The organism is Rickettsia endosymbiont of Cardiosporidium cionae, assembly GCF_015476335.1.
In the GTDB taxonomy this organism is placed as follows: domain Bacteria; phylum Pseudomonadota; class Alphaproteobacteria; order Rickettsiales; family Rickettsiaceae; genus JADHZC01.
This window is the reverse complement of sequence record NZ_JADAQY010000003.1, coordinates 1-57671: the sequence shown is the minus strand read 5'-3', so window position 1 is coordinate 57671 and position 57671 is coordinate 1. Positions and strand designations below refer to the sequence as shown.

Sequence of the window (57671 nt, the reverse complement as noted above, 5' to 3'; positions counted from 1 at the left end):
TTTATGGAAGGTTGGTAATAATATTATAGGCCCTGATATTACGATATTAAGTAAGGCTATAAGTAATGCTGTCGATAGCAAAATTGATCTAGTGATTTATCGTAATGGAGAGGTTCTCAATATTGAAGTGCCTATAATAGATATTAATAAATATAGTATTAGTAAGATACTAGATTTGGATGGCAGTATAATTTTTGAATCTGATTATTATACTTCTGCCATTTGGGGGATCCCTCTAGGTAAAGTGGTGCTCACACATATTAAGGATACTAATATTCTAAAAGATAAAATTCCTAGTAATGGATATTATGACGATATTCCGAAGTTTCGTGTTGTGATTGAATCAGTTAATGGAATACCAATTTCTTCTATAGATAATCTTGTTACTATACTTCAGCAAATTAAAAATTTGCGCCACATTAGATTAGGATATAAGAGCTACGTGCCTATACCTGGGTTCGCTTATGTTACAGAGTCTTTGGGAATATCTTCTACTGAGAATTATTTGTTGAGTACCTACTCCAGTATTAGGTTATTCGAGCGTGATAAAGTTAAAGATCAGTGGTTGAGTAGTGCCGTAGTGTATAAAAATAAGGGTTTTGTTTCGAAATTATTTGATTTATTAAGATAACAGCTCATTAAAATCATTTTATATTAATTGTTACTTATGTATAGGATTCAAAATTTAGTTTTAACTGTTACTCAATTTTTTCTCTTAGTATTTTTATTTCCTATAATCACGTATGCCGTGAGTTTTACTGATATAGAGAGAATTAAAAAAAATGTGGTATCAATAGAAATAATACGTTTCGTATCAGTAGATGGCAAAAATACTGTTGCTAGTGCTACGGGTTTTGTAGTAGACATCCAAGATGGGTTAGTTGTAACTAATGAACATGTCGCTTCTGATGGAACAATTGCTGAGTATTATGTCAGATTCTTTACTGGTCGTAAGGTCAAAGCCACACATTTATATAGTGATTTAGGAGTTGATTTTGGAGTGTTAAGGGTTGAACCTTCAGAGATTCCTAAAGATTTATATGACATAGAATTTGATAGTAATGTACCTGAGTTACAGGATGAGGTTTGGACAGTTGGTAATACTGAAGCAAAAGGTTTTTCTTATCATGAGGGTAGAATTAGCAATTTGTATACATTATCTGGTATCCCTTCCCAAGCATCATATTTGGTAAATATTAATACAATGTCAGGGGCAAGTGGCTCTCCTCTATTTAGTAAAGACAATAAATTGCTGGGTATTATATATGCTGGTAGAGGAAATGGTTCTGGGGTAGCAATAGTACTAAAATCTTTTTATGTTAAGGATATTATAGAAAAACTTAAAATAGGAAAATCACCAGTAAGAAATGCTATTAATGCTATTCTTGAAATTAGTTCTTTAGATGATGCTGTGCGTTATAACAATTTTCCTGTATCTGTTATGAATGAGTATTTGAATATGTGTCCTCAATATCTTAATCAAGTTATTGTTGCTTGGTCTGCTAATAATGATGAGGATATTAGTTCAGATCGAATTTTAGCAGGCGATATTTTATGGTCTGTCAATGATACAATAATAGGAGCTGACCTTACTATACTGGAGGCTGCTATGTCTCAGTCGTTAGATGGATTTTTGGATATCACTATTTATCGAAATGGTGAAAAATTACTGAAAAAGATACAACTGGATGATCTAAATTCTACAAAAATTACTAAACTTATTAGACTTAGTGGTATCACTTTTTCATTAGGAAAAGGATACACTCAAGGCAAAGATGTTATATTATTTGAGTCTAATTATTCTTTATCACATCGTATTGGTATAGCTCCCAGAAGTGTTGTATTTTATTGCCCAGATTATGGTTGGTTATTGCATTTGAAATCTATTGGCTCTAAAGAAATATCATCAATAGATGATGCAATATTTGCCCTTATGCAGATAAAAAATAAATCTGCATCTTTTATTAATGTAGTACCTTATAATATTAGTACACAATATAGGGCACAGTTAATTTCAAATGATGAAATTACTTTAGATCTAGAAATACAAAAATTAAATCATGAATTTAGTTTATTTACTTATGACAGTAATATCTTTGATTGGGTCAAAACAGTTATAGAGTAGTAGTATGATGCCTGATAAGTGGTAGTTTTTAGTATAGAATTAAGTGTTATTTTGGATGAGTGTCAATTTCGTTAAAACTTCTAAAGGGCTTAATTTGGCTACCTATCATATGCCAGACCGAAAATCTGTAGGAATATGTTTAGCTGTGAATGTAGGTAGTAGTTATGAGAGAAAAGAAGAGTCAGGTATTACACATCTTATAGAGCATCTTTTATTTAAGGGCACTCACAATCGGAATGCACAGCAGATAGCTGAAAATATAGATAATATTGGTGGAGTTTTTAATGCTTATACTACTAAAGAACAGACAGTATTTTATAGCAAAGTTCTTAAAGAATATACTTTTAGGGCCTTAAATATTATTGCTGATATTATACAATATTCAGTATTTACTAAAGATTCTATAGTTAAAGAATTATCAGTAATCTCACAAGAAATCTTGGCTACGTATGATAATCCTGATGACTTGGTGTATGATAATTTTTATGGTATTGCTTATCCTAACCAGCCTATGGGTATGCCTATATTGGGTAAAAAAGATGGGTTATTAAAAATCGATAGACAGATGATTCAAAACTATTTTAGCCAATATTATGTCGCGAGTAATATGTATTTATCAGTTGTCGGGGATATTGATCATGATTCTATATTTGATTACGTAGAATGTGAATTTGCTCAAGTAAATTCTACCTTATCTCCTAATAAGATATTTCGTAATATTTATAGAGGAGGGTATATATATGCTAAAAAAGATCTTGAACAAACTAGTATAATATTAGGTTTTCATAGTTCTTCGTATAAATATGTGAAGGATTTATATATTTTACAAATTTTGTCTTTGATTTTAGGAGGGGGTATTTCTTCTAGATTATTTAGGAAAATCCGTGAAGAATTAGGGCTGGCTTATTCTATTTTTAGTTTTAATACTGCCTATTCGGATTCTGGTATATTTAGTATACATGCTTCTTGTGATCATTATCAGATTCAAAATTTAATTGATAATACAGCAGTTATAGTTAAGAATCTTCATAATATTTCAGAACAAGAATTATTAATTGCTAAAAATCAGATTAGATCTAGTATCTCATTTGATGAGGAAAATACTTTGGCAAAGTCAGAAGATATTACGAAGGATCTGTCACTATTAGGGAAATATTATTCATATTCAGAAATAATGAATTTTATAACATCTATTACAATTTTAGATGTTATAAATGCAGCTAATAACTTATTTTCTTCTGATATTGTATGTTCAATTATAGGTGATAAAAATACTGATATAGATATTAGTAATGTTTCATTTAAATAGATTACTGAAAATAATCAATTCTATTGATTATGATATATAGAAGCTCATGTTAATATTGCTAAGTTCTTTGTTTGCAGTGATGGTAATCATCATATTGTACCAGTCTTATAGATTGATTAATCTTAAATCAGAACTAAGAATTTTTAATCAGCAATTTTTAAAATTACAAAGTCATTATTCAGTACTACAAACTGAGAATATAAATTTTATAAAAAGGATAGAGCAGCTATCTTCTCAAGTAACATCACAAGAAAAGTTAATTGCAGATAGTAGTAAAATCCAAGAACAATTTTTTTCTTTTGCTAAGTCCGCGTTATTTGATTTAGGTAGTGATCTTTCTAGGAATCTTATTGAAGTACATAAAAAAGAAACAATGGAATCCAGGCTATTATCTGAACATAATATAGATAAAACTTCTAGAAAATTTACTAATGAATTAAATAGAATTATCGAAATAGTAAGTAATCTTAATCGTGATATAGAGTCTTCAAAAAATACTGTTGATATAATTAAAACTTCACTTTTATCTCCTTCTACATGTGGAAAATTAGCTGAAATTACCTTAGAAAATATATTGAAATCTTCTGGGTTAAGAACAGGTACAGATTTTATTATACAGTATAATATAGTAGGAGAGAATCAGTGTAAACTAAGGCCAGATGCTGTAGTATTTTTACCTTGTAATAACCTAATGGTATTAGATGCAAAAGCCTCAAAATTTCTATTAGATGATATAGATAGCACAAATTTATCTAAAACTATGAATACACATTTGAAGTCTTTACAAAAGAAAGATTATGCTGAAAATATTATTAAAAATTTAGAGGATAATTTATCAGCTAAAGTCAAAAATATTATTACCATTATGTTTCTACCAACTGAACATGCAGTAGATAAAATTATGGCTGCTGACCCTAGTTTTATTAACAAGTCTTGGCAATGTAATATTTTTCCTGTAGGGCCTACAGGATTAATGAATATGTTATCTTTGGCTAAATTTCAAATTTCAGAGCATTTAATGAGTATTAATAATGAAAAAATTATTACAGAAATTAAAAAAATTCTCTCTTCTATCAAGATAATGTCAGAGCACTCAAATCGTTTGGGTATTAATATACAAAATCTTTGCTCTAATTATGATAAATTTGCTGCTTCTTTTAACCATAATTTTTTGTCCAAAGCTAATAATATTAAAAAACTAGGTATAGATAGCAATGATAATAAAAAATATCAAGTTGTTACTAGATATGATCTAACAGTAAATAAAACACAAAATTTAAATGTAGAGGATCATACATTAGATAAAAAAATAATTCTTGATAAAAATGATTAAACTATTATTACATAGATTATTTAATTATCTTTATCCTATCCAGTGCTTGTCGTGCAATCAGATTATCCATACAGAGCTTTGTTTTTGTGGTGATTGTTGGTCAAAAATTAATTTTGTTAGTCAGCCCTATTGTGCGTTATGTGGGATAGTATTTGAATTTAGCACTAATAATGGTATGATCTGTTCTAAATGTATCATGAATAAGCCGTATTACGATATATCTAGAGCGTTATTTAGCCTTGATAGTTATAGTCAGAGATTGGTATATGATTTTAAATATCATGATAAAACAGATTATGCCAAAATATTTGCAAAATTGCTAGTGAATAGATATTATCAATATCTTCAGGGGATAGATTTTATTTCTGCAGTTCCTATGCATAGGCTCAAAAGATGGTATAGATACTATAATCCACCGCAATTGTTAGCCATAGAAATATCTAAACTGCTTAATATACCTGTTTTATTTGATGTGTTAATTAAAATTAAACTGACTAAACCACAGAGCTTTTTATCTCGTAAAGCAAGAGAAAAAAATTTGCATGGTAGTATTTCTTTTAATTCAAAGTATAATCTTGCTGGTCATTCATTATTATTAGTGGATGATGTATATACCACTGGTAGTACTGTAAATACATGTAGCAAAATTTTAAAAAATCAAGGTAAGTTAACAAAAATAGTGGTTTTTACTCTATCTCATGTGTTGCTAAATAAACTATATAGATAACAATTAGTAGTTGTTGTATATAGTGCATTAATTAATGTTTATATTCAATCTTATTCATTATATTTTAGTTCATTATACCAAAACCATTTATTGTGGCCTTTGTGAAGTATTTTAATCAATGGTTTTTTATTAGTAGAATTGTTAATCTCATAGTTATTGCAAATGGTTTTTACTAGAGTTTATTTAAGAATTATGTTAAAACCCATGTGATAAACAAAAAATATGAATCATTTAATGTTTGATATAGTAGATACACACTGCCACCTTGATATGCTGATGCAATATTTTGATTTAGCTAGTGTTATTGAGAGGGCGGAGTGTGCTGGAGTGAAGTATATACACACTATTGCTACAAAGTTAGACAATATACAAGATATAATTAAGATTTCTAGAGATTATAATAACGTATATGCTTCTGTTGGGGTACACCCTAATGAACTTGGTATTGAGGCAGTGTTAACAGATGAGTTATTAAAGATAGCTAATGGTGAATCTAAGATAATAAGTATAGGTGAAACTGGGCTTGATTATTGTAGTGTTAATGCTAATAAAAAGTTACAATATGATTCTTTTGTTCAGCATATAATAGCTTCACAAAGTAGTGCATTACCTTTAGTAATACATACTAGATCTGCAGATAAAGATACTGTAGAAATTTTAACTGAACATATGAAAAAAAAAGTTTTTTCTGGGGTAGTGCATTGTTTTACTGGATCTAAAAATTTTGCAAAATCCATACTGGATTTGGGTTTATATATTTCAATTTCAGGTATTATTACTTTTAAAAATGCTACAGATTTACGAGAAATACTACAATATATTCCTACTAGCAGGTTATTTTGTGAAACAGATGCTCCATATCTAAGCCCTGAACCTATGAGAGATAAAATTAATGAACCTGCGCATTGTAGGTATGTTTTAGAATGTATCTCTCAGATTTTAGACATCAGTTTACATGATTTAGCAGAGCAAACTACAGAAAATTTTTTTCATTTGTTTACTAGGGCTAAAAAGATATAAATATACTATTGATATATCATTTTGTATTGGCTATGAGACTTATAATGAATTGTCTGTTTTGTTAATTTAATAGTAATTTAAAATTATTAAATCATATTTTGAATAATAATGAGTAATAATATACAACGTATAGTTGATTATGTTTGGCCTATCAAACGTACTGAAATTCACAAATTTTTACTAATTACGTTATTGATGTTTTGTATATTATTTATACAAAATCTTATTAGAGCTATGAAAGATAGCGTAGTAACTACTTTGATTGGAGCTGAAACTTCTGTTTTTTTAAAATCTGGGGCTGTATTACCTATAGCTTTTTTAGTAACCATTGTTTATATAAAAATGATTCATTCTATTAAGTCTGAATATATCTTTTATATAATTATGTTCTTATTTTTAGCATTTTTTGCATTATTTGCTTTTATATTATTTCCTAACCATTACAGTTTAGTATTGGATACAAGTTATCAGGATAGCTTGATTATAAAATTCCCAAATTTGAAATGGTTTATTCTATTGATATCAAATTGGCATCTTTCATTATTCTATGTAATATCTGAATTATGGTCTAATGTGGTATTTGCTCTATTATTTTGGCAATTCGTGAATCAGATTACTGATGTTGAGGAATCAAAAAGATTTTATCCGTTATTCGGATTATTTGGGCAAACAGGGCTTTATATTTCAGGAGAGTTTTTACAAAATCTAGCTAAAATTAATGATTTTTTTTCTAATAAATTTCACTTAAAATCAGATTATAATGTGACTTCAATACAGATAGTCATATCAGTTGTATTAATTATTGGTATAATTACAGTACTTGTTTACTATATTATTGTTAATACAATATTAACTAAAAATTCAATTAATATTAATTTTGTCACTAATAATACTAGTGATTATAAGTTGTATGATAGTATAGTATTGGTACTAAAGTCAAAATATATTATGCTTATTACTTTAATGTTGATTTGCTATGGTGTGTCAATTAATTTAGTGGAGGGGCCATGGAAAGCACAAGCGAGTCAGGTATATACTACACCTACAGAATTTGCAATTTTTATAGGTAAGTATATAAGTTATACTGGTATATTAACTATAATGTTTGTTTTAGTATGTTCTAATCTAGTAAGAAGGTTCGGTTGGGGAGTGGCTGCAATGTTAACTCCGATTGTTGTGATGGTCACTGGTGTATCTTTTTTTTTAGTAAGTAATTTCGATAAAGTAGCATCACTTATGATTATATCTGTTACTATCAGTAATCCTGTGATTTTATCTATATTGATAGGAACAGTACAAAATATATTAAGTAAATCTATTAAATATAGCTTGTTCGATTCTACCAAAGAAATGGCTTATGTACCGCTTGATAATGAGTTAAAGATTAAGGGTAAGGTTGTCGCTGATATTATTGGAGTAAAATTTGGTAAGTCTTTAGGTGCTTTATTTCAGACTTTTATTTTTATAGTTATCCCAAGTGCTAATTATCAGTCTATATCTTTGTTCTTAATGATAATATTTACACTTGTGTGTATAATATGGATTTATTCTGTTTATTTATTAAATAAAGAATATAAAATAGCTGTAATGAAACTACAAAAACAATAGTTTAGGTTAGTAAATATTTTGGTTATAATTAGTTTTTCCACTAAATTTAGATCTGACTATTAAATAATTTTTATAGCAACTCATTCAGAATGTTATCCATATAGCGTGATTTTATGAGGATTCTACTTACTAGATCTAAGCAAGAAAATTTGTTGTTAATGAAAGTTCTTAGTAAAAGATCTTTTAATTGTTTTGCCTTAGATTTAATAACATTTGTAGATTTAGAGTTCTATGATGATGTACTAAGCTTATATAGTGATATTATCATCACTAGTAAGTATGCAGCGATAAAATTGAAACCAGTTGATGATTATCCTTATACCACAGCAGACTCGGTTTGGGTGGTTGGCAGCATGTCTGCCAGTATTCTACAACGTAAAGGTTATAAGGTGAAATATATTGCTTCAAATATAGATGATTTAGTTAATAAATTACCAAGTAGTTCGTATCAAGACATGATATATTTATCAGGAGAGCAATATACAAGAAATCTACCTGAGTCAATAAGGCATCTAATATTTTATAAGGTAGAATATCTGAATATATTATTAGATTATCAACTTCAATGTTTACAGCAGAAATTTGATTATGTAATGTTGTATTCTAAAAATACTGCATTATTTTTTGTTAAGCTGTTGTATAAATATGGTCTTTTTGAGTGTTTTATTGATACAACATTTATTGTTATGAGTACTAATGTTAAATTATTTTTGTGCCAGTATTTTGATAAAATATTGCTGTGTACAAATTCAGATTCAATGGTAGAATGTTTAGAGAAATATAGTAAATTACATAAACCAATAATATAAACTTAATTTATTTATATAGTGGATAGTCAAGAACAAAATATTTCAGAATCTAAAGATTCTAGTTTAGGGTATGAAAAAAGAAAAAGTTTTTTATCTGTGTATAAAAAAAGATTTTTTGTTTTTATATTTATTGTGTTGCTACTTATATCTATAGTAATCGCTAGCAGTTATTATGATATTAAACAATTTGAAAAGAAAAATTTAAATGATGAGTATTCTAGAGATATACAGAATAATCAAAATGAAAAATTGCTTGCCACTAACACTAATACTGAAGAATTTACTCCAGCAGATTTTGCTTATGATACATCAATAGAAGAGCCTCTACCTGAACCTAGTAATAAACGAGTTAATACCCATACTGATTTTTCTGATAATCTAAATTGTAGATATTTAATATATTTCAATTCTCTTACTATTAAATTTATCAATAATCAAAATTATGATGATGAATTGAGTGTTCTTCTTAATTCACAATTTATAAATAAATCTTTGTCAAATATTCTGGGATTATTTCAGAAATATAGTGTAGTTTCAAAAAAATTAGATAAAAATTTAATATTTCCTATTAGATATCAATTGTTATCCAAATTTATTAAAATAGAGAAATTAACACCTATACATTATCAGATACAAGATTTGAGAAAGAAGATTTTATATGATTTAACTCAATTAGAATTTAATAATTTTTAGCTTTATAGTGGTTATAATGATTAAGTCTTTACTGTTTACTATTTTTTTTATAGTAACGTGTTTTATTGTTATTTTTTTCAATATATTTGATACTCAAATAACATTTATATTATATGATTATGAAGTAGAGGTTAGTTTATTGACTGTAATCATTTTATTTACTGTTATTCAATTAATAATCTTAATTGGATTTAGAGGAATATTATATATTATAGCTTTGCCTGATTTAGTACGCTCTACTATTACAAAAACTAAGTTAGAAAAATTGTATAATAGGTTTTTAGAGGTAATATCTGAGTTGATTATTTGTAAAGATTCTAAATATGTATTAGAAAGTAGAAAATTTTTAATATCTATATCGAAAGATAAAGATATTAATTTATATCACTTAATTCAATCAAAAACTAATAGTAAATTTATGATGAATAGTTTAATGCACTTATTAAAATGCAAAAATTATGAGGTATATAGTAATCAAGAGTTAGCAAGGATCTTTTATGATAATAATAATATATTGCAAGCAGAAATTTATGCAACTAGGGCTTTTGATTTAAATGAGTATGATATTGATAATATGAAATTATTAATACATATTTATGGTAAATTAAAAATATGGAATAAGTTTGTTTTTATTGTATCAAAATTAACTAGGACTTTTACTGCACTTGAATCTCAGATTATAGCTGAAATAGCTGGGTATTTTTTTTATGCAGCTCAATCTGAATATAGAAAAAAAAATTATGATAAATCTAAGTATTTTCTACAATATGCTATTAATGTAAAACCTGACCACACAAATTCAATAATCTTTATTACTGAATTATATAGTGCTGATATGGATATAAAATCTATAAAAAAAGTCATTAAATTTGTATTTTCATATAAACCTGATTTATACTATGTTTTGCTGTATCAAAAATACGTTGAGGACACAAATGAAAATATTTATAACTATTTTTTATCTATTGTGGATTATAAGGAGTATTCTGTAGAATTTTTATTCATTGCTTCATATTTAGGATTATTAGATGAAATAACAAAAATTAGATCACTTATTGATTATCACAAATTGTTAATTTGTGATAAATAGCTTCCTTTCTATTTTTCTTCTATGGATTAATCCAAGGTTTTGTTTACCTTTCACATATATCCATTTCAGAAATTCTAGGCTTGCTTCATAGTATAGTTCATAGTTTAATTTTTGTCTTAATGTAGATCTTTGTAATGCTGCGTTGCCTAAATTAAATGTAAAGGATACTAATGCCTCAAATTGATTATTTGTTAAATTTACTTCGATATATCTAATGACAGCATTTTCTGCTTTAGATATATCCTTTATTAGGATTTTCTGTGCTAAATTTTTATTTATATTTTGATATTTTTCATTTTCGAGTATTTTATGTCCGTATCCTATAGTGAAGTGGCCCCCTGCACATACATATGGAGTGCTAGAAAACCCTTCAAAGTTTTTGATCATGTTGATAGCATTTTTACTAATAGATCTGTGTGTATATCTTTTTTCTGTGAACTGTTTTGACATATAATGTATTTTTATGAAAAGTTAACTTAAAGAGTTAAAATTTATTTTTCCATATACTTCTAAATGTCCTTTGACCATAATAGAAGCTGATAATACTAGCAAAAATTGCTTGATCATCTACACTCCAGATTATATTCATTATTTCAAAAACAGGGTTATGTGATATAGCTTTGTATTGTATGCATTTTGTTACGATATATATTATAAAAAAACAATATGCTAGGATTGGTCTTACTGAACTATTTAATGCGTCTACCCATTTTATTTTTGGTATAAAATTTGAATATAGCGAATTTTGTTCCATTATATCTCTAGAAATATTAATTTCTTCAATAGAATGCATATTCCTTACTTTACTAAATTCCATCTGATATGATAGAATTTGTAATTCGTGTTTTTTATCATTTATATCCTTAAAATATTTTAGGACTTCAGGCATTATAGAACTTATAAAGCCTGTAATAGAAGCTAATAATGTAATCATTGGTATCAATTATTTTGGTAGTGTTGAATGTTATATGCAAGAACTTGATTATCGGTGGGCAGTGAGATGAAGGATACTAGTTTGATACTATCCAAAACATCAGGGATATCATGCATTTGTCTTATTGGCCATAAAATATTGTCAGACCAACTTATTTTATATAAATATGTAGTATTTTGTTTAATAATTAATGTTATTGGTTGTTTGGGTAATACAGAAAAAACGATATCACAGTGACCTTCTAGGTATAAATATAGTATATTATGTTCTGTATCTATATTATATTCTTTTGATATTTTATGAAAATATATATTATCATTGACGTAGGAATTTGGTATTTTGTGCCATTGATCGTTAGAAAATATAAAAAAACTATTATTTTCTATCACAAAAACTATCATTGATTCTTTAGGAGATAACAATTTTATATTTTGTTGCTCATGTATTTTATAGATAATTTTGTTATTATATCCGCTTTGGTCATTTTTAATAAGGATATATTTTTTATCTACTGGTAATTCTTTTGGTATTTCGCTTATAAAGCCTTGTATTGCAATATTTAAAAAATTGTCAATTGTACTTATTGCTTCATTGAATATAACATCTTTGTTGGCTCTATTTGGGATCATTAAATTTATATTATAGTTATTACTCTGCATTTCCTATGTGTTTTTATTATTATATTATTTTTTGATATTGTAGTTTGAATACAAAAACATTAGGACAGTTATGTTAAACTGTTATATTATTTTTTGTATTTAGTTAATGATTTTTCTAGCTATTATATTCCAATTATACTGATCACTAATATCGATTTCTGATAAATCAATGCTTATTTCATTATTTTGGGTAGTAAATTGATATGATTGATGTGTATCAGATAATTCTATTACATATTCAATATTAGTTGTATTATCTATGTAGTTATTCTCCCAATCATCTATTAATGCTCTTCTAGCTATCCATTCAATATTTAATGTTGTAGAGAGAATATAAGACTTTGTAATATAAGGTGCAATAATTTTTTGAGCATTATTATGAAAAGAAAAATTTGTAATAATTTGTTTACCTGCTTTGAACATGACATTTTGTTGTATCATTTTTTCTGATACAGGAAGTATGTTATAACCGAAAGATAAAATTATGAATTGTTCATATGGTTTGTGGGTATTTATGTATTGTTCTGTAGCGAATTCGCCTCTTACCAATTCTGTTATTCTATATATGTTGTTAGATATTTTGGATATTTTTTTGAATCGTATAAATTCTAAGCCTAACATAGCTATATGCCATTCATCTTTTAGTTTTGAGATATCTAACTGTTCAATTTTTACTGTGATTTCTGTTTGTTCATCAATCAAGAATCTATTACAAAAATTTTCTTTTTGTTGTATTTTGGCTAATTGTCCTATACATCCTGCACTAGATAACTGAGTGATGTTATGCCAAGATTCTTCGCTTTCATATGGGAATTTGAAATACATATATTGATCTTCATCTGATTGTAAATATACTGCGATATATGGTTCCTTTAGATCTGTGAGATTAAATGGTAAATCTAGTACTATAAATTTTGTATCAATTTTTATAATGTATGTATCTTTGACTCTATTATAATCATTAGTTTCTCTATTGGATATTAGATTATAATTCATTTTATCTACTATAGAAGTGATAGATAAAAATAGGCCTGAAATTCTTATATTAATCACCCTAACTTGGTAAGTTTTATTTAAATAATCAAATTTTATAATATCGCTTGGTTTAAGGTAAGCATAGCTAATTGGTAGTATAAAAGATAAAATATGTGTTTCTCCTAGAGCATTTTGTAGTATCATATTGCTTAAATTAATTGCTGATGATTCTGACATTGCTATTGGTATAGTTAATGTCATTACATTCCTGTATGAGATATTTCTTTCGCTATTAGTATGTAAGTATTTATATTGGTAGTTATCGGTATTATTTTGATAATATAGGTCAATCTTATTAATGATTGAAGATGTAGGTATTTCACTTATACTAATTAGGCTGGTATCTGATATTTTTATCATATCTTTTGTATTGATATATTGGGCTTTTGCTTTAGATCTTGTGATATATACTATGTAGTCTGAGTCATTTGATACAATGTCAAAGAAATATCCTATTCTTAGATTATTAATCGCTTCTATATAAGTTATTTTTCTATCAAAAGTTATACCTTCTATTTTTTGGTCAATATGTTCTAATTTTAAGCTTTTTTCTGCAATTCCAGCACGCTGAGAAATATCTGCAATTATTGCTGCAACAGTGGTGTGTCCTAATTTATTATTTACCCAATGTCCTTTTTCCCATAGGTATCCATCTGCCCAGATATTTAGATGTGGCCATGCAGGGTAAGGTCTCGCATCCCAACACCATAAAAACATTTTTTCTACATAATATTTTGAGCTCCAGTATGTAATAAATGATTTGATTGCACGTCTTTGTATAGAAAAATCTGTATTACCATTTGAATAATCTGGTACCCCTCCTTCAGCACAAGTAGGATCAAAAAAGACATTTGGTCTATTTGAAGATTTATCTATTGAGGGAAATCCAAATTCTGTAAACCATATTTTTTTAGATTTCGGTTGCCATGATGTTTTATTACCATCTGGATTTACGTGATGGTGGTTCCACCAATATTCTATATTTTTCCAAGCATATTCTGGTGATAATCTGTGCTTATTACCAGAATCATCTACGTAGTAGTCATATCCTTCACCAGTTTCCCAACCTATATCTATTAAATTTTGTTCAATTTCTGATTCTTTAGAATTTGTTACTGGAAAATATGCGTCTATTCCAATGAAATCTATATTTGGTGAACTCCATAATTGGTCTAGATGGTACCACCCTTGTGTTGTATGATGATACTCAGACCAATCCGCAGCATAAGTTATTAATACCTTATGCCCCACTATTTTTTTTACTATTTCTGTTAATTTTACTAATTCTTGTACTGCAGGGAATGAATTATCATTATCTCGTATTTTAGTAATTCCTACCATTTCAGATCCTATAACAAATACATCTACGTAATCTTTTACTAAGTTGGCATAATGTAGAATGAACTCATTATATCCTTGAGGATTATGAAAGAATTTTTTTATATCATTTGCATTACCAGAGATTTTTCCTCTCCAGGGTTTTTGTTCTGTATCCAGTAATATTAATGGATAGAACATAACAGATAAACCTCTATCTTTTAGTGTTTTTATGTATCTTATAACACTTTTATCATTTACAGTACCACCGTATCTAGGTCTATTAATTTTATCTCTGCCTATTTGGAAGGCATTTTTTCTATTATATTTTGATACATACCATTCCTCTGTATATTCTGTACCATCTTGTTCTATGTACTCGACTGCAGGTCTTATAGTACAATTTTTAATGTCTAAATCATCTGCAAACCAACATACAACTACGGATATCCATTCAAGATTCTTACATGTAGATTGTAGTTGATTTAAACTATGTACACTATCTGAGATATTATATATATTATTTGCGTTGATTTGCTGTTGTTGATATATGAAGTTGTATTCATTTTTTAGAAATTTAGATTGAATTTTGGTATCATATACATATTCACCAGAGCCTGGTATCATTACCATAGAGGTGATCATGTCTTCTAATAAATTGTAATTTGTGTTTTGAATTTTAGCTTGTCTTGTAACTTCGAATGTAAAATATGGTATAGAATTATTAAAATCTGATAATGGCAGATCTTTAAATACTATGTATGCCAAGTCACGAAATGCTGGTGCTACCCCTCGATTATTAGCTGCTATTGTGGGATCTGGTAACTGAGTTTCAGATCCATGATATATACGAAAATTATAAGTTGAAATATCTATATCTTTATTATTGTAGAAAATCCTGTTGATTTCTAGTATCTCACCTTCACATATAGCAATTGCAAATGAAATATAATATTCAAAATCATCTTTAGAATTTTTACTATTTCCATGTGTTGCTATATTAAATAAATTTTGTACTTGATATGATTTATGCTGATATTTAATGTCTGTAGACCAAATTATTTTGCCATGACATATGGTTTTACCAAATATTAGTGGAATTGGGCTTCCATAGTTTGCTACATATATTTTAAAAAATGATTTTGGATCCTTTAATGTAATGGGTTTTATATTATCATATGGTTTGTGTGATGTAGTAAATAGTTGATTAAATATCTTAGATGAATAAGAGAATATAGTAGATACTATGCCCATACCGCAAGATGATGCTATTTTGCTGCCAATAGATGAAATGAAATTTCCTAATATTGGAAGATTTGTTCCTTTATTTTTACCGAATTTTGTGGTAATGAAATTGGTTATTTTAAGTAATGAAAAAAAATTAAAATTAAACATATAAAAGTTTTAGTTTTAGGTATATTGAGTTTTTAATTTGAATTATAATAATAGCAGTAGTATCGGTTATACTAAGTAAAGATTTTAGAAATTATTTGTTATTCTTAGTTTTTATATTATTAGTTCGAAGAAAAAATTATTAATTTTTAATTTAGTAAAATATTATTATAAGTGACAATAATTACAAGATTTGCACCTTCACCTACTGGGGATTTGCACATAGGAGCTGCTAGAACAGCTTTGTTTAATTATCTATTTGCCAAGCATCACAGTGGGAAGTTTCTGTTGCGTATTGAAGATACAGATAATAACAGATCAAATGTAGAGTATTATCAGTCTATTATCAATTCACTGAATTGGCTTAATATACAGCATGATGATGAGGTACTTTATCAGTCATCCAGAAGTAAAAGATATTTGTCAGTTGCTAATGATCTTCTTAAATACGGATATGCTTATTATTGTTTTTGTAGTCAAAAAGATATAGCTCGGTATAAAGAAGGGAATAAAAATTATTGTAAAAACTTTGTATTTCGTAGTCCTTGGAGAAATGTCGATAGTGATAGTTGTCCTAAAGATGTAACTCCGGTTATTAGACTTAAAGTACCAGATTACGGTAAAATTATTGTTAATGATATGGTACAGGGTGAGGTGATATTTGATAATATTAATATCGAAGATGTCGTGCTGATCCGAGCTGATGGTACTGCTACTTATACTTTAGCTTCTGTAGTTGATGATCATGATACAGGCATAACGCATATCATTAGAGGAGATGATCACTTAACAAATACAGCCAAACAGCAAATTATCTATAACTTCATGGGTTGGGAGTTACCAAAATGGGCTCATATCGCTTTAATACATGATATCAATAATAGGAAATTATCAAAGAGAAGAGGAGCAGTAGGTATTGAATATTATAGGAATCAAGGATATTTACCTGAGGCTATTTGTAATTATTTATTACGTCTTGGTTGGTCACATGGGGATGACGAAATTATCTCTAAAACAGAGGCAATAAAATGGTTTAATATAGAGTCAATGGGTAAATCACCTTCTATAATTGACTTTGATAAAATGAGATATCTTAATTCTGTATATTTAAAATTGATGGATAATGAAGAGATGATGAGTTACATACTCAACCATTTTAGACCACAAATTTGTGAAGAGTCAAAAAAATTTATAATGTTAGCCCTAGATGAAATTAAACAAAGATCCGCTACATTATTAGATGTCTATAATTTAGCTAAAATATACATAATAGGGTTACCACTGGTAATGGATGATGAGGCCAAAAATTATCTTAATAAGATGGATAAAGCCGTTGTATTATCTCTTGTTGATGCTTTACGTTCTTTAGTTGATTATAGTCAAGGAGAGATAAAAGGTCTGATTAAGAATATTGCTATTGAATATAATATGAAATCGAGAGATATATTTACTATTTTAAGGGTATTGATAACAGGAAGAATTTACTCTTCCAGTATTGTTAATATTATGTATATCATAGGTAGAGATCATTCAATCAGAAGGTTAGAAAAGGCTTACTATGATTTTAAATAGTGATATAGAAAGTTTTTTGCTGAAATATTATTCATTAGATAGCTTACCTAATGTAAGTTTGATAGAAACTGATAATGTAGGGAAATTGCTAGAAGATATAAAAAAATTTTTAGTAAATCATCTATTGCAGCATTGTTTAAGACTAACTTTACACCCTGATATTTTAGTGATTAATGAATCAGATCCGCAATTAAATATAACTATAGATCAGGTAAGATGTATTAAGGAATTTTTATATACCACTTCTGTTGATACAGGACATAAAATTGTTATAGTTTCTGGAGTAGATTATATGAATTTGAACTCTGCTAATGCGTTATTGAAAACACTAGAAGATATCAAAGCCAATAATTATGTATTTTTATTAACTTCTAAAATGAATACTATATTACCTACTCTGAGATCAAGATGTTTTGAGTTGAGTTATTATTACTCTAGGTATGTAAAGAAATTTGATAGTAAATACGGATATCTATTTTTAAATAATAATGATTATATGAAAAGAATAAAGTTTATAGAAAAGTTTGAAAATAATTCTAGTAAGCCTTTGTGGGAAGATTTTGCTAATAATGTATTGATACTGATTTGTCAATTTTGTAAGCAATCTATAAGTAAAAATATTCTATTATCCGATATTGAACTCACAATATTTGATCAGTTTAAGATACTGCAATTTAAGCATTTCTATAAAAAATATTCTATTATTTCAGAATTGGTTTCTGATACTTTAAATCTGGATTTAGAGCTAAAGGCTAGTAGTATTTTATTATTTCATTATTTTACTAATATGTCGTATACAAATTGAATAGTAATTAATTATAAATATATGTATGACCGTCTTTTGCTAAAGAATATATCCCAAAGTTATGAAAAGGATTGGGTATTGGATAATGTGTCTTTAGATTTATCTCAGAATGAGATTGTAGGTTTATTCGGACCTAATGGTTCTGGTAAAACCACTTGCTTTAACGTTATAGCAGGTTTAGATAGGCCTAAACATGGTAAAGTATTTTTTAATGATATAGATATCACATATCTACCTATTTACTATAGAGCCAGGCTTGGGATAAGTTATTTACCTCAGGAATCTTCTATTTTTCGTGGATTATCTGTAAGAGATAATATCCGATCTATACTGGAGCTGTCGTATTCTGATAAGAAAAAAGTTAACGAATATACTGATAGGTTGCTTGATGAATTTTCTATTGCTCATTTGCAACATAATATTGCAAAATCTCTTTCTGGTGGCGAACGCAGAAGACTTGAAATTGCTAGGGCTTTAGCTAATAATCCAAAATTTATAATGTTAGATGAGCCATTTGCAGCTATTGATCCTATATCAATTGGTGATGTTAAACAGCTTGTTACTAAATTACGTATACGTAATATAGGGGTATTAATTACTGATCATAATATAAGAGAGGTTTTAGATATAGTAGATAGGGCATATATAATTTATAATGGTAATATTCTAATGAGTGGTACTTCTGCAGAGATAAAAAATGATACTAAAGTTAAAGAGTTATATCTCGGTGATATATTTTTATAATTTTTTTGAAGTATAATACAGTTACACTATGTAGTGTGCATCGTTTCTATGAGGTTAATATATGAGTAGTAGTAATGATAGTAAACAATTAGCATTTGTTATATTAGGTTTGGTCTCTAGTATGTTGTTACTAAGTTTTGCAGCGGTTCCGATATATAATATTTTTTGTAAAGCTACTGGGTTTGGAGGTACTACACAGAGAGCTGAGGTGTTTCATGTGGCAAAGGGTAAGAAAAAGCTCAAAATAGAGTTTGATGCTAATATAGACAAGAAGTTACCTTGGGTATTTAAACCTAAACACCGTAGTGTATCAGTTATTACAGGTGAAAATGTTATGATATTTTATGAATCTGAAAATATTAGTGATAATGATATTATAGGTACTGCCGTTTACAATGTTACCCCAGACAAAGCAGGGCAATATTTTGTAAAAATACATTGTTTTTGTTTTGAAGAACAATTATTGAAATCGCATCAAAAAATGCTAATGCCCGTATCTTTCTATATAGATCCTGCTTTAGAAGAAGATGAAGATTTGTTAGATACTGATACTATAACATTATCCTATAGTTTTTTTAAGGTTAGGGATGTTATAAATAACTAGTGAAAGTGTATTAATCTCAGCTTCTTATAGCAATTAATTAATATGTAGATTATTTTTTTTGTAATTAGTTAATGATTTATTTGTTCATTTTTTTAATTTTGTATATATGAAAACTCATCCATTTCATTTAGTTAAAATCAGCCCTTGGCCCATTTTAACATCATTTGCTTTAATGTTTACAATGATAGGGTTTGTACTTTTTATCAGAGAATATTATATAGGTTATTATTTATTGCCTATTGCATTAATTATATTAGTTTTTTTATTATATAGCTGGTGGAGGGATATAATTAATGAGGGTCTTTCAGGTCATTGTCATAGTACAGCTGTACAGATGGGGTTAAAAATTGGTATGGTATTGTTCATATTATCAGAGATAATGCTATTTTTTACTATATTTTTTGCTTATTTTTTTTCTAGTATTAATCCAGTAGGGGAATTAGAAGGAGTGTGGTTAGTAGGGCATGGTCACTGGCCTCCTAGTAATATTATATTATTTGATCCATGGTCCATACCATTTATTAATAGTTTAATATTACTTTTATCTGGTACTAGTGTTACTTGGGCTCACCATGCCATCATATTAAAGAATAAATCTGAATCTATCCGAGCATTGGGTATAACTGTATTGTTGGGCATATTTTTTACTTCATTTCAAATATATGAATATGTCCACGCCAAATTTGGTATGAGTGATGGAATATACGCTTCAAATTTCTATTTTGCTACAGGTTTTCATGGTATACATGTTGTAATAGGTATTGTATTTTTGTCTGTATGCTATTTTAGAGCAAAAAGAGGAGATTTTATTCAAGGAGACCATTTAGGTTTTGAATTTGCTGCATGGTACTGGCACTTTGTTGATGTAGTATGGTTGTTTCTATTCATATTTATTTATGTGATTCCATCATGATGTGATACAAGTTTTGTATTTAAGTATTATCTTCTTCTTCTTCTTCTTCTTCTAACTCTGATTGATCTATAGCGTATACACATAGGTCTTCAAGTAATACATCATTTTTTGTAGACATTTCCTGCAGTTCTGAAATTGCATCCATTACATTAGCGGGTATGGTGCCTCCTCGTTGCTTTGAAAGCCAATCTGCTTGAAAATGCAATGGATGATGATTAGCTTCTGGTCTGCCTATATATACACTGAAGGGCAATGTTTGCCCATTAAAATCGCAACTAATTGTAAATTTTTTCATTATATTATTTTAACTCATATATATTTCTATTATAGTTGAATTTTCATTTTGATCAATCTTAACCAATATATAAATTGATTAGAATTGTTTAATTTCTGTATTTTAGTTACAGTATCTTCTTAAAGATTTATTTTTTTGATAAAATTAGTTTTATGAGTATATCAATATTATGACACGTGATGATAGTTTTTTTAAAATGACAAGGAAATATCTATTTTGTAATATTAGCATCAATGATGTAGTTACCTTTGATGAAGAGCAGTCTCATCATATAATTCATGTATTGAGATTAAAGCAAGATTCTTTATTAAGGGTTTTTAATGAAAAAGATGGAGAGTTTTTATCTAAAATTATTTTAGTTAAGGGATCTATATGTAAAATCATAATATTATCATTTATACGTTGTAAGCCTGAAACAAAAAAAAGATTAAATCTAGCTATTGGCTTAATTAAAACTGATAAAATGAAAGAGGTAGTAAAAAATGCTACAGCACTAGGTGTTGTGAACATAATATTTTTACTTACTGAAAGATCTCAGTATTCTTCAGTAAATTTGAGTAAGATGTCTAAGATTGCTACCGGTGCTGCAGAACAATCAGAAGGTTTTATAGTACCATCAATTACTAACGCTTCACTAGAGGAATTTCTAATAAATTATTCAAATTATCACATTATATTCCTTAATGAATCTGAAGATTCCAATAGATTAGCTAACATTACAATGTTAGATCATGATGTAGCATTATTGGTAGGTCCTGAAGGTGGATTTTCTTCGGATGAGAGATCTAGAATATTGGCAAGAGACAATATAATATCTGTAAGTTTAGGGTTAAATATACTCAGAACTGAACTTGCAGTTACGGTAGCAATTTCGTATTTAAGACTTTCTAACATTTTATTTAAGTATGATTGTTAATCAATATTATTTGACCAATCAGGGTCAGATGCATCTACTGGTGTATGTATTATGCGTTCGTAATGCCCAGTGAAATCTATTGCATATATTTTATTTAGATTTTTGATAGATTTATTTTGCATCTTTTGTTTATCTAAATTTGTAATTTTATTACCCTTGGTAAATAATATTGTGCGGCCATTAGCAGACCAACATGGATTTTCAACAATATAACCGCTAGTAATCAGTCTTTCACTAAGGTTAGTTTTATAATGTTCAGGATTAATTACTCCGATAGTAAATCCATAAGTTTTACTAATTTTTGTAAAAACTATTTTATTCATTTTTGACCAATTTGGTTCTAAATAAGAGCCAGGCCCTGATGTTATTTGTATTATTCTCGAGTGAATTCTATCTATTATAAACAATTGTCTTGTTCCATTTCTATTAGAATTAAAGATTATAGAATTTCCATCTGGAGAGTAACAGGGGGAGGTATTGATATTTTTATCAAATGTAAGTTGTAATATTTTCTTAGTATTAAGGTTAATTTCATATATGTTGGTAGCACCATTCTTTGCTATTGATAACAATGCTTTAGTACCATCAGGGGAGAATCTTGGTGCGAAGGACATACCTGTAAATTTTCCTATCAAAGTGGTATCAAGCGTTTCTATATCCATCAGATATATTTTTGGAATTTTATTTTTATACGATAAATATAAAATTTTTTTACCATCAGGAGAAAATCTGGGTGTTAGCACTGTACTACTACCATCAGTTAAGTATTTATGGTTTGCACCATCTTGATCCATAATCGCTATCCTTTTAATACGATTGGTGTAATTGCCTGTTTCTGCTATATAAACTATTTTACTATTAAAGTATCCTTCGTATCCAGTTGCAATTTTATATATGCTATTTGATATTTTATGTGCAGTATTTCTTAGTATTTCTTGTGAAAATTCTATATCATTTTTCACAATAGCTTTTGCCAAAATTATATCCCATAACATATACGTGATTTTGATTTTATTTTCTGATGATTGTACTACAGATGCATTAAATAGTAATTTTACGTCTAGGAGTGCCCATGTATGAAAGGATGGGGTAGCACTTATTTCTAAATTTTCTTCAATAAATGCCTTTTTATCTATTATTTTAAAAGCGTTTGAATTAGTTAGATTTGCAATTAGAATATCCTTTAATTGTTCTCCTACTTTAGGATTAGTATTTTTATCTATTTTAATATCGTGGATTGCTATTTTTACTGGAGAAAAATGACTTTTAGTAATATTAATAGTATTTATTGTATAAGCATATTTTATATTAATTGTGCTTAAGATTATGAATGATAAGATTTTTATATATTGATTTATTTTCATAATATCTATTTACTTTAGTATATTTTCTGGGTTGAACAACAAGTTTAGTTCTTTCCATACGTCATGCCTATCCTCTGTAAGATTTTCTAGAGGGCTGGATTGCATTACAGCTTTAATAGCACTGTCTGCAAATATTTTACACAATTCTTTACTATGATCACATAGTATTTCCTTTATTTCCACATGATTGACTACTTTATTTTTTCCAATTTTAATATTTAACAATACTGTAATATTATTTAAATGTTTTATTGCCATAGGATTTTCCCAATTCTGCTCTATTTTTTGCTTTATATATGATTGCTCATTGAGAGCTAGCACTTGCTCTTTAAGTGGTAATTCATTACTATTATCCTTTTTATCGTTAGTCTCTGTAAGAGAAATATCATTTTCAAGGCTTTTGAGTATTGATGTAATTACATCATTCTCTTTTGTGTTTCTGTTTGACTTTTCTACTTTTTTTTGGGGGGTCTGTTTTTTTGTATCGCTTTTAAACTTAGCAGGTTTTTTAATAATATTTTTTGTAGCAGGTTTAGCTTTTTTTATTATTTTAGATTTCAATATAGTTTTTTTGTGTGAGTTATTTGGAGTAACATTCTTTATATTTTTTGTATTTGTATTATTATCAGTTTTTACTTTTGATTTTGTAAGCTGATTTTGTAATTTATTCTCATTAACTTTATTCTGAAAATTATTATTTTGTAATGCAGTATTTTTACTACTGTACTTATTAGGATTTGGCTTAGTATTTGTAGTATCTTTTTTGTTAGTACTAATAATAGTCACGGGTAAGATTTTATCTGTATGTACTATTGTAAACTGTATTGGTTCACTATGTTTTGATTGTATAGTTTTAGATGTGAATATAATAATTAACGAAATCAGTACAGAGTGTATTACTGTTGAACTTATTAATGCTCTACCAAAAAAAATGGGCATCTGGTGTAAATCAATTAATTTTGCGTTTCTGAAATCATAGATAATTTAGTGAATCCTGCATTATATATTTCTACCATGATGTTTGATATAAAACCATATGATAAATTTTGATCTCCTCTAATAAAAATTCTATCATCTTGTTTTTCTTTAAGAATATTTGATAATTTTTTCTTCAGATCATTTTTTGCTATTTCTTGTTCAAAGATATAAATTTTACCTTCTTTATTTATAGTTAATACTATAGGTGTATCATAATTTTCAATGGATTTAGCATTATTTTTGGGTAAGTTAACATCCACACCATTTAACAGAGACTTAGCAGTAAGCATGAATACCACTAGTAGTACTAGCATTACATCTATCACAGGAGTGACGTTAATTTGATATATAGGTTTTTTATTGTTACTAATATATTTTTTTAGACTGGTTCTATTGTAATATCTCACAGTATGAATCTTATATATTAATCTTTGATAAAATAATATTTAATTCTATGATGAAGCTGTCAATCTGATTTTCTATTTCTTCTAGTTTTGAACAGAAATAGTTATAAAATATTAGAGAAGGTATTGCTACTAATAGCCCTATAGCTGTGACTAATAATGCTTCTGCTATACCAGGGGCTACAACGGCAATCGTAATATTTTGTGCAAATGATATTGATTGAAAACTGTGTATGATACCCCATACTGTACCTAATAAACCGATAAATGGCGAGGTAGAAGCTATATTCCCCAATATTGATAGATGTTCATTAAGATTTTTTATTGACTTCATCTGGGCAAGTTGCATTGCTTGCTCAATATTATGCATTTTTACTTCTTGTTTACTATCTGGTTGATTTTTATTTTTATATTCATTAATAGCATTTATAAAAATTAGTGCTAAGGGATTATCTATCTTATTTCTCACTTGCTGGTAGATTTTTTGAAAATTTTGTTCTGACCAGAATAATTTTTCGAAATTATTCATTAATTTTTTAGTTTTGGTTAAATGTAAAGATTTTGATATAATAAGAGACCAACAAAATACAGATACTATAACTAAGAATAATATTATTGCTTTGTTTAAGGTATCAGATGTTTCGAATAAATTAATTAATGATAGGTTATTAATATTTTGCATTTTGGAATGATTATGGTTAGTGATTACCAGAGGTTATTAATTATTTATTTTCCGTTATGAGCAAATCATGATAACAGATTTAATATGTATTTTGTAGTCATAATATGTGTTATATAGGATATAGTTGTGTTTAATCAAGTTTTCTAAAATCGTATTATTTAGTTTATTCACTTGATCCTTATATTTGTATATTTTGCTAATGATGAATAATAATTTTAATATATTGTAATTATTTTGAAATTGATTTGGTATAGAATAATTAATGCAAATAATAGTTTGATATATTAATTGAATTTCATTATAGTTTATAGCGTAGTAACTCTTAGCGTTTTATTTAGTATGTGTAGAGACAAAAATAGTTGGCAATATCAATAATTGGTTTTATTGATATTGCATTGTGTATTTGCAAGTAATTATATTTGGTATAAATGTATAAAGTAGGACTGTATGAATTATTTATAATATTAGTAGGTAATATTATTGTTTCAACTGTTCTGTATTACATTTGTGATATATCGTTCTTTCAGGCAAATTCTTTATTATTCATTTTGTATTTTTTATTAAGGTTAATTATTAACCTAGTGAATTTCATGTATATTTTAGTTACAAGATCATATCCTGAATATTGTAAATGCTTCAAAATATTAAAAATTTTTGGCATAAATTATAGCAAATCTTATAAGACTCATAATGACTTATATAGCGTATTTTATCACTTTCCGATTCCAACAATTACTACAGATAGTGCACTGAATATTTTATGTGTTAGCTTAACTGCTCAAAAATTCATGCACCAGCATGATGTTTCAGAAATAAAGAGGTTAGACAAGTTTTTAGATAAGGGTTCTCTAAAAATTTTTTATGATGCTTTATCAGGTAGTAAGGTTGTTGAACATATGACGTTAAAAACTAAGAATAAACATTTAACAATGTCATTGTATATAATGAAGATTTTTTTCGATTCTGATGCATTAATTATATTTACTTTTTTTGATGCAAGTTACCAAGGGCAGTTAGAAAATAATTTCGTACATTTGCAGAAAATCCAAGCAATAGGAGAGTTTGCTACTCATATCATACATGATTTTAATAATTTATTAACAGCGATAGTTGGTTTCACAGATATGTTGTTAATCAAACCCAATTCTGATCAAGATTCGTATAATAATATAATGCAAATAAGACAAAATGCAGTTAGATCAACTAAATTGATACAACAATTATTATTATTTTCTCGTAAGGGTTTGGTTGATCATAGATTGATAAATGCTTCTGATGCAATTACTGCATTATACCATTTGATTTATAAACTTTTAGGGTCATCTATTAATCTTTCTATAGAGCATAAAGGCGATCCTTGCTATATCAAAGTTGATCAAGGTCAATTTGAGCAAATTATCATTAATTTGTCTGTCAATGCTAGAGATGCTATGCCTAATGGTGGCAGTTTGCAGTTATTAACAGAAAAAATTTATATTTCTCATGATAGCGTTTTTAACAGCTATTATTCACCGCGTGGTACAAATTCAATTATTACTGAAGGTGAGTATGTGTTGATTACAGTGCATGATACTGGTGTTGGTATAGATCATTCTGTTATAGATAAAATATTCGAGCCATTTTTTTCTACTAAATCTTCCAGTGTCGGTACAGGATTAGGATTAGCAACTGTTTGTGATATTTTAGATAAAGCTGATGGATATCTTAGACTTAAAACTGATGTTAATTTAGGTACGAGTTTCTATGTGTTTTTGAAATTTTATGAATTGGATTTTAAAGAAATTGATGTTTTTCCTAATAGACAATTTAATGCTTTGCATTTTACTCAGAATAGTAAAATCAATAATATATCCATCCTTATAGTAGAAGATGAAGACCCTGTTAGATTGGTGAGTGTGTATGCATTGAAAAATGCAGGATATAATGTTATAGAAACGAATAATTGTGAAGAAGCAGTGAAATTGTTACATGAACATCAGCATAAGATTACTTTGGTCATTACTGATATCTCCATCACCAAAATGAATGGCTCTGAATTAATTAGATTTATTAAGAAATTTTATCCCAATATTAAAGTTATTATTACTTCTGGTTATTCAGAAAATAACTTGTCATGTACAAAAGAATTTTATTGTAATTTTTTAAGTAAGCCTTATTCTCTACAAGATTTACTTGAAATGGTAACCCTTGTAGTCGAAAATTATAACATCTAATTAATATTGTCTAAAAAATATTTTGTATTTAGTATGATTATATGTAATGGATAAAAAAGTCTTGCTTTGCTCCAGGTTTTAGGGTTATATTGGATAGAAATATAGTGATTTTGATGTATAAAATATTTAAATACTCATATGAAAAGTGTAGATAAATTACCAAACTCTTATATACCATCAGATGATGAAGAGTATATGAATCAGAAACAATTGGAATATTTCAGGGCTAAACTTAAAGATTGGTATGCACGTTTGTTGCGAGAATCGCAGGAAACGTTGAATCATTTAAAAGAAGAAAATTGGAATGAGTCTGATTTGAATGATAGAGCAACAGTTGAAAGTAAAACAGCTGTTGAGCTAAAAACAAGAACTAGATATAGAAAATTAATAGATAAAATTCAAGATGCCATCAGTCGCATTGATAATGGGTTATATGGATATTGTGAAGAAACTGGTGAAAAAATCGGGATAAAACGTTTAGAAGCAAGGCCTATAGCAACTTTATGTATTGAGGCACAAACTAGATATGAAAATTATAAGAAAACTCATATAGATGAAGATAATATATAAAAAAACTTTTTTAATTACTTTGTTCTAGTGTTTATGGATCTCCAAAACTAAACTTTCTACTAGTAAGTATTATATCTTGTTATAGCACTGTTTTATAAAAATTATTATACTCATTCCCAATATTTATAGAGAATATGTCATTGTCGGCCTTGAAAGGGCAATTTTTTACAAAAGCTATTACTGGTTATTTGGTAACATCTACTGATGAATATCTTAATGAATACACCACTGCTGCAGGTAGAAGATTAGAGTATATTACCAAATTTACTGGTTCTAATGGATTTGTTATTGTATTAAAGAATTGTTCTCTATTTTTTACTGATAGCAGATATTTATTACAAAGTAGTAAGCAGTTAGATAGTAAAGAGTATATTATAACGGATCAGAATTTATTTAACTCTTTTTCATGGAATGAGTTTATTTCAGAAGGTGATATTATAGGTTTTGATCCAAAAATTTGTAGTATTGAATTATATAAAAGGTTAAGTAGTGTTATTAGTTTAAAGCCTATCAATGTTAATTTGGTAGATCTTGTATGGCAAAATAAACCTGATAAACCTAGTTCATTAATATACGAATACCCCATTCAGTATTCTGGTCAAGTATTTGAATCTAAAATTGCTGAGTGTAGAAAGTTGTTGTCACAACATCAAGCAGATTATATGTTGGTTACCAGATCTGATAGTGTGTGTTGGTTATTCAATATCAGGGCATCAGATTTAGATTTTTCTCCGTTATTACTGGCTTTTGCTATTGTTTCTACGAAAAATTGCTATTTATTTGTAGATGATAAACGTTTGTCATTACAATTAAAAAAAATATTTCATGATATTGTCACTATTTTACCAGAAGATAGTTTTACAGATTTTATTAACATGAGATCAGATAAAAAATATTTATTTGATAAGGGAGCTTCTTGTTATATACATTTTTTAATGTGTAAAAAAAACACCATACCTGTTGATGATCATTGTTTTTATTTAAAATCATGCAAAAATCAAATTGAGATAGATAATTCTATAGATGTACACTTGTATGATGCAGTAGCTGTTTGTGAATTTTTATCTTTTATTGTAAATCTTCATGTTAATGATAGATTAAAGAATTTTTCAGAATATGATTTGGGTATAGAATTATCTAAGTTTAGGTCTCATAATAGTCGATATGTTTGTGATAGTTTTCCTACTATTTGTGGATTTAATGAAAATTCGTCCATTATACATTATAGGGCTAGCAAATATGATAGCAAGGTGCTCTCAGTTACTGGATTATTGTTATTAGATTCAGGGGCTCATTATAAAGGAGGAACTACTGATATCACTAGAACAATTGCTATAGGAAATGTTAATCCGAAGCATAAATATTTTTATACTAAGGTATTAAAAGGGCATATTGCTCTTGCTAGATTAATTTTTCCGAAATCTAAGATTACTGGTATGCATATTGATGTTTTAGCAAGGCAATATTTATGGCAAGAATATGAAGATTATTTTCATGGTACTGGTCATGGAGTTGGTGATTTTCTTAATGTACATGAAGGGCCTCAAAATATTAATTATTTGGTAGATAGCAATGTTGTTTTAAAAAAATTCATGATTTTATCAAATGAACCTGGATATTATATTAATAATGAGTTCGGTATTAGAATTGAAAATCTTATTTATGTAAATTCTACATCATATGAAAAATTTCTTAAATTTACTAACCTTACTTTAGTACCATATGATAGATCACTTATTGATGTATCAACGCTTAATCGTGATGAATTACTTTACATAGAACAATATTACAGTGAGATTCGTAAAAGGGTTAGACCGTTACTATCGGTAGATACTCAGTCTTGGTTAGATGATCAGTTAAAGATTATATAAAAATAATAAGATTGATCTTGTTAGAAATATCAATTTTAGAGTATTTCAGTGTAATATCTATCTAAAAATATAAATAGCTTTCAATGTTTGTGGGTAGTCTATACTAATGTAGTAATTTTCTGTATATGTTTGAGTGTATCAAGATTTTGATTAATATAAGGATTTATTCTGTGTTATCATGTTGTAAAATAGATCTATTGTATAATAGTATTTGTGAATATTATTGACTTGGCTACCAAATAATTATAGTATTCCCTTTTCCAAGTTATTTAAGGCTTCTCGAAGTTTAGTATGAGTATACTATAGTGGTATATTTTAAATTAGTAATAATGATAGCCAGTATTGGGGTTAATATGTCTTATCTGTTATCTCTTTTTTATTCAAAATAGCTATGTTCAATTCTTATCGCAGTGGGAGTGTTTTTTCTAAATTAAAAAATATTTTATTGCCAGTATACGGTTCAGAATTTAAAAAATTCTTTTTGATATCATTTTTAATGTTTTTTATTTTATTTAACCAGAATGTTTTAAGGATCCTTAAAGATACAATAGTTATTTCAGAATTAAATGCTGAGGTACTAAGTTTTATAAAACTCTATTGTATGACTCCAATTGCTGCAATTTGTCTAATAATATATATAAAATTACTGGAATACTACACTCTAGATAAAGTATTTTACTATTTTATCACAGCATTTACTGTATTTTACTTGATTTTTGTATTTATTTTATATCCTAATGCAGAACTAATACATATTAGCGCTAATAAGGTACAAGAGATAGGTGACAAGTATCCTTATTTGAAATGGTATATTTTACTATTTGGAAATTGGTCGTATATCTTGTTTTATTCTTTATCTGAGCTTTGGGGTAATATATTTTATGTATTGTTTTTTTGGCAGTTTGTAAATGAAATAATAGATTTTAAGCAAGCAAAAAGATTTTATACTTTATTTGCATTTATTGGGAATTCTTCACTAGTGCTAGTTGGCATAATTATGATACAATTATCAGATACTAAAAATTATTTCAACCAATATTTTGTTGATATAGATAGTAAATTTTTACTATCTCAAATTTCTGTATCTATGCTGGCGTGCTCATCAATTATATCATGTATTATATTATCTGCTATAATAAGAGATATTAAAGATAGTAAATTATTAAAGAATAGTAATAATATTTTTATAGCAGTACAAAAAAAAATGAATTTATCTGAAGGATTTAAATATATATCGAAATCCAAGTATTTATGGTTAATGCTTATTTGCTCTGCATCCTTTAGTTTATCCATAGATTTAGTTGAGGGTGTATGGAAATCAAAAATTAAGGAATTATATCCTAGTATTAATGAGTATGCATTATTTACTAGTACTTATATCTTGTGGACGGGAGTAGTTATAATGATCATAACAGTTATAGGGAATAACTTAATGCGACGATATAGCTGGTTTGTTACGGCAGTGATTACTCCTATTATTATTATGAGTACCGGTAGCATATTCTTTTTTTTAGTGATTTTTGAAAAGGATTTATATCGTATCGTTACCGATAAGGGATTATTGATATTGCCATTATTATCGCTTTCTGTATTTATAGGCGCAGTACAAAATGTTTTATCTAAGGGTGTAAAATATTCTATTTGGGATTCTTCTTTACAGATGTTATACATACCATTGAATGTAGAATTAAAGACAAAGGGTAAGGCAGCTGTTGATGTTATTAGTCCTAAATTAGGTAAATCATTAAGTGGCCTTATACAATCTTTAATTTTTACATTTACTGCATATACTACATATGGTTCTATATCTTATATTTTAATGATTTTATTTGTTATAGTATGTGTGATATGGATATATTCAGTCTATAAAGTGCATATAGCACATGCAAAAATTTGTTTGTAATGTGAAAATGCCCTATTAACAATGTTTATTATTTTAAATAAAAGTTATTATAAGTTTGTAATTAAATTTAATCGGTAATTTATAAATGTTTATTAATAAAATTTCAGCCAAGCAAAAAAATGATATCAATGTAGTTATTGAGATACCTATGAATAATAGTCCTGTTAAATATGAATTTAATAAAGCATCTGGATTTTTATTTGTAGATAGATTTATTCAAACTTCTATGTTTTACCCATATAACTATGGTTTTATACCTAATACTTTATCTCCAGATGGAGACCCATTAGATGTACTAGTCATTTCTAACTATTCTGTTATACCAGGAGCAGTGCTACAAGCAAGACCAATAGGGGTATTAATGATGGAAGATGAATCTGGCTTTGATGAAAAAATTTTATCTGTTCCGACTGTTAAGCTAGATCCTAGTTTTGAGGATATCAATGATATTAATGATTTACACCCTATAATTAAAGATAAAATTACACATTTTTTTAAACATTATAAAAATCTTGAAGAGAATAAATGGGTGAAAATATTGGGTTGGAAATCAGTCGATACAGCATTGAAAGTTATAGATGATGCCGTAAAAGCTTGGATAGCAACAGCTCACTGATATTTTATTTACTTAGCCTGAATAAAGCCACTTTACGAATTAATTCAGTCAAGCTATCATGATTTTTTATCTGGCTTGAATTTTTCATAAAAAATTTCTTTTTTAATATTTGCTATTGCTTGAGCTGGATTCAGTTTTTTAGGACAAGTTTTTGTACAGTTCATTATGGTATGGCATCTATATAATTTAAATGAGTCATCTAACATTTCTAGCCTTTTTGATTTGTTATTGTCTCTTGAATCTGCTATCCACCTATAGCTTTGCAATAATGCAGCTGGCCCTAAATATTTATCTCCATTCCACCAATAACTTGGGCAGGAAGTAGAACAGCATGCGCATAATATACATTCATACAGTCCATCTAGTTTTTTACGTTCTGTTTCTGATTGTAACCTTTCTGAATTTTTGTTTTTAGGCTTAGAATCACTTTGTAACCATGGTTCTATAGAGTGATATTGTAAATAAAAATCTTTCATATCTGAAATAAGATCTTTTATTACATACATATGAGGTAGTGGGTATATTACTATATCACTAGTTATACTGGATATAGATGTAATGCAAGCTAATGTATTTACTCCATCTACATTCATAGAACAACTACCACATATACCTTCACGGCAAGATCTGCGAAATGTTAATGTTGAATCAATTTGATTTTTGATTTTAATTAGGGCATCTAGAACCATAGGCCCTGTTGTAGTAAGATCTATTGTATAGATATCTAGTCTAGGATTATTCTTAGAATCTGGATCATAGCGATATATTTTAAAGGTTTTCGCAGATTTAATATTTTGTGATTCTCGAAAAGAATTTCCAGGTTGGATTTTAGAATTTATAGGTAAACCGAATAATGACATATTAATTGACCATATGACTGTGAATTTACTAATTAATATACTCTTTTTACAGGAGGGATAGACTCCACTTCATTTGTTAAAGTTTTTAATATTACATTTTTGTATTGTATAGATACAGTCTTATCATTTTTGATATATGATAAACTATGCTTTAACCAATCTTTATCATTTCTTTCTGGGAAGTCCTCCCTTGCATGTGCACCTCTGGTTTCTGTTCTGTTTGCTGCCGAGTGCATTGTTAATACTGCTTGATCTAAAAGATTAGCAAGTTCTAAAGCTTCTAATAAGTCTGTATTCCATATTAATGATCTATCATTAATATATATATCATCAAACTCAGTTCTAGCTTGATCAATCAGTTTTTTTCCCTCTTCTAATATATTGGCAGTTCTGAATACAGCGGCATATTTTTGCATGATATGTTGCATTTTTAGTCTTAGTTCTGCTACTTTTATATTTCCTTTACTATATCTGACTTTATCAAACCTGTGTATTATTTTGTCTAGATTAATTTTCTTAGATGTTCTGTGCTTGCTATTATTCAATGAGTGAATTATTTTTTGTGCTTTAATAGCTGCGGCCCTTCCGAATACTATAAGATCTAACAGAGAATTAGAGCCTAATCTATTTGCTCCATGTACAGAAATACAAGCTGCTTCGCCAATTGCCATTAATCCTGGTATAATTTGTTCATTACCGAATTTATCCAATTTGATAACTTCAGTATGATAGTTGGTAGGTATACCTCCCATATTATAGTGCACTGTTGGTATAACGGGGATTGGTTCTTTATGTATATCTACATTTGCAAAGATTCTTGCCGTTTCTGAGATACCTGGTAACCTTTTATCTATTATTTCTTTTGGTAAATGGCTTAGATGTAATAATACATGATCATTGTATTTACCTATTCCTCTTCCTTCTATAATTTCCATAGTGATGGCTCTTGATACTACATCTCTCGATGCTAAATCTTTAGCTGAAGCTGCGTATCGCTCCATAAATCTTTCACCATTTTTATTTACTAGATATCCTCCTTCACCTCTTGCTCCTTCTGTAATTAAACATCCAGCTCCATATATCCCTGTTGGGTGAAATTGTACAAATTCCATATCTTGTAATTGCAATGAAGCTCTGCTACACATACCTCCTCCATCTCCGGTACAGGTATGCGCAGACGTAGCGGAAAAATATGTCCTACCATATCCTCCTGTAGCTATAATAGTAATATGTGCATAAAATATATGGAGTTCCCCTTTTTCAAGTTCCCATGCTATTACTCCTACACATTGTTCATCTTCCATTAATAGATCTATTACAAAATATTCAATAAAGAATTGTGCATTATATTTGATCGACTGCTGATATAAACTATGCAATATGGCATGCCCTGTACGGTCTGCGGCAGCACAAGTTCTGTGAGCTGCTTTACCTTTACCATAATTGGTGGTCATACCTCCAAATGCCCTTTGGTATATTTTACCTTCTGTATTACGTGAAAATGGGACGCCATAATGCTCGAGTTCTATAATGCTTTGCATAGCATTTTTACACATATATTCGATTGCATCTTGATCTCCTAACCAGTCTGACCCTTTTACTGTATCATACATATGCCACCTCCAGTCATCATGCTCGGTATTACCCAATGCGGCACTAATACCGCCTTGTGCAGCTACAGTATGGCTCCTGGTAGGAAAAACTTTAGTAATGCAAGCTGTATTCAGATCGGCTTCTGCCATTCCTAGTGTTGCCCTTAACCCAGCTCCTCCAGCGCCTATTACTAAAACATCAAAATAATGCGTATTAATTTTGTACATTTTTGACATATATTGTTTTATTTAACAGATATATAATTAATTGATATTTATAAAATATATTCCTAATAAAAAAAATATGTTTAGTATATTAGCTATAATAGTTATAAATGATAGCTAATACTAAGCATAGAGGAGTCATTATTGAGTACACTAGTAAATGCATCAATAATATACTCCTTAATTTGTTAGATTGTATATAATCCTCAATTATTATTCTGATACCGAGGTATCCGTGATAAAAGATTAATATAACCAAAACAATCACTATCATAATATTTGCAGGTTCCTGTATCAAAAAAACTATTTCTGTTAGATTTTTTGCTTGGATTATTTTTAGAACAAGAATGCATGCAGTAAAAATGACTGGTATCATTAATATAGATGTAATGCGCTGAGAAAGCCAGTGCATAAAACCAGATTCTTGAGCTTGTAACTTGTTTATTGTCATTTAATACATCTAATATATAATTACTAAATCAGTATACAGTAACCAAATGTTATTGTTAATAAAATTGATAAAATTATTATCAATATGCCAGAAATTGTAATATATCGATTAGAAAATCCTATAGATATATCCCACAATAAGTGTCTTATGCCATTTAACATATGGTAGATTAATGCATAAATAGTAATAGTTATCAATAACTTTATGTACCAACTTTTCATGATATCCAGATATTTGGTAGAAAAATTGCTTAATATCCAAAAAGTCACACACCATGATATAATAGATATAGAGATGAAAAGTGCAATGCCTGTTAGTCTATGCATTATAGATAGTGCTGAAGTAATTTGTAGTCTGTATATACTTAGATGAGGTGATAATGGTCTACCAGTGTTTTTACTATTTTGCATAACTTCATTTTTTGTTATTTACTAAAAATACAGAATTTATTATATCAAATGAATAGTCAATATAAATATTTTTATTAAACGAGATTAGACATTAATTTAATTATAAACTTATATGGATTTTAATGATTGGAAGTATTGACAGCAGATCCTGATTGCATTACACTCTACTGCGATTTAATCATACAAATATTGGTTTAAAATTTATTTTGGTTATTTACAGCTATTAATATATATACATCCCTTAGCTCAGTTTCAGTATATTATAATGGGATTTTGATTTAAATAAAATTTTTGTGTGATTGTGCTTTTGATTTAAATCAGGAGTAGATTTTAATATATTTGATGCTAACAACGTAGTTAGGGGCGCTTATTGGTGGATTAATTGGGATATAGTTCTAGCGGTAGAACAGCGGCTTTTGATGCCGAAGGTCGGTGGTTCGAATCCACCTATCCCATCCAGTTTAGTCCAATAAATATCATATTTCAGCTTCGGTTATACTGAATTAATGATTAGCACTGTTACATATATAATATTTTATATTAATTATGTTGTATTTTGTTAATTATTAAAATGCATTAATCAGTTCTAAACTAAGTGATTTAATAAGCATTTTTTACTTTTTTTTTTGATTATGATATATATTTAATATATATCATAATTCAGGGTGTGCATTTTTTTAGTTGAAATAAGCTATGATAATCTGTAGTATTGGGGGTACTGTTGCCGAGTAGTTAAATTATGGGTTTATCTTTAGTTAATTGGTGTTAGTCTAATAGAAACAAATATAGTGTTTTTTATTACTAGAATAGTTTGATTTAATTGATTTTATCAATTTGAGTAGAAGTGTTTGATATAGCTGTTGTTATTTTGTTTTACAATTTAGATAGGAAGAGCAAATGAGAGTATTATTAATAGAAGATGATGTATCTGCTGCTAGATCTACTGAGTTAGCATTAGCTACTGATGGGATTATATGCGATACAGCAGAGGTAGGAGAAGATGGAATAGAGATAGGTAAAATATACGATTATGACGTAATTTTATTAGATCTCATGTTGCCTGATATAGATGGTTATGAAGTGTTATTGAGATTACGTTCTGCTAAAGTTAAGACTCCTGTTTTAATTTTGTCTGGTCTATCAGCAGTGGATCAAAAAATCAAGGGGTTGTGTTTTGGGGCTGATGATTATCTTACAAAACCATTTAATAAAGGTGAATTAATAGCTAGAATTCAAGCTATTGTAAGAAGATCAAAGGGGCATTCTGAGTCAGTGGTTAAGTTTGATAAAGTTTCTATGAATTTAGATACTAGAATAGTTGAAGTTGATAATAATAGGGTATTTCTTACCAACAAAGAGTATGCGATATTAGAGTTGTTAGCTATGCGCAAGGGGACAGTATTGACCAAGGAGATGTTTTTGCATCATTTATATAGTAGTGTTGATGAACCTGAAATTAAAATAATAGATGTTTTTATTTGTAAGTTAAGAAAAAAATTAGCTAAAGCTTCTGGAGGGATTAATTATATAGAAACAGTTTGGGGTAGAGGGTATATGTTAAAAGATCCTGCAGCGGATTCTTACCAAACAGAGCATTTATTGGAAGATAAACATTCTGTAAATATCAATTGTTAGATTAAATGTGGTGCTTTGTTGTTCAACTGAGTGTATGATTTTTGTTTGAAAAGTTCAATCTGTGTCCTGTAGATGCGATATGATGTCATTGTAGTAGGAGCTGGGCCTGCTGGTATATTTACCGTTTTTCAGGCTGGTATGCTTGGGATGAAGTCTTGTGTTATCGAAGCATTGGATTACCCTGGAGGGCAGTGTAGTATGTTGTATCCAGATAAACCAATATATGATATTCCAGGCTATCCTGAGATTAAAGCATCAGAGTTGATTGATAAATTACTTAAGCAATCTGAGCCTTTTTCTCCTCACTATCAATTTTCTCAATTTGCTGTGGATATTGCATTTAAAAATGACCTTTATTATGTAACCACTTCTAGCCAAAATGTATTTTGCGCGAAGATTGTTATTATTGCAGCAGGCGCTGGTGCTATTGGTCCTAATAAGCCTCCTATACGAAATTTATCAATCTTTGAAAATAAATCAGTATTTTACTATTTGTCTGATAAAAATATTTGTAAAAATAAAGTAGTGCTTATCGCTGGTGGAGGTGATTCAGCAGTAGATTGGGCAATCGATTTATCCAATATAACTAAAAAGCTTTATTTAGTACATAGACGAAATAAATTTCGTGCTATTCCTGCCAGTTTAGAAAAATTGGAATTACTTGTTGCTGCAGGTAAAATAGAGTTGTTAGTGCCTTTTCAACTTAATTCTATCCAAGGAAGTAATGGTGTAATAGATAAAATAGTATTAGATAATCTTAATTATGATTACAAGTATTTGGATATAGATATATTGTTGCCTATGTTTGGTTTATCGCAAGATTTAGGGGCAGTAAAAGATTTTGGATTAGAGATTAAAAATCATCATATACAAGTATTGAATCCATATTACGAAACTAATAGAGAAGGAATATATGCAGTCGGTGATGTTGTTGCATATCCTGGCAAGCTTAAACTAATTCTTACAGCTTTTGCAGAAATCAGTACAGCTCTGCATCACTCTTATAATCGGGTATTTGAAGGTAAAGCACTACATTTCGAACATTCTACCACTAAATTAGCTAAATTAATATCCATTTAGTCTTTGATATGTAATGTTTTTATAAATACAAATAGACCATTTTTATTAATGTTAATAGTGTTATCCTCACCTTCAGGTGGAGGCAAATCAACATTGGCAAAAATGTTGATAGAGTCAGATAAGAGTTTAATTCTTTCAGTTTCTGTTACTTCAAGAAAAGCTAGAAATTGTGAACGGGATTCAGTAGATTATTTTTTTAAAACTGATCAAGAATTTCAGCAAATGATTGCAAATGAAGAACTACTTGAATATGCCAAAATATATGACCATTGGTATGGAACAGATAAACATTATATATCTTCAAAAATGCTAGAGGGTTATAATATATTACTTGATATTAATTATCAGGGGTTACTACAGATCAAAAATTCTATATACAGGAATAATATATTGAGTATATTTATATTACCTCCTAGTTTATCTGTATTACAGAACAGAATTAGAAGCAGAATGCAGGATAACCCTAGTGTGATTGATTTAAGAATGCAAAGTGCTCTATCTGAAATGAATAATGCTCAATACTATGACTATATAGTAACTAATGATAATCTAATGATAACATTTGATAAAATTAAGAATATCATTTCGTCTCATATTAAAACGTCTGAATCATAAAAATTTATTAATGTTACTTTCTGAGTTTACATTTTATATTAGTTATAATATGTCTTCAAGATCATATGTTATGACATCACCCATCAAGTTATTATTTATGTAATATTCCATTTCCAGACTGAATTCAAATTGTTTGGTAACAGACAATACATCCTCTTTATTTAGGATTCTTTTGAATAGATAGCTAGTATTTTTAAAAAATCCTTACAGTGGTACCACATTATCAAACATTCTATATTTTCCAAAAAGATCTTTAATACTTCCTTTGCTGTTTCTTTTTCTCCATATATATCTTTTCTATTTTCTATCATTTTTTTATTAATAACTCAATTGACTCAAAAATTTTTTCTGAATCATAGAAAGTATAGTGACTCGTTGAAGAGTTGATCTTAGTGCTTTAGCTGCATTAACATCAAATTCTGCTCCATGTTTTATTAATAATTCACCCAACTCATACGCGTTGTTTATAAAAGATAGGCATAGAGGGGTGTTATCATCACTATTTTTTATAATTGGGATCTACTTTAGCATCTTCTAACATGGCTTTTATCTCTACAAAATTTTCTTCTGCTTCTTCAAAATTACCTATCCAGTATTTATTTTTTACGTATTTTTGTGTTATATCAAATAACTTTTCTCTTGCATACTTTCCTGCTTGCACTCCATAATCTGTTAATAGTTTATAAAACTCTGTTAAACCATACATTATTGCTTCATCTAGGACGTTGAATTTTTTATACACGTAACTCACTGTAGTATTCGGATTAGTACCATTTTTTAGCAATAGTGTTATTAGTTCTATATTTCTCTTAAGTTTAACCGCAATAACTAACGCTGTATTCCCTCTTTTATCTTGCGCGTCAATATCTATTGTAGGATCATCTAATAATTTTTAATCTCATTTACATTATCACGTACTACTACTACTGTATCTATAAGACTCGTATCATAGTGTGTTTTGGCTATAGAATCCCTGCTAGAACTTGAAGAATTATAATTACAGCTTAATTCTTCAGTAGATTGGCTGTTATTTATGTATAGCGCATTATTTTTTGAGTTGTTTTCTGTATTTCAAAAATATCATGACCTATATTTTTATTCTGTTTATTCATATTTTTAACTACATATTTCAATTCACATTATACCAAAGATTATAACATAAAATGCTTATAATTTTAAACCTATGAGTTAACCTAGATATTATTTTTATACAATTTGTGTTTTCTGAGTTTATTATTTATTATTTAACTAGCAATTAATTACTTAATTGCATATTATGGTTATATAGCTGGTATTTTGTCTTATTCTTGACATTTTATATAAAAGTTAATACCATATATCAAAGTAGGAATTAGTGGTGTTATTTTTTTTAAATGCAGGAGTTTATTAGAATCAGGGGAGCTAAAGAGCATAACCTAAAGAATGTAGATGTTGATATCCCTAGAGAGAAATTTATAGTTGTAACTGGGTTAAGTGGTTCAGGGAAGTCTTCTTTGGCTTTTGATACTATATATGCTGAAGGTCAGAGGCGATATGTAGAGAGTTTATCTTTTTATGCTAGGCAATTTCTACATTTACATAGTAAACCAGATGTTGAATCTATTGTAGGGTTGTCTCCTGCAATTGCGATTGATCAAAAAACTATATCTAAAAATCCTAGATCTACTGTTGGCACTTTAACAGAGATTTATGACTATATGAGAATTTTATACGCTAGGGCAGGTGTTGTATATTCTCCAGCTACTGGTCTTCCTATTACTAAGCAGTCTCTTTCTCAAATAGTTAGCACTGTGATGTCACTACCTCAATCTACAGAGATTTCTATTTTAGCACCTGTTGTTCGGCAGCAAAAAGGAGAATTTCGTAAAGAGTTTATATCGTTTAAAAAGAATGGTTATACTAAAGTTCAGATAGATGATAGAGTGTATGACATTTCAGATTTACCTAATCTTAATAAAAATCAGTATCATAATATTGAAGTTGTTGTTGATAATTTAGAAATTTCTGATGAATTAGGTAATAGGCTTGCAGATGGCATAGAAACAGCCTTAGACTTAGGGAAGGGGATAGTGTATATTGTTGTAGTTCGGTTACCTCAGGATCATAATTCAGAATATACTATATTACAGAAAATAGTTTTATCTGCAAAATTTGCTTGCCCAGAATCAGGTTTTCAGATAGCAGATTTAGAGCCTAGGCTGTTTTCTTTTAATAGCCCTTTTGGAGCTTGTACTAGATGTGAAGGTATAGGGCAAGAAATGTTGTTTGATGAAGATCTCATGGTACCAGATCAATCATTGAGTATTTTAGATGGTGCTATTGCCCCTTGGAGTAATAATATTCCTAAATTTGTTTTAGAGAAATTTAAAGATTTATCTATACATTATGGTTTTGATCTAAAAGTACGCTTTGCAGATCTTCCTGATAAGATAAAGAAAATTATATTTTATGGTTCAGGTGATGAAAAAATTAAGTTTCAATGTCAAAATTTAAATAAAGTAGAGTCAATAGAAAAGCCATTTGGAGGCATAATTGCTAGTTTAGAACATAAATTAGCTAAAAGTGATTCTAGTATTATTAAAGATGAATTATTGAAATTTACTTCTAAACGTCGTTGTAGTTCATGTAGAGGTTATAGGTTAAAATTTGAATCATTATGTATTAAAATTGGGCAGATGCATATAGGGGCATTATCTGATCAAAAAGTTTCAGAATTATATAGGTGGTTTTCAGAAATTGAATCTATTTTAGATACCACACAAAAGGTCATTGCTGCTCCTATAGTAAAAGAAATAAGATCAAGATTATCTTTTTTAGTAAATGTAGGGCTCGGATACATAACTCTTTCGAGAGCAGCTAATACACTTTCTGGTGGAGAAGGGCAGCGCATAAGGCTTGCATCACAAATTGGCTCTGGACTTAGCGGAGTATTATATGTGTTGGATGAGCCTTCTATAGGTTTACACCAAAAAGATAATAGCAATTTAATTCAAACTTTAGAAGATTTAAGAGACTTAGGTAATACTGTAATAGTTGTAGAACATGATGAAGATACTATGATCAGTGCTGATTATATAATTGATGTTGGTCCTGGGGCAGGGATAGATGGTGGAGAAATAGTTGCTCAGGGAACAATAAATGAAATAAAAAAATCTACTCGAAGTATTACAGCGCAATATCTCACAAAAAAGCAGTACATCGCTGTACCTAGTAAGCTACGTACCGCTGAATGTAATAAAATATTAGAGTTATCAGGAGCTAAAGCTAATAATTTAAAAAATATAAAATTATCGCTACAACTAGGATTATTCACAGTAATTACAGGTGTTTCTGGTAGCGGTAAATCTAGTCTTATCATAGATACCTTATATAAAGCTGCAATAAAGTTTTTAGATCCTAAATCTAAAATTTGTCCTGGTGAGTATTTATCAATTCGTGGATTAGAAAATATAGATAAAGTTATAGATATTAATCAATCTCCTATAGGTCGTACTCCCAGATCTAACCCTGCAACCTATACAGGGGTTTTTTCCTATATTAGAGATTGGTTTGCTGAATTGGTTGAATCTAAAGTACGTGGATATAAAGTAGGACGTTTTTCTTTTAATGTACAAGGAGGAAGATGTGAATCATGTCATGGAGATGGATTAATCAAAATAGAGATGTATTTTTTATCTGATATATATATAAAATGTGATGTGTGTGGTGGTAAAAGATATAACAATGAAACATTAGAGATAAAATTTAATGATAATAATATTTCAGATGTTTTAAATATGACTGTTACAGAAGCTGTAGTGTTTTTTAAAAATATGCCTTCTATATATGAAAAGCTCACTACTTTAGAAGAAGTGGGGTTAGGATATGTTAAGATTGGTCAGTCTGCTACGACTCTATCTGGAGGAGAAGCGCAAAGGATAAAATTAGCAAAAGAGTTATCAAAAAAATCTACAGGTAGGACATTATATATATTAGATGAACCCACTACAGGTTTGCATATTCATGATATTAAAAAATTATTATCAGTATTGCATAAATTGGTAGATAAAGGTAATACTGTAGTAGTGATTGAACATAATATGGAAGTAATTAAAACAGCTGATTATGTTATAGATATGGGACCGGAAGGTGGAGATCATGGAGGAGAAATTTTAGTAGAAGGTCCTCCATCTCTTATAGCAGCAACAGATAAAAGTTATACAGGGCATTATTTAAAGCCTTATTTATATCCTATGTAAATGTTTAAAATTTAGGAATTAAATGGATTATCTACTGGTATTTTTATGGATGAATCTTCAATAGATGATATAGAGTTAGCTAAGTTTAACAAAAATTATGATCAGTGGTGGGATCCTAAATCTGAATTTTCAATCTTACATAAAATACATCCAGTAAGAGTAGAGTATTTATTTTCTACTCTTACTTCTTATTTTAATACTAGTGACTGTTCTGCTATTGACGTAGTTGATATAGGATGTGGAGGTGGTTTGATATCTTCATCTCTTGCTAAGAAAGGTTTTAATGTTATTGGTATAGACCCTAGTGAATCTAATATAGCCTCAGCAAGGCATCATTGTAGACTACATAATTTATCTGTCACATACCTATGTTCTAGCATTGAAGATTATTTGAAATTAGGTAAAAAATTTCATGTAGTATTATGTTTAGAAGTAGTAGAGCATGTGAGTAATATACAAAAATTTATACTGAATTTATCTTCTTTAGTAGAATCTAATGGTGTATTGATTATATCCACTATCAACAGAAATATTAAATCTTATATATATTCTATATTAATAGGTGAATATGTGTTACGCTGGTTACCTAGAAATACTCATAATTATTCTAAATTTATTAAACCTTCTGAGTTAAATATGATGCTAAAAACCACTAATTTAAAATTGGTGAAGTTAAATGGTTTAAATTTTAATATTCTTCATAATCAATGGTTTATATCAGATGATGTAGATGTTAATTATTTTGCTGTATTTAAATAATAGTTAATTTAATTAGAACCAGTTGTTTATTTATAAGACATCAATTAATGCAACATAATTTACAATTTAATATTTTAGTTGTTATTACTATATTTTTACTAAATATAATGATAAGTTTTCTTTTATATCATTATACTTTGGTAGAAAATGTTGTGATCAGGAGGTCATTAGAAACCAATAAGAATTTGGCTACTCAATATTATCAGAATTTTTTTTTAAGGTACAACAAAGAGTATTTTTATAAAGGATTTAAAGTTAATAATTTAGAGTTAGATCAAAAATATTTGAATGATTTCAAACAATTATCAAAGGCTTTTTTTGCAAATATAAGTTCTACTGTGAGTATTCTTAATATATCGAATAACCAAGTTTCTGAATTTGAACTTCATTCCTTTAGGGATGATACTCAATATCCTTATAAAAATCTTTTGTTGCCGTTCGATAGCTTTTTTTTAAGAAGATATTACAATATTGATTTTCAATTCGATGCATTATATAAAGGAATAGATATCAATACATTACATTATTCAAAATTGGATCAATTATTGTTTACTAGTTATATACCAGTTTTTTATTTTTTAGAAAATGGTAATCAACACTGCTTGGTATTACAGGTGAAAACTAATGTTTCAGGATCATTAAATGATATTATAAGATTAGATAGAAATTTTGTGTTAATGATATTAATATCTTCTATTACTTTATTAACTGTAGTTGCTTCTTATAAAAATTATTATATGAGAAGTTATAGAAATAGGATAAGATCCTTTATTGATTATTATACTGTACATGCACGTAATGATATAGTAAAAAACGTACAGTCAGAGTTTTTGTCAACTGTTAGCCATGAATTAAGGACGCCACTAAATTCTATAATAGGCTTTTCAGATATTATATTATCGCAAAATCATGATATAATTAATGATCAACTCAAATTGCGCGATTATATAAAAAACATTAACCAATCTGGTAAGAAGCTTTTAGATATTATAAATGATATTTTAGATTTTGCGCAAATATCTTCTAATAATATGAAGATAGATAATCTAGAATTAGATTTGAATAAAGTAATTTTATCTGTATTAAGATTAGTTGAATCTATGGTATTTGAACAGGATATTACATTAGTTACTAAAATAGAAGAAAGCCATGTTATAGTGAATGCTGATTCTAAAAGGTTAAAGCAAGTGTTACTGCATTTATTGCATAATGCTATACAAATTACACCTTGTGGAGGAGTTATAATATTTTCTGTAACAAAAGATAAATCAGAAAATTTAGTATATATCACTATAATAGATAATGGTGTAAGAAAAGATGAAGCTGAAAGAAGTGATAATATGTATCGCTTCTTTGGTTTTCAAGAAATAGATTCTGAAAATGAATATCCAAATACAGTGTTAGGTTTACCTATAACTAAAAAAATCATTGAGATGATGAATGGTAAAATAGAGATAGATATACAAACAGGTATTGCTACTAAGATTAGTATATTGCTGCCATATACAGAAGATATAACAGATTTTACTAAATTTTGATATAGTGAACTATGATTACGCGTTTTGCTCCTTCTCCTACAGGATATTTACATGTAGGAAATGCTAGAGTAGCTTTAATAAATTGGCTATTTACTAGACAATCTAAAGGAAAATTCTTATTAAGAATAGATGATACTGATACGATGAGAAGTAATGACTTGTATAAGGATGTTTTACTTGAAGATTTATTGTGGCTTGGACTCAATTGGGATGGTATTTCTTATCAATCAAAGCGAATGGAGAGGTATCAACAAATCAAATCTCTTTTATTGTCAAAGGGCTTGATATATGAATGCTATGAAAATATTCAGGAATTAGCAATCAAAAAGGATAAGTTGATACAGAATAATTTACCCCCTATATATGATCGCAGTAGTTTAAATTTAACTCACGATAGAAAGGAGTATTTAAAATCCATTGGTATTAAGCCTTACTATAGGTTTTTATTAGATAAAGAGGAAGTAATATGGAACGATGTATTACGAGGAAAATTACGATATAGCACTAAACATTTAAGTGATCCCATAGTTATTAAATCTAACGGTGAGTCTACATATATGTTGTGTTCAGTAGTGGATGATATTGATTTTGGAATCACTCATATCATTAGAGGAGAAGATCACATCAGCAATACTGCAATACAGATACAGATATTTAAGGCATTAGGTGTTTTAGATCTTCCTAAATTTGGACATCTAAGTTTATTGAAGTCAGATGATAATAAAATTTCTAAAACTCAAGGAGGATTTTCTATATCTGCAATCAGAGAATTTGGTATAGAAGCAATCTCCGTTAACAACATGTTATCATCTATTGGTAGTTCGTCATATCAACAAAGTTGTAAGTCATTATATGAAATATTAGATCATTTTGATATTTTATCTTATTCAAATCATCCAGTATCATATTCGATAGATAACTTGGTTAAGATAAATCACAAAATTATTAATAGTTATAGTTATGCTGATATTGCTGATAAGTTGAAACCATTAATATCATATAGTAGTAATATAAGTGAAAATTATTGGTATATGCTAGCACCTCACCTTAAAATATTTGGTGATATAGTTCAGTGGGATTCTGTATTTAATAATTTTATATATCCTGATGTTGATATTACTCATCTTGAGTTGATCAAAATAGCAGTTAAGCATATTCCAGATATAATTAATGATGAACAATGGAAATTGTGGATTCAGTCAATATCTTCTCAATTTAAAGTAAAAAAAAATAATATATTAAAAATTCTAAGATTTATACTAACAGGTAGAAATGAAGGCCCGGAATTACAACAAATTGCAATATTTTTAGGGAGAGATCAGATATTAAAAAGACTAAATTGGCAGATTGAAGATATTAATAAAAAGATAAACAATTAAGTCAATGCATAGTTATAAATATTTTATAGCAGAATTTTTTGTAACATTTTGTTACCTTGGTAAGGTAAAATATGCTCCAGGAACATGGGGTTCTCTGATATCTGTGATAATATACTTTTGTGTGATTTATATAAATATTAGTAATATACAAAATATAGTACTTATCACCTTAGTTATTAATTGTATAATACTGATTATATCTAGATTTCTTATTTCAATTTATAGTAGAGAATATAATCATTATGATAGGCAAGAAATTATCATAGACGAAATTATTGGACAGTTTTTTACTTTGATATTTTCTCCTTTATCTTTTTGGATGGTTGATTTACAAAATATTTGTGTGTTTAGTCAATCCATACATTTGTTTCAGGATTTCAACTCCCATATCTTAGTATTTAGTGTAACATCATTTATTTGTTTTAGGATATTTGATATATTAAAACCTTGGCCAATTTATTATCTAGAAAAAACATTTAACAATAGTTTTGGTGTATTAATAGATGATTTATTAGCATCATGTTTTGCAATCATCACTCAGCATAGTATTTTATTTGTGATCAACTATATGCTAAGAACAACTTAATTTTGATCTGTTACGATACATATTTAGCTGCTTGTAAACTATTGTTTTTTTTAATATCTATACTGATAGTAGTAAATTTATACTTGCTTGAATAGTACATGGCTTAGTATATTAAAATTATCTAATACCGTGCCTGTACCTTTAGCAACACATTCTAGTGGATTATTTGCAATTACTACAGGAAGTTTAGTAGATTGACTTAGTACATAATCTAAATTGCTTAGTAGCGCTCCTCCTCCGGACATTACTATTCCTTTGTCTACTATATCAGATGCTAATTCTGGCGGCATAGATTCAAGTGCTATCTTAACAGATTCTATTATCTGCGCAATTGCGTCATTTAGGCTATCTGCTATCTGTGATTCATTTAGTTCTATTTCTTTAGGAATACCTAATATCAAGTCACGTCCTTTTACTATCATTGTTTTGATATTTGATTTATCTAGCACATATGCTGAGCCTATGTTTTTTTTAATTTTTTCTGCTGTTGCATCTCCTATAAATAAATTATAGTGCCTCCTGATATACGATATTATTGCATTATCCATTTTGTTGCCACCTACTCTAACAGAGTTTGAATATACTATCCCTCCTAGTGATAACACTGCTACTTCTGTTGTGCCTCCTCCTATATCAACTATCATAGATCCTGTTGGTTCTATGACGGGTAACCCTGCTCCTATAGCTGCAGCCATAGGTTCTTCTATCAGTAGTACTTCTCTTGCTCCTGAACCTTCGGCTGCTTCTTGTATTGCCCTACGTTCTACAGGAGTAGAGCATGAAGGAACACATACTAATATTCTAGCACCTTTAAGCATGATTTTTTTTGCATGTGCTTTTCTAATAAAATATTTTAACATTTCCTCTGCAGCTCTAAAATCTGCTATTACTCCATCTTGCAAAGGTCTTTTGACTTCTATATCAGGAGGTGTTTTTCCTAGCATCATTTTGGCTTCATATCCAAATGCATAAGGTTTATATACCCCTTTATCTTTGATCATTGCTATTACAGATGGCTCATTTAATACTATACCTTTATTTTTTGTATAGACTAAAACATTTGCGGTACCAAGATCTATAGCTATATCTGATATAAACATCTCAATTAGTTTATTAATTCTGTTTTTCATATAGTTCGATTATGTATGGTGACAGTAATTATTAGATAAAATAATTTGTTTATCTAATGCTGTGGCAAGGCCTATTATATCAAGTTTCATTACTATGTAAAATAATAAAGTTACTTATTCCTATTATTGATATAATTAATAAGCCTATAGAGAATATTGGGTGTAATCCTGAGTATACTAATATTTTTATAATAATTTCAGACATGAAGTAAATCATTACACCAGATATTAATTTTATTACCATAACGTAATTTTTCTTAGTTTTTGTTCTACTCACTTTTGTATAACAAAATGCTATTAACACCATTGAAGCAGCTAATATAGGCCTAAATAATTTTTTATAATAGCATATTTTGTAATTTGTTTCTGGTATGCCTAGTTTTATTAATCTATTGATTTGTGATTTTAAGTTCCATAATGTTAAACGCTCTGGTTTTATGATCTGGCTAACCATGTTATCGATAGAAAGTGATGTAGGTACGTATAGTATTTCGTGTTTAAGCATTTCAGCACCATTAATATTATTGATACTAATGGTGGTATTAAATATTTTGAGTATAGATCCGCTAATTTCTAGTACGTCTGCATCTAATCTCTGTTTAAGTGAATTTTGATGATCGAATTCTAGTATGGTAGCACCATAGATTTTGTTCTGATTTTGATTAATTGAATTAGCTTGTATAAAGCGTTTAATACCATTTATTGTTTCTAGGAAGTAAATTTTAGATTTTGATATAATAAAATTATTATTTTTATTCTTTATAATTACTGACGCTATACTATCATATTTAGCAATAGAAGTTACTGCAATCGGATCTAATAATAATAGCAATATATTCCATAATATAACAATTACTACAGTAATTATTATTATTTGGAGCATTGAAATTTTGTTAGTTAATACAATTAGTAACTCATTTGTGTTTAATATGTGATTTAAGAAAAAAACTGTACTAATAAATCCTATTAAAGATGAAATTTCATTTATTATATGTGGAATCTTTAACATTATGAGTTGCCAAAATATTGAAGCTGGGACTTCATAAGATTTAAATTTTTGTAATGTATCGAATGAGTTGGCTATTATAATAATGAATACTGCTATCAATGATACTATCAGTAGATAATATAAAAATATCATTGCAAAATAATTTCTTAAAATTGGAGCACGTATTACAAACACCAGTAATTCTATTGTATTAAATGGTGGGCCTAGCAGGATTTGAACCTACGACCATACCGTTATGAGCGGTGCGCTCTAACCAACTGAGCTATAGGCCCTGAACTTCTTAGTAAGCTCCGGGGGTATTTTATGTTATTGACCTTATCTATGTAATCAAATATTGATATCACCGCAATAAGAGTCAAATATTTTTTAGCCTCTTTATCATTAATGCAGCTACTAAATGAAAAATATGAACACAAACGGATGATATACAGTTTATACTAATATGTCAAATACTTATCTTACTGATTATGCATAGTAAATCTTTGATGATTAGATAAATTACAAAATAAATCATATTGAATGTTTTAAAAATTTGTTATAGAGTTTCTTTGTTCGAAAATATGTAGCAATTAAAGTATATAAAAGAAATGAAAATCAGCATTGCTTCTTTGAAGGATTTTATTGATAGTAATTTGGAGTATTCAGATATTCTGAAAATTATTATTGATTTAGGATTTGAAGCAGAGAAATTAATAACACATAATAGCCTCTTAGAGCAATTTACTGTAGGTAAAGTTATTTCTGTAGATTTTCATCCCAATGCTGATTTATTAAAAATTTGTCAAATTCAGTATGATAATAATCAGGATATTCACTATTTACAGTTAGTGTGTGGAGCACCTAACGTTAGGGCAGGTATGAATGTTGTACTTGCTAAACCTGGAGCAATAATTCCGAAAACTGGTCTTAAATTAAAAAAATCTAAAATCAGAAGTGTTGTCAGTGAAGCGATGTTGTGTTCTGCATATGAATTAGATATTAATTCAGACAACGAAAATATTTTAGAATTAGAACAAAATGCTGTAATAGGGGAATCTGTAGCGAAATATCTCGATAGTAATGATATAATATTAGATATTGCTATTCCAAGTAATAGACCTGATATGCAAAGTTTGTACGGTTTAGCTAGAGAATTATCATGCCATGAATTAATAACACTGAAACCAATACAAATCCCTAGTTTGCATCCAACTTTTTTTCCTAAAACTCAGTTTAAGTTATTAAATCCTGATATTTGTAGTATATTTAGCTTTAGAGAGATAAAAAATATTAATAATCGTTTAGATAATAATTCCCCTACTATTGTACGGATTAGAAAACTTTTATCAGATTTAGATATTATCTCTGTATCTCCTGTAGTTGATATTGCAAATTATATTGGTTATAAGTTTGGTCAACCACTACATGTATATGACTTAGACAAAATTTCTAATAACTTAGCCGTAGATGTATTATCAGAAGATTATTTATTCAAAGCTTTAAATGGCAAGGAATATTGTTTAACTAGTGGTGATATAATAGTGAGAGATGGTCACTCTGTAGAATGTCTTGCAGGAATAATAGGAGCTCAAGGCTCAGCATGTTCTGAGCATACAACTAATATCTTAGTAGAATCTGCAGTTTTTAATTCTCAATCAATATTACACAGTGGAAGGAGGTTAAATATTAATACAGCGTCAAGATATCTCTTTGAAAGAGGTGTAGACCCGGATTTTACTATTAAAAGTTTAGAGTATTTTACTGATTTACTTGTCTCTATATGTGGAGGAGAGATATCTGAAATTAATTCTTACAATAATATTGCTAATATATCTATTACACCTATACAATTCGATATTAATTGCATTAAGTCTTATACAGGGTTTGAATTACAATATAATATTATATATTCTATTTTAGAAAAACTGAGATTTAAAATTATAGACGTTAATCAGAATCTATTGTCAATTTCTGTTCCAGCTTGGCGTAAAGATTTAAATAGTCAAGAAGATATCATAGAAGAAGTGGTTAGAGTTTATGGTTATGATAATATTCCTGTGATTCCATTACCACTTAATAAAATTCAGGTAATACCCAAACAACATACCAATAGCCTAGAAATTAAGAAGATTTTATCTGTTAGGGGATATAATGAAGTCATTAGTTACTCATTTATGAATAAAGATAAGGCATCTAGATTCTGCGATTTACAAGATGAATTTATGATAATGAATCCTATTACATCTGATTTGAATTACATGAGACCATATATCTTACCAAATTTACTTGATATAGTTAGAAACAATTTAAGAAGATCAGTAAAAAATCTTGCTATTTTTGAAGTAGGGCAAGTATTTAATACTATGGTAAAAAGTGAAATTGCTGATGATATATCTGTATCTGGGGTGCGCTTGGGGTTATATCAGGATAAAAATGTCCATTTCTCTGATAGATATGTAGATGTTTTTGATATAAAATCTGATGTGTATCTTATATTGAGGCATTTAGGGTTTGATACCGATATTGATATTATGTTAGATGATAGAGTACAACATGACTATCTACATCCTACTCGCTCTATATGTTTATCTACTAATGATAGTAATATTTTTGGTTTTTTTGGTGAAATCCATCCTATTACATTGCAGAAATATGATATTTGTAATTTACCAGTATTAGGGTTTGAGATAAATTTATCTAAACTTTTGTCTTGTATAATTCCTAAAACTAAGCAATATTTTCATCGTTCAGATTATCAATTAATCACTAGAGATTATTCTTTTATCATTGATAAATCTCAAAAAATAGGGACAATTATTAATTTTATTAGAAATATAGACTTAACATTAATTAAATCAGTTAAGTTGTTTGATATTCATGAATTATCAGATTCACCAGATAGTAATGAGCACTCTATAGCGATTTCCATTGTTATTCAAGATGATTATAAAACTCTTTTAGAAAAAGATATAGAACATCTAAATCATAAGATTATTAGTCAAGTACAAAAGAAATTTGGGGCTGTATTACGCGATTATTGAGAAATTATATGTGATATTAATGATTATAATGATTATGATGATTAATCAACTACAATCCTAGATTGCTAGGTATTTCTTGTTTTAAAAGATTCACTCAATGAGTATTGACTTATAGATTTTAATGTTACACATTATCAATGTATTGTTATAGTCTTACTATTGTCAGAATACAAAATGATTTTATTTAATTATTTAAGTTTTGATAGAAATTGCTTGAATTTTCTTTTAGTTTGTTATATCCGTTACAATTTTTTGGATAACTTGTATAATGCGTTGTTGTCAAAGAGACATATCCACTGTGCTACATTTGAATAGTATTGACTACAAATATTATTTTAACTAATATTTTGCCTATCAATTATTTAAGAATCTTTTATATAATAATCAAGAAATTGTAGAGTATTTTAATTCTTATCTAACTAATTAAGTGTGAAGGGATAGTAATTAGAATACAGTACATCAACCAAACGTGTAAATAAAGCCAGGGTGTTATGATATTTTATGTATTACAGAGTAAAACATACGGTAAGCATATAATATGTTTAACAGTATCAGTAGAACAACCAAAACAAACTCTACACTGATAGCATATTGGTATTTTATAGCAGAAGACATTTTATTCACAATATACACCGTATAATTAATAATGATTGGTAGTATAATTTTTCATCACTTGTTTAGTAAGTCTTTTAAAATGCCAAAGATCAATCCAGTATATCTAATAGAATTTGATTATCATCCCTCTTTACAATATTAAGGACATCACTTATATCGCATCTATTAGATATTAATATTTTTTTTAACAATTTCTTTTAATAGAAGTAACACTGTTAATAGCAAAATATTTAACTAGAAATTCTGATCTTTCTTATTAAATATTCATTTTATAGCTATAACAACTTATCTTTGTTCTATAATCTGATGCTTAATCTTCAAATTAGACAATCTCTTCTGTAAATTCTTTTCAGTATCTTACATATTGCAGAGTTATCCTACATCACAAAATTAATCACATCAGAGCTATGGCTATCTCCTGCGTCACCCAATATTGTTGCATTATCTATTATCGTCATATCTTTAAAATCTAAATCTTCATATGCTGCGTGCTTTAATTTGCCTGCATGATCAAGTTGAGATTTTTCAAAATCTTCTGCCTGTTTCTTTAAAAATTCTTCTATCTTTTCTGCCTCTTCCTCCTCTTTTGCCTTCGCTTCTTTTGCTTTCCTTCCTTCTTCTTCTTCCTGTCTTTTCTTTTCTGCTTCTTCCCTTGCACGGGCTGCTTCCGCTTCTTTTAGTTTCCTTGCTGCTTCTTCCCTTGCATGGGCAGCTTCTGCTTCTTTTAGTTTCTTGCTACTTCTTCCCTTGCCGGGCTGCTTCCGCTTCTTTTGCTTTCTTTGCTGCTTCTTCCCTTGCATGGGCAGCTTCTGCTTCTTTTATTTTCCTTGCTGTTTCTTCTCTATCACGTGCAGCCTCAGCCTCTCTTGCTTGTCTTTCCATCTCTCTCACTCTTTCTCTAGAATTATATTCTGCAACCGTTACTCTAGTTCTTTCTGGAAATCTGCTTTCTCCTCTTCCATATCCTGGGAATCTGACTGTCCTGCTGATTCTCCGGCTAAAATTGCGCCTCCAACTATTGCTGCTGCTCCCATACTTACCTCACTATTTTTTTTTAATTAAAAGAAATAACATATATTAATTAAACTATAGGATGTAACTAACATATGCCCAGCATTCTATTTTAAGTTGATTCGACATTATAGAAATTATCTTTAAGTGAAGAGGTATTTTTATTATAAGTTGTATTTATAACACTAATATGAACTTTAATCTTAAGATATATGTGTATATGAAGCTCTTTGAATGCAAATATTATTCTAGGATTCTAGTTGATCGCCGCTAACTATGATAATAAAAAACATCTCCCACTATCTTAATGTTATAAGAAATAGAGTAAACTATTTCCTATCAACTATTTTCAATCAAGTCCTTTAATATCAGCTCTACTTCTTCTATAGTTAGGCTAACTATAGAAGCAATTTCTTCTACTGTGAAGTCGTTTCTAAACAGTGATCTTGTTATGCTTTCTATAGTATTTAGATTCTCTTTATATTCTTTATATTCTTTTGTAGGATTATCAGTATGTAACTTCATATTTTCTTTATATTGTCTGTATCCTTTGGTAGGATCATCAGGATATAACACTTCTCCTAAATCTTTTGGTTCTTCATCAGGGTTATTATCAAGTATAATTTTTGCTACTATATCTTGTAATTTCTTTATCATTTGCATTTTAGTCATCTTTTTCGTATTGAGTTTATAGTCAACTAATAACAACTCTAACTTTTTCTGCTGATCATTATAAAATTCTAATTCTCCCTCTAACTCTGTGTTCACCTCATAAAGTTCAGAATTATCCTGGTTTAACTGCCTATTATCTTCCTCTGTCTTGTGCAAATAATCCGATGTAATATCCAATGCTTCTTCTTTTGGTTTAAATAACATCATGACGGATGATGCAAGCATTGCTAATAAATATGCATATACGAATCTTGCAGATATATTTTCATCTGCTACCTCATGCANNACAGCATAGANCTGATATAAGAATTTGGCTACCCAATATCCTACAATATTCATCAATATCGTCATNTTCCAGCCTACNANNTAAGCCATGATAAATATNTTNGNTGNNAATATCCCAAATGANATCANGCTATGNTTNGTTATCATTACAAAAAATGTGTTGAANACTCCTAACATTAAGAATATTGAGACATACCACAGGACCAATGTTATCTTGCTATCTAAAAAGTCATCTCTGTAGGGCAGCATTGTNGAAAGNAGTGACGCTACTGATATTGCTATCATCATTATATATATCGATGTCTGCAGGGATGANTTAAGATTGATTCTATGACCATANATTATAGCTAATGTCGACAATATTGANAAAAATCCGAATACAGTGAATCTTATCTCGTATCTCTCCAGATTTGCCTGAAAATATTCNCCAGACATAANATCAAATAAAAAACTCNTCAACTCTTTGAAGTTATTNTTTCTTTCCTTTCTTAAAAANACTAAATATGAATCTGCTTTTGCTCTGATTATGAAGCCCCCTTCTTTACCCCTTGAGTAATGCAATACTAAAATCATTAATGTAGTAACTGCTGCTGCTATGACTGATGGCTCAATTGATAANAACAATTTACTCAGTACTATAGCACTAAATCCTGCACCCATCGATATCAATATTACATTCTTCTCTGTNCTAAANCCAAATATCGTTAATAACAATACTGGGATTACCATNCCCAANNTAAAANANNTTNNNNANNANNANCAANTTTNAATAAATNATNTTCTAAAAANGCNAATCCTAACCCTAATAANCCTAAAAANANTGAAAAAGATTTAGCTGCATATAACTGATGCACAGGATTNTNACTAGGCCATAAATCATTAGCAAAAGTTACTGCTGCNGTATTAATCCAAGAGTCAGCTGTAGACATNGACATNGCTATNACTCCTANTATTAATATTCCTGCTATTCCAGTAAAAAATGAATATTCNTTTACTATATGTGGTANTANTGAGTNNGGATCTAATTTNGGATTAANANNAAAAAGNGATACAGGNATNATANNTANCATNATNNNTGNAATNATTAAAACAATTGNTGANATTNNCANNGCNTTNCTNANTTTTNCNAGNTTACTNCCAANCAGTANTCTNTGNGCCATNGTAGGANTCAAAAGATTNGATAGAAAAAANNNNAANAATAAACTNNNCATNTTCCAGAANGATNNATNNNTNAANNANCAAATATTTNTTTTAGATTNAANTTTTTNTGTTGANANAANNNANNNANNTTTGTNTNNNCACTNTTGNNAGNAGATTGNANNANNANNANTCCNATNATNATNATNGNNANNGATAANGNAAGAAANTGTATAATATCNGTNTATACNACTGATTTTATNCCTCCTATAGNAGAATATAATGTTACNAACAAAGCTGAAAATANCANNGANAANANAGCNNTATTNCCNGTAAAATACTCNAANATTNTACNNAANANTTTNAATTGTANNGNNANCATTCCNATAGNNTTANTAATNATGGTTANAGATATNNTATANCTNATNNNTTTNCCATANNTTNNACNAANTGCTTNAGCTATNGATATATTNCCTAAAAAATCTTGNATNCTTGGTATNATAANAAATGCNANNANNNATNAATGCTANATNAGNTACCNACNNCTANNGANNANNNAATAAAANCCNTNNNTATANNTNTNAGNNAGNNTNANNGAAAANNCACTCCCACTCANNTANGTAGCNACNATNGTTGCNACTAGCGCNCCCACAGANAAATTTCTATTNCCNAGAGCGAAGAATTTAAATGTCTTAACTGNNAAGATATTNTTTAGCCCTGTCCAGCAGATTATACCAATAAATACTATTATTATTGATTTATCNGCAAACTCTAATGGGATTTTAATTGATTCCACTATATTATTTCCTTTTATTAGTAACTTAACCCGTAGATTATCTATTATTTTAATATCCACTACAATAGGATTTTAACGGTATTTAAATAATATATTAATAAATGTGGCTTTGTAACAATATATTTAG

At 28.4% G+C, this 57671-nt stretch carries 48 protein-coding genes, 2 tRNA genes and 1 pseudogene (1 of these 51 running past the window's edge); 32 read left to right on the top strand and 19 right to left on the bottom strand.

Annotation, left to right across the window (positions count from 1 at the left end; genetic code table 11):
- The 11 genes and pseudogenes from IHI24_RS02610 to IHI24_RS02565 form a co-directional block, all read left to right on the top strand.
- Window positions 1–631, top strand: partial view of a serine protease family protein gene (locus tag IHI24_RS02610; RefSeq protein WP_194966513.1) — the final stretch only. The gene continues 1052 nt to the left of window position 1, outside the view; only the last 631 of its 1683 coding nucleotides appear in the window; the start codon falls outside the window, past its left edge; it ends in the stop codon at window positions 629–631.
- 36 nt (window positions 632–667) lie between these two features.
- Entirely contained in the window at window positions 668–2125 is a 1458-nt protein-coding gene (locus IHI24_RS02605) for a S1C family serine protease (RefSeq protein ID WP_194966512.1), read from the top strand.
- A 55-nt stretch (window positions 2126–2180) separates the two neighbouring features.
- The gene (locus IHI24_RS02600; protein ID WP_194966511.1) at window positions 2181–3434 is read left to right on the top strand and encodes a M16 family metallopeptidase; all 1254 of its coding nucleotides are present in this window, start codon (window positions 2181–2183) and stop codon (window positions 3432–3434) included.
- A 46-nt stretch (window positions 3435–3480) separates the two neighbouring features.
- Window positions 3481–4767, top strand: coding sequence for a DNA recombination protein RmuC (locus IHI24_RS02595; RefSeq protein ID WP_194966510.1), 1287 nt, complete (start codon window positions 3481–3483; stop codon window positions 4765–4767).
- Window positions 4760–4948 (top strand): annotated as a pseudogene (locus tag IHI24_RS04805) (double zinc ribbon domain-containing protein); the annotation flags it as partial. The gene IHI24_RS02595 and the pseudogene IHI24_RS04805, both read left to right, overlap by 8 nt.
- Window positions 4949–4963: 15 nt before the next feature.
- Window positions 4964–5494 carry a ComF family protein gene (locus IHI24_RS02590; protein ID WP_194966509.1) on the top strand — a complete coding sequence of 177 codons (531 nt, stop codon included), beginning with the start codon at window positions 4964–4966 and terminating at the stop codon, window positions 5492–5494.
- 222 nt (window positions 5495–5716) lie between these two features.
- Window positions 5717–6514 (top strand): TatD family hydrolase, encoded by a 798-nt coding sequence (locus IHI24_RS02585; protein WP_228777146.1) that lies wholly within the window; start codon window positions 5717–5719, stop codon window positions 6512–6514.
- A gap of 108 nt (window positions 6515–6622) precedes the next feature.
- Window positions 6623–8122 (top strand): Npt1/Npt2 family nucleotide transporter, encoded by a 1500-nt coding sequence (locus IHI24_RS02580; protein ID WP_194966508.1) that lies wholly within the window; start codon window positions 6623–6625, stop codon window positions 8120–8122.
- 113 nt (window positions 8123–8235) lie between these two features.
- On the top strand, window positions 8236–8931 hold the full coding sequence (locus tag IHI24_RS02575) for a uroporphyrinogen-III synthase (RefSeq protein ID WP_194966507.1): 696 nt from the start codon (window positions 8236–8238) through the stop codon (window positions 8929–8931).
- Window positions 8932–8949: 18 nt separating this feature from the next.
- Window positions 8950–9624 carry a hypothetical protein gene (locus IHI24_RS02570; protein WP_194966506.1) on the top strand — a complete coding sequence of 225 codons (675 nt, stop codon included), beginning with the start codon at window positions 8950–8952 and terminating at the stop codon, window positions 9622–9624.
- A gap of 16 nt (window positions 9625–9640) precedes the next feature.
- On the top strand, window positions 9641–10714 hold the full coding sequence (locus tag IHI24_RS02565) for a tetratricopeptide repeat protein (RefSeq protein ID WP_194966505.1): 1074 nt from the start codon (window positions 9641–9643) through the stop codon (window positions 10712–10714).
- On the opposite strand, the gene IHI24_RS02560 is transcribed toward IHI24_RS02565, so the two are convergent.
- From IHI24_RS02560 to IHI24_RS02545, 4 genes are all read right to left on the bottom strand, one after another.
- Entirely contained in the window at window positions 10697–11164 is a 468-nt protein-coding gene (locus tag IHI24_RS02560; protein ID WP_194966504.1) for a lysozyme, read from the bottom strand. The genes IHI24_RS02565 and IHI24_RS02560 overlap by 18 nt on opposite strands.
- Window positions 11165–11198: 34 nt before the next feature.
- The gene (locus tag IHI24_RS02555) at window positions 11199–11648 is read right to left on the bottom strand and encodes a hypothetical protein (protein ID WP_194966503.1); all 450 of its coding nucleotides are present in this window, start codon (window positions 11646–11648) and stop codon (window positions 11199–11201) included.
- A gap of 5 nt (window positions 11649–11653) precedes the next feature.
- Entirely contained in the window at window positions 11654–12307 is a 654-nt protein-coding gene (locus IHI24_RS02550) for a hypothetical protein (protein ID WP_194966502.1), read from the bottom strand.
- Between the two features lie 99 nt (window positions 12308–12406).
- Window positions 12407–16054, bottom strand: coding sequence for a glycoside hydrolase/phage tail family protein (locus IHI24_RS02545; protein WP_194966501.1), 3648 nt, complete (start codon window positions 16052–16054; stop codon window positions 12407–12409).
- A 171-nt stretch (window positions 16055–16225) separates the two neighbouring features.
- Between IHI24_RS02545 and gltX (IHI24_RS02540) the strand changes: the two genes are divergently transcribed.
- The 5 genes from gltX (IHI24_RS02540) (at window position 16226) to IHI24_RS02520 (ending at window position 20689) form a co-directional block, all read left to right on the top strand.
- On the top strand, window positions 16226–17623 hold the full coding sequence (gltX, locus tag IHI24_RS02540) for a glutamate--tRNA ligase (RefSeq protein WP_194966500.1): 1398 nt from the start codon (window positions 16226–16228) through the stop codon (window positions 17621–17623).
- Window positions 17610–18428 (top strand): hypothetical protein, encoded by an 819-nt coding sequence (locus IHI24_RS02535; RefSeq protein WP_194966499.1) that lies wholly within the window; start codon window positions 17610–17612, stop codon window positions 18426–18428. Before gltX (IHI24_RS02540) ends, IHI24_RS02535 begins: the two co-directional genes overlap by 14 nt.
- A 21-nt stretch (window positions 18429–18449) precedes the next feature.
- Complete coding sequence (lptB, locus tag IHI24_RS02530; RefSeq protein WP_194966498.1) at window positions 18450–19172, top strand: LPS export ABC transporter ATP-binding protein; 723 nt, start codon at window positions 18450–18452, stop codon at window positions 19170–19172.
- Between the two features lie 61 nt (window positions 19173–19233).
- Entirely contained in the window at window positions 19234–19776 is a 543-nt protein-coding gene (locus tag IHI24_RS02525; RefSeq protein ID WP_194966497.1) for a cytochrome c oxidase assembly protein, read from the top strand.
- A 106-nt stretch (window positions 19777–19882) separates the two neighbouring features.
- Window positions 19883–20689 (top strand): cytochrome c oxidase subunit 3, encoded by an 807-nt coding sequence (locus IHI24_RS02520; RefSeq protein WP_194966496.1) that lies wholly within the window; start codon window positions 19883–19885, stop codon window positions 20687–20689.
- Between the two features lie 19 nt (window positions 20690–20708).
- Here the strand turns inward: IHI24_RS02520 and IHI24_RS02515 are convergent, their stop codons facing one another.
- Window positions 20709–20984: a DUF2610 domain-containing protein gene (locus IHI24_RS02515; protein ID WP_194966495.1), complete on the bottom strand. Its 276-nt coding sequence runs from the start codon at window positions 20982–20984 to the stop codon at window positions 20709–20711.
- A 169-nt stretch (window positions 20985–21153) separates the two neighbouring features.
- Here IHI24_RS02515 and IHI24_RS02510 point away from each other — a divergent pair, with 169 nt between their 5' ends.
- Entirely contained in the window at window positions 21154–21900 is a 747-nt protein-coding gene (locus IHI24_RS02510; RefSeq protein WP_194966494.1) for an RsmE family RNA methyltransferase, read from the top strand.
- Here the strand turns inward: IHI24_RS02510 and tolB are convergent.
- From tolB to tolQ, 4 genes are read right to left on the bottom strand one after another with little or no spacing between them, the layout of a single operon-like run.
- Window positions 21897–23264 carry a TolB family protein gene (gene tolB, locus IHI24_RS02505; protein WP_194966493.1) on the bottom strand — a complete coding sequence of 456 codons (1368 nt, stop codon included), beginning with the start codon at window positions 23262–23264 and terminating at the stop codon, window positions 21897–21899. The two genes, IHI24_RS02510 and tolB, sit on opposite strands and share 4 nt — an antisense overlap.
- 9 nt (window positions 23265–23273) lie before the next feature.
- Complete coding sequence (locus IHI24_RS02500; protein ID WP_194966492.1) at window positions 23274–24203, bottom strand: hypothetical protein; 930 nt, start codon at window positions 24201–24203, stop codon at window positions 23274–23276.
- 14 nt (window positions 24204–24217) lie between these two features.
- Window positions 24218–24649: an ExbD/TolR family protein gene (locus IHI24_RS02495; RefSeq protein ID WP_228777145.1), complete on the bottom strand. Its 432-nt coding sequence runs from the start codon at window positions 24647–24649 to the stop codon at window positions 24218–24220.
- A gap of 10 nt (window positions 24650–24659) precedes the next feature.
- Window positions 24660–25328 (bottom strand): protein TolQ, encoded by a 669-nt coding sequence (tolQ, locus tag IHI24_RS02490; RefSeq protein ID WP_194966491.1) that lies wholly within the window; start codon window positions 25326–25328, stop codon window positions 24660–24662.
- A 428-nt stretch (window positions 25329–25756) separates the two neighbouring features.
- Here tolQ and IHI24_RS02485 point away from each other — a divergent pair, with 428 nt between their 5' ends.
- The 5 genes from IHI24_RS02485 (at window position 25757) to ppa (ending at window position 32501) form a co-directional block, all read left to right on the top strand.
- Window positions 25757–27541 (top strand): response regulator, encoded by a 1785-nt coding sequence (locus tag IHI24_RS02485; RefSeq protein ID WP_194966490.1) that lies wholly within the window; start codon window positions 25757–25759, stop codon window positions 27539–27541.
- A gap of 138 nt (window positions 27542–27679) precedes the next feature.
- On the top strand, window positions 27680–28111 hold the full coding sequence (dksA, locus tag IHI24_RS02480; protein ID WP_194966489.1) for an RNA polymerase-binding protein DksA: 432 nt from the start codon (window positions 27680–27682) through the stop codon (window positions 28109–28111).
- 134 nt (window positions 28112–28245) lie between these two features.
- Window positions 28246–29982, top strand: coding sequence for an aminopeptidase P family protein (locus tag IHI24_RS02475; protein ID WP_194966488.1), 1737 nt, complete (start codon window positions 28246–28248; stop codon window positions 29980–29982).
- A gap of 391 nt (window positions 29983–30373) precedes the next feature.
- Window positions 30374–31885, top strand: a complete 1512-nt coding sequence (locus IHI24_RS02470) for an Npt1/Npt2 family nucleotide transporter (protein WP_194966487.1) — start codon at window positions 30374–30376, stop codon at window positions 31883–31885.
- Between the two features lie 85 nt (window positions 31886–31970).
- The gene (ppa, locus tag IHI24_RS02465; protein ID WP_194966486.1) at window positions 31971–32501 is read left to right on the top strand and encodes an inorganic diphosphatase; all 531 of its coding nucleotides are present in this window, start codon (window positions 31971–31973) and stop codon (window positions 32499–32501) included.
- 56 nt (window positions 32502–32557) lie between these two features.
- Here ppa and IHI24_RS02460 read toward each other — a convergent pair whose 3' ends face one another.
- The 4 genes from IHI24_RS02460 to sdhC all read right to left on the bottom strand — a co-directional run bounded on the left by IHI24_RS02460 (window position 32558) and on the right by sdhC (window position 36039).
- Window positions 32558–33361 (bottom strand): succinate dehydrogenase iron-sulfur subunit, encoded by an 804-nt coding sequence (locus IHI24_RS02460; protein WP_194966485.1) that lies wholly within the window; start codon window positions 33359–33361, stop codon window positions 32558–32560.
- Window positions 33362–33393: 32 nt separating this feature from the next.
- Window positions 33394–35190: a succinate dehydrogenase flavoprotein subunit gene (sdhA, locus tag IHI24_RS02455; protein WP_194966484.1), complete on the bottom strand. Its 1797-nt coding sequence runs from the start codon at window positions 35188–35190 to the stop codon at window positions 33394–33396.
- A gap of 79 nt (window positions 35191–35269) precedes the next feature.
- Complete coding sequence (gene sdhD, locus IHI24_RS04800) at window positions 35270–35590, bottom strand: succinate dehydrogenase, hydrophobic membrane anchor protein (RefSeq protein ID WP_407690724.1); 321 nt, start codon at window positions 35588–35590, stop codon at window positions 35270–35272.
- 62 nt (window positions 35591–35652) lie between these two features.
- The gene (sdhC, locus tag IHI24_RS02445; protein WP_194966482.1) at window positions 35653–36039 is read right to left on the bottom strand and encodes a succinate dehydrogenase, cytochrome b556 subunit; all 387 of its coding nucleotides are present in this window, start codon (window positions 36037–36039) and stop codon (window positions 35653–35655) included.
- A 383-nt stretch (window positions 36040–36422) separates the two neighbouring features.
- Between sdhC and IHI24_RS02440 the strand changes: the two genes are divergently transcribed.
- The 4 genes from IHI24_RS02440 (at window position 36423) to gmk (ending at window position 39369) form a co-directional block, all read left to right on the top strand.
- Window positions 36423–36498 (top strand) — tRNA-Gln (locus tag IHI24_RS02440).
- Window positions 36499–36936: 438 nt separating this feature from the next.
- On the top strand, window positions 36937–37674 hold the full coding sequence (gene ctrA, locus IHI24_RS02435; protein WP_194966481.1) for a response regulator transcription factor CtrA: 738 nt from the start codon (window positions 36937–36939) through the stop codon (window positions 37672–37674).
- Window positions 37675–37746: 72 nt separating this feature from the next.
- Window positions 37747–38754: an NAD(P)/FAD-dependent oxidoreductase gene (locus IHI24_RS02430; RefSeq protein WP_194966480.1), complete on the top strand. Its 1008-nt coding sequence runs from the start codon at window positions 37747–37749 to the stop codon at window positions 38752–38754.
- A 48-nt stretch (window positions 38755–38802) separates the two neighbouring features.
- The gene (gene gmk, locus IHI24_RS02425; protein ID WP_194966479.1) at window positions 38803–39369 is read left to right on the top strand and encodes a guanylate kinase; all 567 of its coding nucleotides are present in this window, start codon (window positions 38803–38805) and stop codon (window positions 39367–39369) included.
- 499 nt (window positions 39370–39868) lie between these two features.
- Here gmk and IHI24_RS02420 read toward each other — a convergent pair whose 3' ends face one another.
- Complete coding sequence (locus IHI24_RS02420; RefSeq protein WP_324187234.1) at window positions 39869–40234, bottom strand: ankyrin repeat domain-containing protein; 366 nt, start codon at window positions 40232–40234, stop codon at window positions 39869–39871.
- Window positions 40235–40742: 508 nt separating this feature from the next.
- On the opposite strand from IHI24_RS02420, the gene uvrA reads away from it, so the two are divergent.
- The 5 genes from uvrA (at window position 40743) to IHI24_RS02395 (ending at window position 47869) form a co-directional block, all read left to right on the top strand.
- Entirely contained in the window at window positions 40743–43607 is a 2865-nt protein-coding gene (gene uvrA, locus IHI24_RS02415) for an excinuclease ABC subunit UvrA (RefSeq protein ID WP_194966477.1), read from the top strand.
- A 45-nt stretch (window positions 43608–43652) separates the two neighbouring features.
- Window positions 43653–44366 carry a bifunctional 2-polyprenyl-6-hydroxyphenol methylase/3-demethylubiquinol 3-O-methyltransferase UbiG gene (gene ubiG / locus IHI24_RS02410; protein WP_194966476.1) on the top strand — a complete coding sequence of 238 codons (714 nt, stop codon included), beginning with the start codon at window positions 43653–43655 and terminating at the stop codon, window positions 44364–44366.
- A 107-nt stretch (window positions 44367–44473) separates the two neighbouring features.
- On the top strand, window positions 44474–45904 hold the full coding sequence (locus IHI24_RS02405; RefSeq protein ID WP_194966475.1) for a sensor histidine kinase: 1431 nt from the start codon (window positions 44474–44476) through the stop codon (window positions 45902–45904).
- Window positions 45905–45915: 11 nt separating this feature from the next.
- The gene (gene gltX / locus IHI24_RS02400; protein ID WP_194966474.1) at window positions 45916–47283 is read left to right on the top strand and encodes a glutamate--tRNA ligase; all 1368 of its coding nucleotides are present in this window, start codon (window positions 45916–45918) and stop codon (window positions 47281–47283) included.
- Window positions 47284–47287: 4 nt separating this feature from the next.
- Window positions 47288–47869, top strand: coding sequence for a phosphatidylglycerophosphatase A family protein (locus IHI24_RS02395; protein WP_194966473.1), 582 nt, complete (start codon window positions 47288–47290; stop codon window positions 47867–47869).
- A 77-nt stretch (window positions 47870–47946) separates the two neighbouring features.
- Here IHI24_RS02395 and IHI24_RS02390 read toward each other — a convergent pair whose 3' ends face one another.
- The 3 genes from IHI24_RS02390 to IHI24_RS02380 form a co-directional block, all read right to left on the bottom strand.
- Complete coding sequence (locus IHI24_RS02390; protein WP_324187233.1) at window positions 47947–48999, bottom strand: rod shape-determining protein; 1053 nt, start codon at window positions 48997–48999, stop codon at window positions 47947–47949.
- 79 nt (window positions 49000–49078) lie between these two features.
- Window positions 49079–50182 carry an LptF/LptG family permease gene (locus IHI24_RS02385; protein WP_194966472.1) on the bottom strand — a complete coding sequence of 368 codons (1104 nt, stop codon included), beginning with the start codon at window positions 50180–50182 and terminating at the stop codon, window positions 49079–49081.
- A gap of 21 nt (window positions 50183–50203) precedes the next feature.
- Window positions 50204–50280, bottom strand: a tRNA-Ile gene (locus IHI24_RS02380).
- A 315-nt stretch (window positions 50281–50595) separates the two neighbouring features.
- Here IHI24_RS02380 and pheT point away from each other — a divergent pair.
- Window positions 50596–53028 (top strand): phenylalanine--tRNA ligase subunit beta, encoded by a 2433-nt coding sequence (gene pheT / locus IHI24_RS02375; RefSeq protein ID WP_194966471.1) that lies wholly within the window; start codon window positions 50596–50598, stop codon window positions 53026–53028.
- Window positions 53029–54020: 992 nt separating this feature from the next.
- Here the strand turns inward: pheT and IHI24_RS02370 are convergent.
- Entirely contained in the window at window positions 54021–54443 is a 423-nt protein-coding gene (locus IHI24_RS02370; protein WP_194966470.1) for a hypothetical protein, read from the bottom strand.
- A complete protein-coding gene (locus tag IHI24_RS02365) occupies window positions 54379–54525 on the bottom strand; it encodes a hypothetical protein (RefSeq protein ID WP_194966469.1) in 147 nt (48 codons plus the stop codon). Before IHI24_RS02365 ends, IHI24_RS02370 begins: the two co-directional genes overlap by 65 nt.
- Window positions 54526–57671: the final 3146 nt, after the last annotated feature.

What these genes read in the sequence shown, in the direction of transcription:
- IHI24_RS02565 (WP_194966505.1), top strand. Translation starts at nt 9,641, where the DNA reads ATGATTAAGTCTTTACTGTTTACTATTTTTTTTATAGTAACGTGTTTT.
- dksA (WP_194966489.1), top strand. Translation starts at nt 27,680, where the DNA reads ATGAAAAGTGTAGATAAATTACCAAACTCTTATATACCATCAGATGAT.
- ubiG (WP_194966476.1), top strand. Translation starts at nt 43,653, where the DNA reads ATGGATGAATCTTCAATAGATGATATAGAGTTAGCTAAGTTTAACAAA.
- IHI24_RS02470 (WP_194966487.1), top strand. Translation starts at nt 30,374, where the DNA reads ATGTTCAATTCTTATCGCAGTGGGAGTGTTTTTTCTAAATTAAAAAAT.
- IHI24_RS02520 (WP_194966496.1), top strand. Translation starts at nt 19,883, where the DNA reads ATGAAAACTCATCCATTTCATTTAGTTAAAATCAGCCCTTGGCCCATT.
- sdhA (WP_194966484.1), bottom strand. Translation starts at nt 35,190, where the DNA reads ATGTCAAAAATGTACAAAATTAATACGCATTATTTTGATGTTTTAGTA.
- IHI24_RS02555 (WP_194966503.1), bottom strand. Translation starts at nt 11,648, where the DNA reads ATGATTACATTATTAGCTTCTATTACAGGCTTTATAAGTTCTATAATG.
- IHI24_RS02430 (WP_194966480.1), top strand. Translation starts at nt 37,747, where the DNA reads ATGCGATATGATGTCATTGTAGTAGGAGCTGGGCCTGCTGGTATATTT.
- IHI24_RS02525 (WP_194966497.1), top strand. Translation starts at nt 19,234, where the DNA reads ATGAGTAGTAGTAATGATAGTAAACAATTAGCATTTGTTATATTAGGT.
- IHI24_RS02575 (WP_194966507.1), top strand. Translation starts at nt 8,236, where the DNA reads ATGAGGATTCTACTTACTAGATCTAAGCAAGAAAATTTGTTGTTAATG.
- IHI24_RS02510 (WP_194966494.1), top strand. Translation starts at nt 21,154, where the DNA reads ATGACACGTGATGATAGTTTTTTTAAAATGACAAGGAAATATCTATTT.
- gltX (WP_194966474.1), top strand. Translation starts at nt 45,916, where the DNA reads ATGATTACGCGTTTTGCTCCTTCTCCTACAGGATATTTACATGTAGGA.
- uvrA (WP_194966477.1), top strand. Translation starts at nt 40,743, where the DNA reads ATGCAGGAGTTTATTAGAATCAGGGGAGCTAAAGAGCATAACCTAAAG.
- IHI24_RS02595 (WP_194966510.1), top strand. Translation starts at nt 3,481, where the DNA reads ATGTTAATATTGCTAAGTTCTTTGTTTGCAGTGATGGTAATCATCATA.
- IHI24_RS02365 (WP_194966469.1), bottom strand. Translation starts at nt 54,525, where the DNA reads ATGGAAAGACAAGCAAGAGAGGCTGAGGCTGCACGTGATAGAGAAGAA.
- IHI24_RS02515 (WP_194966495.1), bottom strand. Translation starts at nt 20,984, where the DNA reads ATGAAAAAATTTACAATTAGTTGCGATTTTAATGGGCAAACATTGCCC.
- IHI24_RS02395 (WP_194966473.1), top strand. Translation starts at nt 47,288, where the DNA reads ATGCATAGTTATAAATATTTTATAGCAGAATTTTTTGTAACATTTTGT.
- ppa (WP_194966486.1), top strand. Translation starts at nt 31,971, where the DNA reads ATGTTTATTAATAAAATTTCAGCCAAGCAAAAAAATGATATCAATGTA.
- IHI24_RS02605 (WP_194966512.1), top strand. Translation starts at nt 668, where the DNA reads ATGTATAGGATTCAAAATTTAGTTTTAACTGTTACTCAATTTTTTCTC.
- IHI24_RS02590 (WP_194966509.1), top strand. Translation starts at nt 4,964, where the DNA reads ATGAATAAGCCGTATTACGATATATCTAGAGCGTTATTTAGCCTTGAT.
- IHI24_RS02600 (WP_194966511.1), top strand. Translation starts at nt 2,181, where the DNA reads ATGAGTGTCAATTTCGTTAAAACTTCTAAAGGGCTTAATTTGGCTACC.
- IHI24_RS02545 (WP_194966501.1), bottom strand. Translation starts at nt 16,054, where the DNA reads ATGTTTAATTTTAATTTTTTTTCATTACTTAAAATAACCAATTTCATT.
- ctrA (WP_194966481.1), top strand. Translation starts at nt 36,937, where the DNA reads ATGAGAGTATTATTAATAGAAGATGATGTATCTGCTGCTAGATCTACT.
- sdhC (WP_194966482.1), bottom strand. Translation starts at nt 36,039, where the DNA reads ATGCAAAATAGTAAAAACACTGGTAGACCATTATCACCTCATCTAAGT.
- IHI24_RS02500 (WP_194966492.1), bottom strand. Translation starts at nt 24,203, where the DNA reads ATGCCCATTTTTTTTGGTAGAGCATTAATAAGTTCAACAGTAATACAC.
- IHI24_RS02370 (WP_194966470.1), bottom strand. Translation starts at nt 54,443, where the DNA reads ATGCAAGGGAAGAAGCAGCAAAGAAAGCAAAAGAAGCGGAAGCAGCCC.
- IHI24_RS02390 (WP_324187233.1), bottom strand. Translation starts at nt 48,999, where the DNA reads ATGAAAAACAGAATTAATAAACTAATTGAGATGTTTATATCAGATATA.
- IHI24_RS02535 (WP_194966499.1), top strand. Translation starts at nt 17,610, where the DNA reads ATGATTTTAAATAGTGATATAGAAAGTTTTTTGCTGAAATATTATTCA.
- lptB (WP_194966498.1), top strand. Translation starts at nt 18,450, where the DNA reads ATGTATGACCGTCTTTTGCTAAAGAATATATCCCAAAGTTATGAAAAG.
- tolQ (WP_194966491.1), bottom strand. Translation starts at nt 25,328, where the DNA reads ATGCAAAATATTAATAACCTATCATTAATTAATTTATTCGAAACATCT.
- IHI24_RS02550 (WP_194966502.1), bottom strand. Translation starts at nt 12,307, where the DNA reads ATGCAGAGTAATAACTATAATATAAATTTAATGATCCCAAATAGAGCC.
- sdhD (WP_407690724.1), bottom strand. Translation starts at nt 35,590, where the DNA reads ATGCACTGGCTTTCTCAGCGCATTACATCTATATTAATGATACCAGTC.
- pheT (WP_194966471.1), top strand. Translation starts at nt 50,596, where the DNA reads ATGAAAATCAGCATTGCTTCTTTGAAGGATTTTATTGATAGTAATTTG.
- IHI24_RS02475 (WP_194966488.1), top strand. Translation starts at nt 28,246, where the DNA reads ATGTCATTGTCGGCCTTGAAAGGGCAATTTTTTACAAAAGCTATTACT.
- IHI24_RS02560 (WP_194966504.1), bottom strand. Translation starts at nt 11,164, where the DNA reads ATGTCAAAACAGTTCACAGAAAAAAGATATACACACAGATCTATTAGT.
- gmk (WP_194966479.1), top strand. Translation starts at nt 38,803, where the DNA reads ATGTTAATAGTGTTATCCTCACCTTCAGGTGGAGGCAAATCAACATTG.
- IHI24_RS02405 (WP_194966475.1), top strand. Translation starts at nt 44,474, where the DNA reads ATGATAAGTTTTCTTTTATATCATTATACTTTGGTAGAAAATGTTGTG.
- IHI24_RS02460 (WP_194966485.1), bottom strand. Translation starts at nt 33,361, where the DNA reads ATGTCATTATTCGGTTTACCTATAAATTCTAAAATCCAACCTGGAAAT.
- tolB (WP_194966493.1), bottom strand. Translation starts at nt 23,264, where the DNA reads ATGAAAATAAATCAATATATAAAAATCTTATCATTCATAATCTTAAGC.
- IHI24_RS02580 (WP_194966508.1), top strand. Translation starts at nt 6,623, where the DNA reads ATGAGTAATAATATACAACGTATAGTTGATTATGTTTGGCCTATCAAA.
- IHI24_RS02585 (WP_228777146.1), top strand. Translation starts at nt 5,717, where the DNA reads ATGAATCATTTAATGTTTGATATAGTAGATACACACTGCCACCTTGAT.
- IHI24_RS02485 (WP_194966490.1), top strand. Translation starts at nt 25,757, where the DNA reads ATGTATAAAGTAGGACTGTATGAATTATTTATAATATTAGTAGGTAAT.